Origin of the sequence: Flavobacterium adiutor, assembly GCF_048282555.1 — a bacterium.
Classification (GTDB): Bacteria; Bacteroidota; Bacteroidia; order Flavobacteriales; family Flavobacteriaceae; genus Flavobacterium.
This window is the reverse complement of the sequence record NZ_CP182487.1, coordinates 4,954,758-5,012,428: the sequence shown is the minus strand read 5'-3', so window position 1 is coordinate 5,012,428 and position 57,671 is coordinate 4,954,758. Positions and strand designations below refer to the sequence as shown.

Genomic DNA, 57,671 nt, shown 5'->3' with positions numbered 1-57,671 from the left:
AGTAAGGTTTACAAAAACATATAAAAACAACCAGAAAACTGCCATGATTAAGGCCGTAGATTCATTATAACGTGTTTTTAAGAATTGTGGCATCGTATAGATCTTATTTTTCAGATATACCGGGATAAACCAAACGGCAACTATGATAAGAGCGATAGCGGCAATCCACTCATAAGCAGCAACTGCAATTCCAAGGAAAAAGCCCTCGCCACTCATTCCGATAAATTGTTCTGCTGAAATATTTGAAGCAATTAATGAAGCTCCAATCGCCCACCATGTAAGGGTTCCTTCTGCAAGGAAATAAGCCTTGGCATCGTGTTCGTTTTTTTCGCGTTTGCGATAAATGACATATCCGTAAATGGATACGACAAGAAAATAGATAATAAATACTGCATAATCTGCAAAAGCAAGGTTCTGGCTCATTTGTTAGTAATATTTTAAATTAATATTAAGTGATTTTTGATAGTTTTAAAGTTTATCAATGTCAAAAATAGTTGATAGTGGTTGCGAAACTAAGTAATTTATTCTTTTAATTTGAAAAAAATACGATATGTATTTTAATTCTGCTATTTTTTTAGCAAATCGAAAATCTAAAATCAAAAATAAAGTAAAAATAGTTACGGACAACACAAATAAATGTATTTTTTACATTTGTAACAAAAAGATACGATTTGTATATTTTCTTTCAGAATTATTGCTTTCTGATTTTTTGTTCCCATTTCCAGGCGCTTGCAATGGCGTCGTCAAGACTCAATTGCGTTTTCCAGCCCAGAATATTATTGGCTTTGTCTGTATTTGCATACGCTTCTGTTACATCACCTTCTCTTCGGGCTACAATTTTATAAGGTAATTTTTGCCCGCTTGCTTTTTCGAATGCCTTAATTACTTCTAAAACAGAACTTCCTTTTCCGGTTCCTAAATTGAAAATCTCCAGTTTTTCTGTATTGGTTTTGTTTACCAATCTTTGCATGGCAATAACATGTGCTTTTGCCAGATCTACCACATGAATATAATCACGTACGCAGGTTCCGTCAGGAGTAGGGTAGTCATTTCCATAAACGGATAATTCTTTACGTAACCCAACGCCTGTTTGTGTGATAAAGGGTACTAAGTTTTGCGGAACTCCAAGTGGTAATTCACCAATTTCGTTTGATGGATGTGCACCAATCGGATTAAAGTAGCGTAATAATATAGCGTTAAGATTGCTCACTTTAGTCACATCGGTAATAATTTCCTCACCAATTTGTTTGGTATTTCCATAAGGAGACATTGCCGGCTGGATTGAAGTAGATTCTGCAATTGGCATCTTTTCAGCCTGACCGTAAACGGTACAGGACGAACTGAAAATAAAGTTTGCTTCCGGTTTTTGCTGCAGTTCCTGAAGTATATAAACCAAAGAATTTATGTTATTTTCGTAATACAGTAAAGGATTCTGAACGCTTTCTCCCACAGCTTTGGATGCTGCAAAATGAATAACGCCTGAAACATCACTATATTTTTTGAAGAAATCCTGAACGGCTGCTTTATCTCTTACATCAATTTGTTCAAAAAGTGGTTTTTTCCCTGTAATTCTTTCGATACCATCTAAAACTTCAATTGAAGAGTTAGAAAGATTGTCTATAACAATTACTTCGAAATTTTCGTTTTGTAATTCTACAACGGTGTGAGAACCAATAAAACCTAATCCTCCTGTAACAACTATTTTCATCTTATTTGTTTTTATAGTGTATATCTGATTGCTCTCTTAAAATGGCAGCACTTTTTTCAGGAGTGATATCTCGCTGAGATTCGCCTAACATTTCATATCCTACCATGAATTTTTTTACAGTAGCAGAACGCAATAAGGGCGGATAAAAATGCATGTGAAATTGCCATTCTTCATGTTTTCCGCCGTCTGTAGGAGACTGATGAATTCCTGAAGAATAAGGGAATGAAGTGCTAAAAAGATTATCGTATTTTGTCGTAAGCTGTTTTAAGATAGTGGCATAAGCAGTAACTTCATCTGCTGTAAAATCAGTGATTTTGGTAATATGTCTTTTGCTGATGATCATGGTCTCATACGGCCAGATTGCCCAAAACGGAACTAATGCTGCAAAATGATCGTTTTCGATTACAATGCGTTCTTCTTTAATTAATTCAGCCTTAAGATAATCCTGTAAAAGATTGCGGTTGTTTTTAATAAAATAATCTTTTAGGTTTTTTTGGGTTTTTTCAACCTGTGTTGGCAAGGATGACTGTGCCCATATTTGACCGTGCGGATGCGGGTTGCTGCAGCCCATAACGCTTCCTTTGTTTTCAAAAATCTGGACGTGGTTGATGTAGTCAATATTGCCTAAATCGGTATATTCTTTTTGCCAGGTACGAATGATATTTTCAATCCCCTCAACTTCCATTTCAGGTAATGTAAGATCATGTCTTGGCGAAAAACAAACCACTCTCGAAATCCCTCTTTCAGGCTGTGCCTTAAAAAAAGTTTGTTTAATGTCGTCTTCATACATGATTTCATCCTGCTTCATAGCGGCAAAATCATTTTCAAAAACAAATGAACTGTCGTAATTCGGGTTATTTACACCATTAGCACGAACATTTCCCGGGCATAAATAACAAGTAGGGTCGTATTCAGGTAATTTTTCTGTTGAAATGGCTTCATTTTGACCCTGCCATGGGCGTTTTGCACGATGAGGTGAAACCAAAACCCATTCGTTTAGTAATGGATTGTAACGTCTGTGCGGATCTTCGTTAATATCAAAATTTCTCATTCTTAATTTGTATAAAGTGATGTTCCGTTTGAGACTTTCACATCATAAATTTTTAAATCAATTCCAAATGTATCAAAATAAAGGCTTGTAAATGCTTCTTTGACTCTGTTTTCGTTTCCTTTTTTGATTAAAGTAATCGCACAGCCTCCAAAACCGCCGCCCATTAATCGGGATCCGATTACACTTTCTTCTTTTTTAGCCTGTTCTACGATGAAATCCAATTCAGGACAACTAACCTCATAATCTTTTGATAATCCGTCATGGGTATCGAAAAGCAGCTGTCCTAAAAGCTCAATATTTCCGTTATCCAGAGCCTCACAAGCCTGAGTAACACGCAAAATTTCTTTTACAACAAAATGGACTCTTTTAAAAACAACTTCAGACATTTTATCCTTCAGGCTTAAAACCTGTTCTTCACTACAGTCTCTGAACGTTTTGATTTCCGGAAAATGATTTTTGATGATCGAAAGTCCTTCTTCACACTCCAGTCTTCTGTTGTTGTATTCAGATGTAAAAAGCGAGTGTTTTACATTACTGTCAAACAAAACCAGTGAATAATCTTTGAAATCAGCATTGTGATATTCAAATTCCAACGTGTTGCAGTCTAATTTGATTACCTTGTTTTCAAGTCCGTGAACGCTTGAAAACTGATCCATAATACCGCAATTGATCCCAACCCAGTGTTCTGCTTTTTGCCCCATCAGAGCAACATCTACTTTCTCAATTTTCAAACCGAATAATTCTTTGATACCGAAAATCATTCCGCATTCTAAAGCAGCAGATGATGATAATCCCGAACCAACCGGAATGTTACTGCTGAAAACACAGTTGAAACCTTCGAAAGAAAAACCATTGTCCTGCAATTGTTTGATAACCCCAAGAATATAATTTGTCCACACTACATCGCTTAATTTGATTTCCTGAGTCAGATCGACCTCAAATTCTTCATTAAGATCAATAGCGATAATTTTTGAGGTTTTCGAATTACTTTTTTCGAAGGCAAAACAGATAATCTTATCAATTGCAGCAGGTAAAACATAACCGTCATTATAATCGACATGTTCGCCGATAATATTAATTCTTCCCGGAGAAAGGACAATTTTTTGAGGAGTTTTCCCGAAAGATTTCTCAAAAAAAGCAGTTGTATTCTGTATTAAAATCTCGTTCATTATTTTTAATTTTCTGAATTGTTGGTATAATTTTAATTTATATGTTCAAATTTATAAATGGTAGTCTGCTGGTATTCGTCTCCCTTTTTTAAGACAGCATTAGGAAAATGACTGTGATTTGGAGCATCAGGAAAATTTTGGGTTTCAAAACATATTCCGCTTACGGGAGTATAATTTGCATTTTCTTTTCCTTTCAGAAGATCAAAACAATTTCCGCCTACATAAATATGAACGCTCGGCTGATCCGTATAAACGCTCATCTTTAAATTGTTTTTTGTACTGAATAATTGTGCTGCGATTGTTGCATCTGAATTAATTATAAACGAATTGTCAATAGAAGCAGGACAGTTTTTTCTTTTTCTGAAATCGAAATCATGGCCTTCGAGAGCAATAAATTTTCCAGTTGGAATACTTTCGTTATTGGTATCCAGTATGGTATCCGCGTCGATAAACATTTCCTGATCCAGTACGTCCGAATCATGACCATTAAGGTTGAAATAACTATGATGTGTTAAATTTATAATGGTGTCTTCTGTAGTCGTTGCTTTATATTCGAGTTTTAATTCGTTTTCTTCGGTTAAGGTATAGGTTAAAAAAACCTGTAATTCCCCAGGATAGTTTTCTTCTAAATTTTCACTGATCAGATGAAAAGTGACCGACTGGTCTGTTAAAGGAGTGACATTCCATATTTTTTGACCAAAACCAGTATTTCCTCCGTGCAAGGCATTTCCGTTATTGTTTCCCGCCAGTTGAAATGTTTTATCATTTAAAGTAAAACGTCCTTTGCTGATACGCCCGGCATAACGTCCTACGGTTGTACCAAAATAGGGCGCACTTGGCAAATTATAAGATGCTATATAGTCTTGGGGATTGTCAAAGCCTAAAACGACATCTGTCAGTTTTCCATCTGCTACAGGAATTTTTAATGAAGTTACAGTCGCACCATAGTTCGTAAGCTGTACTCTCATTCCATTTTTATTGGTCAGTTCAAAGCAATAAATTTCTTCATTATCAGAAGCTAAACCAAACAATTTGCAATTAGAGTAATCTTGTAAATGCGATATATGTTTTAATTTCATGTTATTTTTGTCAAAAGTGAAAATTCAAAATTATATTTATTTTGGATTGTTGTATACCAGTACCTACCAGTTTTTTGTATATTGCCAAAAAAAATCTTTTTCTATGAGTATCATTTCAATCCAAAATAATCTGGGGCTGCCAAAATATAAACAGATAATTCTTTCAGTTGAAAAAGCAATTGATGAAGAAAAGCTGAAAAAAGGGGACAGGCTTCCTTCTGTAAACAAAGTATGCCTGGCATTTTCCTTATCTCGTGATACCGTGCTCCAAGCCTACGACGAACTTAAAAAAAGAGGGATAATTTATGCTATTCCGGGCAAGGGCTATTACGTTAAAAGTATTGAAACCAGTATCAAACAGAAGATTTTTTTGCTTTTTGATGAACTTAATATTTTTAAAGAAGACATCTATAACTCGTTTTTAAAAAGTATTGGAAAAAACGTTCAGGTCGATATTTTTTTCCATCATTTCAATGTGCCGGTCTTCAAAAAACTCATCAATGACAGTAATGGTAATTATACCCAATATATCATCATGCCGACCAATCTGACCGGTATAGTTGAGACCATAAAAACCCTACCAGTAAACGAAGTGATTATTCTGGATCAGACCAATGCCGACTTAAAAATGTATCCTGCCATTTATCAAAACCACCAAAAAGATATTTTTGAAGGGCTTTTAAAAGGAAAATCAAGACTGGGCAAATACAAAAAACTGATTTTAATTTTCCCCGGTTTCCGAGAGCCGTTAGGAATGAAAACCGGATTTGAAAATTTTTGTACAAAATATAATTTTAACTACGAAATCATCACACAGTTCACTGATCATGAAATCGAAATAGGAGATTTATATGTGATTCCAAATGATAGGGATTTGGTTGGAGTGATCGAAAATGCCAGAAACCATAATCTTAAATTAGGAACTGATTTTGGTATTATTTCATATAACGAAACTTCCCTGAAAAAAGTCGTGGCAAACGGAATTGCTACCATTTCGACCCATTTTGAGGATATGGGTAAAATATTGGCTGATATGGTTCTAAAAGGCAAAAACGAACAAATAGAAAACAAGTCGTCGTTGATTATGCGAAATTCACTTTAAGATTCTGTTGAATTAAAAGAAACAAGTTTAACCACAATCAGAACACAATCGAAATTTTGTTTTCTACCATGATTCCTTGTAGTTTTGGAAAAAAAATCAAAGTATTCGATGTAGCCATCATAGGAAGCGGTTCTACCGGAGCTTCTGTAGCTTTTGAATTATCGAAAAGCGGAATTACGACTGTCATAATCGAGAAAGAAATGCTACCCAGATATAAAACATGCGGTGGAGGTCTGGTGCACAGAGGAAGGATAAATATTCCTTTTGATGTTTCATCAGTTGTTGAAAAAGAATTCTACGAAGTAGATACTTATTTTTTAAATACAAACATCAAATTTATGACAATGCAGACTCTATCTAAAATTTATAGTTTATAAATTCAGTACAAAATCATTAAGTAATTTTTCTTCATATTTTTCTTTATTGAACGTATATAAATAAGATCCTTTTCTGGAAGACTGCATGTCTTTTTCATCCAGTTTATTTAAAATTTCCAAAGAATTGATTTTACTGATAAAGTTACGTTTGTCTAATTCTTTGCTTAAAATTGCTTCATACAATTCAAGCAATTGTCGCATGGTGAATTTTTCCGGAAGCAATTCGAATCCAATTGGTTTTATCGAAGTTCTGTAGCGTAACCTTTTGATGGCATGCTTAACCATTTCGTTGTGGTCAAAAATAAGGTTAGGGGCATCCACAACGCTAAACCATTCTGCATGATAGTTTTTAATGAGTTCTGTATTATGGTTTTCAATATTAATGAGTGCATAATAAGATACAGATATAGTCCTTTCAACCGGGTCACGATCTATTTCGCTATAGGCATGCAGCTGTTCCATATAAATATCCTGCAGCCCGGTATAGGTACTCAAAATACGAATAGCGGCATTGTCTAATATTTCATCACGTTTTAAGAATCCGCCAATTAAAGACCATTTTCCTCTTTCAGGTTCAAAATCTCTTTTAATTAAAAGGATTTTTAATCCCTGATGATCGAAACCAAAAATGATACAATCGACTGCTAATAAAACCTTATCCGCAGAACTATAACTATTTAACATATAATGTAATTTGGGAGTAAATATATAAACTTCCTGATAGGTTTCATAATTTATTAATGTAGCTGTAACACTTAATTCATTATGGTCGAATTAAAAGTAGTAATTATTATAGTTGTTTGTAATATTTTAATCCATAATTATTTAGTGTGATGTTTGAGGCAATCTCATTAATAACAAAGCCTTTTTGATTAAAATTTATAAAATACATCTTTTTAATTTCTTACAAGAGGCATAAAATTATTAAAACTAGATTTTTATGTAATCAGTTACATTTTTCTCCAAAATTATCTTTATTCATAAAAAATTTACGCTACCGGTTGCGTTTTTAGAATAAAAATTAACATTTGAGTGTTTAGTTTGAACTTAAATTATGAAATATGCTTTAATTTGACAGTTATTTTGCCATATCAATTTGTTTTTAAGTCTTTTTTTTATTTAAATTTACAAATGTTAAAAAGACACTTAATGAGTATTTTTTAGATTAATATTCAAAAGTTAGGAATATAGGTTAACAGCCATAGTGCTAAAAAACTAAAAACCATGAAAACCATGAAAAAAAACTTTCTATTTCTATTTGTTACACTTTGTTTACAAACGATTTCTGCGCAAAACCAAACCACAATCATCACTATAAAAAATGATGCTGGTTCACCAACTATCAATAAAAATATCTATGGCCATTTTGCAGAACATTTAGGAAGATGCATTTACGGAGGATTTTTTGTGGGTGATTCTTCGAAAATACCCAATACTAAGGGAGTTCGAAATGACATTATTTCGGCCTTAAAAGATTTAAAAATTCCAAACTTAAGATGGCCGGGAGGCTGTTTTGCCGATACCTACCACTGGAAAGACGGAATTGGTCCTAAAGAACAAAGACCAACAATTGTAAATAAATGGTGGGGAGGTGTGACTGAAGATAATAGTTTTGGAACTCATGATTTTTTGAATATGTGTGAAGTTCTTGGAGCTGAGCCATACTTGTCAGGAAATGTAGGAAGCGGAACTGTTCAGGAATTAGCAGACTGGGTACAATACACCAACTTTAGCGGTACAAGTCCGATGAGTGATTTACGCAGAAAAAACGGAAGAACAGAGCCATGGAAAGTTAAATTTTGGGGAATCGGAAATGAAGCATGGGGCTGCGGTGGAAATATGACTGCGGAATATTATGCCGGAGAATATAGAAAATTTGCCACTTTCATGTCGGATTGGGAAAATACCGGAGGGATTACCCGTATTGCATCAGGTTCTAATGGTTCAGATTACAACTGGACTGAAGTCATGATGAAAAACATTCCTCTTAATATGCTGGGCGGTTTGGGTGTACACCACTATGCTGTAATCGACTGGAATAAAAAAGGTGACGGAGTAGATTTTACAGAATTACAATATTTTCAAACTATGAAATCTGCTTTGAAAATGGAAGAACTGGTTACCAAACATGCCGCCATAATGGATAAATATGATCCAGAGAAAAAAGTAGCCATGCTGGTGGACGAATGGGGCGGATGGTATGATGTAGAAAAAGGAACAAATCCGGGATTTTTATATCAGCAAAATACGATGAGAGATGCCGTTTTGGCCGGAGCAACGCTTAATATTTTCAATAATCATGCTGACAGGGTGCGCATGGCAAACTTAGCACAGTGCGTGAATGTTTTACAGGCTGTAATTCTGACTGATAAAGCTAAAATGATTACAACACCAACGTATCATGTCATGAAATTATATGCGGTTCATCAGGATGCAAAATTATTGCCCGTAAGTTTTCAATCGCCTTTATATACAGTTAATGGAGAAAGCCTTCCGGCAGTATCGGCATCGGCTTCAAAAGATAAAAATGGAGCAGTTCATATTTCTTTAGTAAATGTCGATTCAAAAAATAAAAATAAAATTGAAATAGATATAAAAGATCTGGGAGTTAAAAATTTCACAGGATCGGTAATTACATCTTCAAAACTGCAGGATTACAACTCTTTCGATACACCAAATAAAATTGTGCCAACTGTTTTTAAAGGCTTTGAAGACAAAAAAGGAAAACTGGAAATTACTATTCCTCCTTTCTCAGTGGTTGTTTTAGAAGGAAAATAGCTCTATATAATATGATGTAATTGATAAAATTATTATAAAAAATAGTAAGCTAATTTTATTAAGTGTTTTTTGTACACTTATAGGGTAATTATATTATATTTGTCGTCATTAAATGAATTTGAAATGAAAAACTATGTTATAGGATTAGATTACGGAACAGATTCTGTTCGTGCAGTGCTTATAGACACTGAAAATGGACAGGAACTGGCATCAAATGTTTCTCATTATAAAAGATGGAAAAACAAACAATATTGTGACGCTTCTATAAATCAGTTTCGTCAGCATCCTCTGGATCATATTGAAGGACTGGAAATTACCATTCAAAATGTTGTTAAGGAAAGTAAAGTTGATCCTGCTGCAATAAAAGGTATTTGTATTGATACCACTGGGTCTTCTCCTGTACCGATTACAAAAGATGGAATTCCATTAGCTTTGACAAAAGGTTTTGAGGAAAATCCAAATGCAATGATGGTGTTATGGAAAGATCATACTGCCATAAATGAAGCAAACGAAATCAACGAACTGGCCGTAAGCTGGGGCGGAGAAAATGTAACAAAATATGTAGGTGGCATTTATTCATCTGAATGGTTTTGGGCAAAAATCCTGCACATTGCCAGAGAAGATGAAGCAGTTCGAAATGCAGCACACACCTGGTTGGAACACTGCGATTTAATGACTTATTTATTAATTGAGGATAAAGATTTAAAAACATTCAAAAGAAGCCGTTGTGCTGCAGGGCACAAAGCTATGTGGCACCAGGACTGGAACGGACTTCCTCCTGTTGAATTCTTAGAAAAACTACATCCGTATTTAGCTGCACTTCGTGGCAATTTATACGATGAAACCTATACTTCAGATTTAGTTGCCGGAAAATTGAGCAAAGAATGGGCAGACCGTTTGGGGCTTACGACAGATACTGTTGTAGCTGTTGGAACTTTTGATGCGCACTCTGGAGCTGTTGGAGCTAAAATTGGCGAAAACACTTTGGTTCGTGTAATGGGAACTTCAACCTGCGATATTCTGGTTGGTTCTTATGATGAGGTAGGTACAAAAAACGTTCGTGGAATTTGTGGTCAGGTTGACGGATCTGTGATCCCGGGTTATATTGGTCTTGAAGCAGGTCAATCTGCTTTTGGAGATTTACTGGCATGGTACAAAGAATTGCTTATGTGGCCAACAGAACAATTATTGAGTTCTTCATCAATTTTGGATGAAGCACAAAAAGAACAATTAAGAGAAGAATTCAGCGATAAATTAATCGTAGAATTAACAAAAGAAGCTGAAAAGATTCCATTATCTGAAAGTGTGCCAACCGCTTTAGACTGGATCAACGGACGCAGAACTCCGGATGCAAATCAGGAAATAAAAAGCGCTATTTCAAACTTATCCTTAGGATCAAAAGCGCCTCATATTTTTAAAGCTTTAGTGAACGCAATCTGTTTTGGATCTAAAAAAATCGTGGATCGTTTTGAAGAAGAAGGTGTGAAAATTGACAGTGTTATCGGTATTGGTGGGGTTGCAAGAAAATCTCCTTTTATCATGCAAACTCTGGCCAACGTTTTAAACAAACCAATAAAAGTTGCCCTCTCAGATCAGGCTCCGGCTTTGGGAGCTGCAATTTATGCTGCTGTTGCTTCCGGAATTTATCCAAATGTAATTGAAGCCAGCCAAAAAATGGGAAGTCCTTTTGAAAGTGAATACACCCCGGAACCTGAAAAAGTGGCTGCTTACAACAAATTACTTTTAGCATACGATCAATTAAGCAGTTATGCAGATCCATCTATTAAAATTACAGAAAATGAGTTCTCTTTATAAAGATTTAAAACAGGAATGTTACGAAGCCAACATGCAGTTAAATGCATTGAATCTGGTGGTATATACTTTTGGAAACGTAAGCGCAGTCGATAGAGAAAATGGTGTTTTTGCCATTAAGCCAAGCGGTGTCCCTTACGAAGATTTAAAACCGGAAGATATTGTGATTGTTGATTTTGACAACAATATTATCGAAGGAACTATGCGTCCGTCATCAGATACTAAAACGCATGCATATTTATACAAAAACTGGCCTAACATTGGAGGCGTTGCACATACACACGCAACCTATTCAGTTGCCTGGGCACAAGCTCAGCGAGATATTCCAATCTTTGGGACAACTCATGCCGATCACCTTACGGCTGATATTCCGTGCGCTCCGCCAATGGCAGATTCGCTTATCGAAGGAAATTACGAACACAATACCGGAATTCAGATTTTGGATTGTTTCAAAGAAAAAAATCTTTCCTACGAAGAAGTAGAAATGGTTCTAATTGGAAACCACGGTCCGTTTGCCTGGGGGAAAAATGCAGCAAAAGCGGTTTATAACAGTAAAGTTTTGGAAGTAGTTGCCGAAATGGCGTACCTGACTTTACAAATAAACCCAAATGCACCAAGACTGAAAGATTCATTGATAAAGAAACATTACAATCGTAAACACGGAAAAGATTCGTATTACGGACAGTAAAAAAATTTAGTTTCAGGTTTCATGTTTTTTTAGTTTCATGTTGTTGGAACGCTGAACTTGGAATCTGAAACTTAAAAGAAATAAAACAAATAATAAATAACAAAGATTTTCAGTATTTCAAAAACTTGAATAGACAGTCCTGATCGAAAAGGAGAAGCAAACTTGAAACCTGAAACTTGAAACAAAAAATAACAAAATGATAGATATCTCTCAAAAAGAAGTATGGTTTGTAGTAGGAAGCCAGGAATTATACGGTGAAGAAACACTAAGAAAAGTAGCAGAACATTCTCAGATAATTGCAAAAGGATTAGGAGAATCGTCTCAAATTCCTGTAAAAGTAGTTTATAAGGATGTAGTAAAATCTCCGGCTCAGATTTTAGATGTCTGTCTGGCGGCAAACACAACGAAAAACTGTATCGGGCTTATTACCTGGATGCATACTTTTTCACCTGCAAAAATGTGGATTGGCGGATTGAGTATTTTGAAAAAACCATTATGTCACTTGCATACACAATACAATGCTGAAATTCCATGGGGATCTATCGATATGGATTTCATGAACCTCAACCAGTCAGCTCACGGAGATCGTGAATTTGGTTTTATCATGTCCAGAATGCGTAAAAAACGTAAAGTCGTTGTAGGACACTGGGAAGACGAAAGAGTTCAGAAAAAATTAGGAATCTGGACAAGAGTAGCTTTAGGATGGGACGAACTTCAAAACCTGAAAGTAGCCCGTATTGGAGACAATATGCGTGAAGTTGCCGTTACTGAAGGAGATAAAGTGGAAGCTCAAATTCGTTTCGGAATGTCGGTTAACGGATATGATTCTTCAGATGTTACGAAGCATATTGAGAAAGTTACAGATAAGGAATTAAATGATTTATTGGCAGTTTACGAGGCTTCTTATAACTTAACAGATTCGTTAAAAGAAGGCGGAGCGCAAAGAAGCTCATTAGTAGAAGCAGCAAAAATCGAATTAGGTTTAAGAGCTTTCCTTGAAGAAGGCGGTTTTGGAGCTTTTACAGATACTTTTGAAAACCTTGGGGCATGGAAACAATTGCCGGGAATCGCGACACAAAGATTAATGGCTGACGGTTATGGTTTTGGTGGAGAAGGAGACTGGAAAACAGCTGCAATGGTTCGTGCATTAAAAGTAATGAACGTTGGTCTTGAAGGAGGAACTTCTTTCATGGAAGATTACACGTACCACTTTACACCTCAAAAATCATATGTTTTGGGATCGCACATGTTGGAAATTTGTCCATCTATTGCTGACGGAAAAGCGTCTTGCGAAGTGCATCCTTTAGGAATTGGAGGAAAAGAAGATCCGGCTCGTTTGGTATTCAACTCACCTGCAGGAGAAGCTATCAACGTTTCATTAGTGGATATGGGGAACCGTTTCCGTTTAATTGTAAACGAAGTGGTTGCGGTTAAACCAATGGCTGAATTACCAAAATTACCGGTTGCACGTGTATTGTGGGATTGCAAACCAAATCTTGATATTGCAGCAACAGCATGGATTTTAGCGGGAGGTGCACACCATACGGTTTACAGCCAGGCAGTTACAACTGAATTTATGGAGGATTTTGCAGATATCGCCGGAATTGAATTATTAGTGATTGATGAAAAAACCACTATCAGAGATTTCAAAGATAAAATTAATGCCAACGAAGCGTACTACCATACGTTTCAGCACGGATTATAATCTGGTCCAAAGTCGAAGGTCATAAAGTCATAAAGATTGGTTAACTTTGATCAATTGGCTTTAAGACTTTCGGCTTTAAGACTTTACTAACTTAAAAAAACCAGTATTTATGAATGTATTAAAACGTTGTGCTTTCGGAATTACGATAATCGGTTTGGCAGCACTTTCTGTTCAATGTAAAAGCGATAAAAAAATGGATTCGAACACAACTCAAAACACAAAAGATTCTGTAACAATTGTAAAATCAGATTACGGAACCACTCCAAAAGGAGAAAAAATTGAAAGCTACAAGCTGAAAAACCAAAACGGAATGGAAGTCGATATCATCACTTTTGGTGGTATTATCACAGACTTAAAAGTACCAAACAAAGATGGCGTTTCTGAAAATGTAGTGACAGGATTTAATTCACTGGAACAATACATGAAACCTAATCCGTTTTTTGGCGCTTTAATCGGACGTTTTGGAAACCGAATTGCAAAAGGTAAATTTACATTAGATGGTAAAGAATATACATTAGCAATCAATAATGCTCCAAATGCACTGCACGGAGGACCGGAAGGTTTTTTTAGAGCTGTATGGAAAGCAGAAGAAGCGAAATCAGGCGAAGCAGCAGTCTTGAAATTATCGTATTTAAGCAAAGATATGGAAGAAGGCTACCCTGGAAACTTAAAAGTGATTGTAACCTATACGTTAACAAAAAACAACGAACTGGAAGTACTTTACGAAGCAACTACAGATAAAAAGACCGTTGTCAACCTGACACAGCATACCTATTTTAACTTATCAGGTGATTTCTCTAAAACGATTTTAGATCATGAACTGACTTTGAATGCAGATAAAATTGTTCCTATAGATGCTACCCTGATTCCAACAGGAGAATTACAGGATGTAGCCAATACACCTTTCGATTTCAGAAAACCAAAATTAATTGGAAAAGATATCGATGCTAAAGATGAACAATTAATAAGAGGAAAAGGATATGACCACTGCTGGGTACTGAACAATCCTGAAAAAGGAAAAACGATCATTGCATCGGTTTACCACCCTGCCAGTGGAAGAGTCTTAGAAATGACTACAGACGAACCTGGAATTCAGTTTTACTCAGGGAATTTCCTTGACGGAACTTTACCAATGCGCAACGGCGGAACCTATGCACAAAGAACAGGTTTCTGTTTAGAAACAGAACATTACCCGGATTCTCCAAACCATAAAGACTTTCCAACGACAGTTTTAAACCCTGGCGAAAATTATAAAACGAAAACAACATTTAAGTTTTCAGTTAAAAAATAAGTTTTAAATCAGTTTTGTTAGTTCAAAAAACCTCGAAAGTTTTGATTTCGGGGTTTTTTTGTTACTTGAAATAATTTTTTTTGACATTTTAAATCAATTTTTAACAAGATTGGTTTGCATATTACTTTCTTATATTTGATATGATTTTTAACCCAATAAAAAACTAAACATGAAAGTTATTGTTAGTGGAGAATATAGTAATGATTTGAAGATTCAATTTACACAAGGAACTTGGAATTTAACAATCTTTACTCTTTTTGAAAACCAAAATGTTGTTGCTGTTGATTTTCCAAGAGATCCAACTTTGTTTAGATTGTCAATAAAATATAATTCTGAAAAGTATTATTTTGAAAACATACTATATGTAGGAAATCCTAATTTAGATAACTTAAAATTTCATTTCTATAAAGAATGCAATCGTACTTTTTGTAGAATTGAATCTGAAATTGTGACAGAATTAAATAAAGAAATTGTGCTTAATTCACTTCCTGAGGACTTAAAAGAATTAAAAAATATAATAGAAAATTTCCAAAGCTAAAGTATATGAATGAAAATTACTCGGTATTCAGAAAATATCCAACATTAGAACAAGTCAAAGATCTTGAAAGTTTATTAAACCAGAATAACATTGCTACAGAAATAGCAGATAATATTCCGTCTGTAGATTCTTCATTTTCGGGAAGTACTTTACAAAATCAATATGAAATAAAAATACAGTTAGCAGATTTTGAAAAAGCAGAAAAGATTCTTGATGAGAATGCCGAAAACCTAATTGATGAGGTTGATAAAGACCACTACCTATTCAGTTTTACAGATGATGAATTGTATGAAATACTTTTAAAAGCAGATGAGTGGAATGAATTCGATTATAAGCTGGCGCAAAAAATCTTAATACAAAGAGGCAAATCTGTTGATACAGAACTACTCAAAGCTTTGAAAAAACAGCGGATAGAATTATTAGCTAAACCGGAAGAGAATCAGAAATCGTGGATTATTGCAGGTTACGTTTTTGCAGTACTTGGTGGTTTTTTAGGTATTTTAATTGGTTATTCCTTATGGACTTCGAAAAAGTCTCTACCAAATGGACAAAAAGTGTATTCTTATGATGAAAAAGACAGAGTTCATGGGAAAAACATTTTTTATATAGGATTGATTATTCTTCCGTTTTATGTAATCATAAGGATTTTAGCTCAATTGTAAATGATTCGCTTGTGTTTAGAACTGCTGTGGTTTTTTTAAAACAACCCAACAAACCCACTAGCCTGACAACAATGCCGTAAAAATGTCGCAAATTTTCTCCTTCGTCGAAATGACAAGATTGGGGCAAAAATTTGCGCCTCTTCGCCTTTGCCAGATTAATTCTTTACCACATAAAATTTTAACTTAGCAAAAGTAAACAATAGCAAATGAAACATTTTTTCAAAGCAGCAATAAATTGGACTTCCAGCCAAAATCAGGAACCATCAGGAAGAAAATTTTATAAAAAATAAAAACACGGTGTGTTTTGACACTATTCCAAAAAATCTGTTTCCGAAATTAATTAAACTGTTAAAAAAACTAATTGAAACGGTTTTGGAGCATTGGTTAATTTTAAAAAACCCCGAAAGTAAAATGCTTTCGGGGTTTCTTTATTTTAATCTGTAATAGTAGCACAATATGAAGAGATTACCGTTTCTGTTTCGTCGCTGCTTTTTGAAACATAAATACCCAGTACATTATCTAAATAAACAGTATTGGCGCTCGTTATTTTTACATCATCTCCGGGATAAGCAATATCTTTCCATTCAGCCAGACCAAAAGTTCCGTTTTTGTTTCGCTTCACTGTAACGAATGAAGCGCCTTCTTTAGCGCCTTTTGACCAATCACTGGGCATGTTGTACCCATCATTGGTTTTGTTTATAGTGATGCCTTCAAAATGCACATTTACTGTAGGAGTGATTTCGTTATGATAGCTAAAGAATTGCAAGTTGTTGAATGTTTTGGTGCTGGAATCATAGTCAACCAGAAAGGCTTGTGATACGGTATCTCCAATTTTACGGGCTGAATTACCTCCGGCCATAGTGTAGCTGTTGCCTCCATTATGCCAAATACCATATAAGGTAGGAGCATTTAAATCGTCTATAATAAAGTCGATACATTCTTGCGTTTTGATATCATAAACAAAGGCATTAACATTAATCGTATTTTCATCTGCTGCATCAGATTGGTAATTTCCTACAGCCAGCCCGCCCATAACACTGTGCATGAATACATTTTTGTTATTTCCGTTATTAGGTGTTACAGTTCGCCAGGTACCGCTGCCATCTATGGGGCCGTTATAATAAAAACCAAGATTATTTTTTGGACTTGAACTTTTAATATATGCCCCCACAATTTCTATAGTACCATTTTCGCCATTGTTTGGCCCATAACAGGAAGTATTGAAAACAATATCATCGTCATCATCTTCGAGTTTATAATGCAGCAGATGCCAGTTTTCGAGCTTGTTTGCATCTTCCAGTTTGCCTTTATAAATAAATCCCTGCCAGATGTTTTTGACTTCAGTCTGTACTTCCTGAGGCAAATCAACACCAACCAGTCCCCCAGAAATATAGACTTCATGCTGTGATCCGGATACGGCTCTGATGCCTTCAATTATAGTGTGTCTTGATGTTAGGCCTAATGAGGGATAGTTAAAAGGGATATAATTAACCCCTTGTACGATTGTATTACTTCTTGTATGTGACATAATGTTGGTATTTTATGAAAAAATATTTATTCTGCTATACTATTTGATTCTTATTCACTGTTTAAGATGAAGGAGTGTTTACTCTTAACTTTGCAATTTCGAGATCATGTAATTGTTTTGCTAATTCCTGTTTAATTGCATCGTAATCAGGATTATAAGCAAGATTAGTGTATTCTGAAGGATCATTGACCAAATCATATAGTTCATATTGCTGAAAATAGGCATTAAAGGCATCAAAATAATAGGCATATTTCCACTTTTCAGTTCTAATACAGCGAATACGATTGGCCGCTTTTACAATGTTCCAATTACTATTTGATCCTGCCTTTATATCATCATAAGTAAACAGGATACTGTCTTGTATTGGTTTTCCGTCTTCAATAATTGGAAGTAAACTGGTTCCGGCAAGTCCATCAGGCGGATTTGAAACATTGGCTAATTCTAAGAAAGTAGGCATAATATCAGCAAGCGTGGCTAAGTTCATCGAATTTTGTTCTTCAGGCTTATCAAACAAAATTGGGTTTGAAATGACCAGAGGTACACGCAGGGCTTCTTCATAAGCTACAAAAGTTTTTTGACGCAATCCACCATGTGCTAATCCCATTTCACCATGATCCGATGTAAAGGTTACAATAGCAGTATCTGCCAACCTTTCACCGTTTAAATCTTCTTTATATAATTCATCAATAAAAAAACCAATCTCTTTATCTACTTTAGTTAAAAGAGATGCATAAAAGTTGATATAATTTAGTTTGTCTTCCGTAGAATTAATTTCACCTAAACTAACAGCCATATTTAATAAAATCTGTTCCTGCACCATTGGTTTTTTATTAAGAAGCAAATCTTCATCAACAGTATCCGGTAGTCCAACCTCTCTTTTTAACCAGCTTTCGGGATAATATCCAGAAGTTCCGGCTGTTTTGGGATAGGCAAGAACATCGTGCGGATTTACAAGAGACAATACCAAGAGGTAAGGCTGATGATGACCATTTTTGCGTTTCTGTTTTACTTGCTTTAAATAGGCAATAGCTTCTGCAGTATATTTAGCATCATGATTCGCAAATCCACCGCCAAAATTAAGTGGGTTAACATCTTCTCCCGCATCAGGAGCTACCCAGCCCATAGCACCATACAAGGAAATATCGGCTGCGGTAAGGTCTTCATAATTTGTTTTGGTCCCGTTTGGAGCCACTCCTTTACTCATGTGCCATTTACCACGGTATTGCACATCATAGCCGTCTGCCCAAAGCGTATTCATTATATTAGGCAAAGAAGTACTAAGTGTGGGCTCCTGAGGAGATAATAAACCACCTTCTGTAAGTGTTTGGCTTACACCATGTTTTGCAGGATAAATACCTGTGAACAAAGTTGTACGACTGGGAGAACACATACAAGTGTTGCAAAAAGCCCTGTCAAAACTAAAGCCATTTTTCTTAAGAAATGTAAGCGTCTGAAGGTTTTGCTCTTCCCATCCTGGTGGAAAATGCTGGGTTGCCCGTTGTTCATCAGTTATGATGAGAATCAGGTCAGGTTTTGATCCCAATTTTTTTAGTTTTTGTTTAAAATCCATCCTATTTGTTTATTGATTATTTCAAAAAGCGTACTGTTTTTTAAATATATTTAGACTTATACATTTCATAACAGTTTTGTTTTAGGAAATTTCTTAAAAATAACAATATAAGAATAGCGTATAAATACCTGAATTTAAAACAGATATGAGGATTTTCAATGGTGGATCAGAATATTGCAAAAGTTTTGTGATAATGCATGAAATATGTTGAATCAACAAAATTGTGGTAATTTTGGGACTAAAATTTAATTAAATTTGAAATAAAATGCCCTTCAAACACCTCTTCAAAGCAGCAATAAACTGGACTTCCAACAAAAATCAGGAACAATCAGGACGAAAATTCTACAGCAAAAGTCATCAAATTACAATCGAAGGAAAACCAATTTTAAACATTTCAGCCGCAAAAGCCTTCAAAGGAGATCCCGAATTATACAATCCCGAAGATTTGCTTTTAAGCAGCCTGGTTTCCTGCCACATGATGTCGTATTTATATGTGTGTTCCCAAAACGGAATAGAAGTTTTAGAATATACTGATAATGCCGAAGCAATTCTTGAAGTCGCTCCTGATGGAAGCGGCCGTTTTACTGAGGTTCGTTTACATCCAAAAGTGAAAATTGCAAATCCGGATAAAATTCAGGAAGCTTTAGATTTGCATATAAAAGCGAATCAATTGTGTTTTATAGCCAACTCCTGTAATTTTCCTGTTCTGCATAATGCATCCTGCGAAACGGCATAAAAAAAAAGAGACTGTCGAACAGCCTCTTCATATATTATCTTGTGTTTTTCTTTTTTTTTGATTTGAGGTTTTCTCGAAAGAAATTAATTTTTTAAGTCTTTGATTACTTTAAAAGCAACATCAACTTGTTCTTCTCCTACAAGGATCGTAAATTCATTAGAAGTCGAAATTACCTCATTGATAATAATTCCTTCCCAGGCTAAACGCTGAAAAATGAAATAATAAATTCCCGGTACAACGATATTTTCTTTTGGTAATTTTACGGTAATAGAAGCCAGATTATCCAATTTCTGAATCAGTTTTTCGCGGATAAAGTGTTTTTCAACTAAATGATTGATACTGCTGCTTACTACGATATTGGTTTCGTTTACGCCACGTGATGAGGTATAAAAAATATCAGAAAGCACATTAATATCAGAAATCAAATCGGCTTGTTTGTTTAAAACAGAGTCTGAAGCTGCAAAAGTGTAATCTGTCAATTCAGAACGAACCGTAATTTCACCAATGTTTTTAATGACCTTATTGATTTTATGGTTCAGTTTAAAATCTAATTCTTCTGTTAGTCTTTTTAGGGACATTACTACAGCTCCTTGTTTTACTTCTTTACCGAATTCGCTTTCCAGTTCGGTCATGATGTTACGGGACAAAGAAGTCAGGTTGATAATTCCCAAGGAGAGTGCATTCAGTAAAAATGGCTTGGTTTTGATGTAATTTTCTACAATCGAAGAAACGGTTTTCATAATCTTTTAATTGTTTTTGGTAACGTAATTGTGTTAGTTTGGTTGTTTGTGATGTTATAAATCTCTGCAAAGATAAATTAAAAAACAATTTGTTACAAATATAACAATAAAAAAATATGTTAAAAATGATAAAAAGCGTCAGTAAGATGCTCAATAGCAAATGATTCCTGACTTTTATGGATAGCAATGATGTCAAAACGAATTTCTAAATCGTCTTCAAAATCTTTTTCCCTATCGTTTATGTAGGCATTTACTGCCTTTATGAGAAGCTGAATCTTTTTGGGTTTCACAAAATCCTGCGGCAAACCGAAATCTAAATTCGATCTTGTCTTAACTTCAATTACAGCCAGAAAATTATCTTTTTTAGCGAGAATATCAATTTCGGCTTTTTGAAAAACCCAGTTTCTTTCTAGAATTTTATAGTCGTTTTGTAACAGAAATTCAACGGCTAAATCTTCACCTTTTTTTCCTAGTTCGTTGTGTTCAGCCATTTTTTGGAGTTAAATGTTGAATATTTTAATTCCATCTTCTAATAGTTTTGATCTAATTTCAACCTCTCCACCGTTCATCTTTAAAATGAACTCAAGAAATCGTTCAGCATTGATGTCAATGTGACCTAGAGAAATATTCATTTCTTGCGCACCAATTTCTTCGTTTAATTTAGCTGCCAGTTTGTACCATTTATTTTTATTATTAGATGGCCTATATTTTTCATCAATAACTAGACAAACAAATTTCTGGCTTCTTATATTAATCAAATATGCGTCATAAATTAATTCCCAATTAATAAAATCCTTAAGTGTATTTCTATCATAAATACCAAATTCATTAATTATGATTTGTGGTCTCCTGTCAAACAGATTGAATAATCCAACGAAAATTCCTAATCCAAAGAAACCAATACATAACCATGCAATAAAAGGATTTTCAGCTTTGATGAAAAAACCAATCACTACGAATGCTGTACTTCCCAAAAGTAAAATGATGGCTTTATATAACGATTTGTATAATTTTATTTCTTGCATTACAAAAAACAATAACTTTTAACTTTTTTTACTTAAAAACAACAGTACTCCCGGAAGCATTCACTTCAATAGAAATCGTACTTCCCATAACCAGAGCACGATTATCCTGAATATGCCCGGCCGGAAAATTAAAAATTACCGGAATATTGTATTTTTTAGTCACATCGTCAATAATTTCAAGTGCATTTTTCCCCCAAGGAACTTCATTGTCTTTCATTTTGGTCATACCGCCAATAATAATTCCTTTCAGGTTTTCGATACAGCCGTTTCGACGTAAATTCATCATCATACGATCAATATGATACAGGTATTCGTCTAAATCTTCAATAAATAAAATTTTGTCTTTACAGTCAATTGCCGATGGTGATCCCAACAAACTGTACAAAATAGAAAGATTTCCACCCACCAATTCTCCTGTTCCCTGACCAAAACGGTTCATAGGATGTGGAACAACCGAGTAAGACAAAGGCTCACCAAACAAAGCCGATTTCATCGAACTGATAGCTGCCGGAGTAGCACGCGGAATCGTAACCGGCATCACACCATGAATCGATTTATAACCCATCGTATTCAGATGATTATGCAAAACCGTCACATCACTAAAACCAATAACCCATTTAGGATGCTGCTTGAATTTCGAAAAATCCAATAAATCTAACATTCTCACAGTTCCGTAACCGCCACGTACACACCAGATTGCTTTTATATTCGGATTATCCATTTGTTTTTGAAAATCGGCAGCGCGCTGTTCGTCTGTTCCGGCCAATTGATGGTAATCCAGACCAATTGAACTTCCAATTACGGCTTCTAGTCCCCAGCTTTTTAGCAAATCTATGGTAGGCTTTAAATTATCATCTATGTTTTTTCGGGCTGTTGCCAAAAGAGCTACAGTATCTCCTTTTTGTAAATAAGGTGGTGTTATCATGTTTTGTTGGGATTGACAGGTAAAGGATTGTAAAGCAAAAATAAGGAATACGAATTTGCAAAAAGCAAAAGGGTTGTTTATAAGAAGGAACCTGCTTGTATTCATTTTCTTTTTGGCTTTTGGAATTTATTTATAACAAAGATAAAGATTTAAAAAAATAAAATTAATTGAAATTTCTTACAAATGTAAAATTTAATTAATTTCAGCGATTAAAAAAATCATTTTATGCGAATCATTATACTTAGAATTTGTTTTATTTTCTTGTTTTCTATTACAGCATTTGGTCAGGCTAAAAAATATAGCATTCACACTGTAGCTTTTTACAATTTCGAAAATCTTTTTGACACGATTGATGATATTTACACCAATGATAATGAATGGACACCAAACGGAACGCAAAACTGGACAACAGAAAAATATAATCAGAAGCTGCAGAACCTTTCTAAAGTCATCTCAGAAATTGGTAAACCCGAAAATCCAAACGCGCCTGTTTTGATTGGAGGTTCGGAAATTGAAAACAGAGACGTTCTGGAAGACTTAGTCAAACAGCCCAAATTATTGTCTTTTGATTACGGAATCATCCATTTTGATTCGCCGGATAAACGAGGAATAGATGTGGCTTTATTGTATCAGAAAAAGTATTTTAAACCGGTGACTTTTTCAAATATACCTTTATATATATTGAAAAATAAAATGGTAGAAGAAGAAGAAAAAAATGAAGAATCACCTGATGAAGAAACAACGAAGACAGTTCAAAACAACCGTGTTTTTACCCGGGATCAGCTTTTGATAACCGGTTTTTTAGAAGGAGAAGAGATCAGTATCATTGTCAATCACTGGCCGTCGCGTTCCGGAGGAGAAAAAGCCACAAGCGAATATCGCGAAGCAGCCGGGAAATTAAACCGAAGAATAATCGATTCCTTGCAGCAAATTAATCCAAATGCAAAAGTGATTACAATGGGCGATTTAAATGACGGTCCTTATAATAAAAGTATAAAAGTGGCTTTGGGGGCAAAAGCCAAAAAGTCTGAAGTTCCCGAATTTGGCACTTACAATCCCTTTGAAGAAATGGCAAAACGCGGTATGGGAACAACAGCTTTTCAGGATTCCTGGGATATTTTCGATCAAATTATCATAACGGAATCACTTATAAAACCTGATTTTTCATCGTTTAAATTCTGGAAAGCCGGAATTTTCAATAAACCGTATCTCATCCAAAATTCAGGAAAATACAAAGGATATCCGCTGCGGCACAGTACAAATGAAGTCGGTTTCAGTGACCATTTTCCGGTATATATTTATCTGATAAAAGAAATGTAGATCCATAAACACATTGCAGTTAGTCTCTACAAATTTTCGTTACCTTAGCATCTCAGAATCTTAGAACCTTTAAAAAATGGCCATAGCAAAACCTTTCAACCTGACTAAATGGATAGACGAAAACCGTCATTTACTGAAACCGCCTGTTGGAAATAAAAATTTATATGTTGACTCCGGTGACTATATTGTCATGATCGTAGCAGGTCCAAATGCCCGAAAAGACTATCATTATAACGAAACCGAAGAGCTTTTTTACCAGCTGGAAGGCAATATAAAAGTAGTAATTCAGGAAGAAGGCGAGCGTAAAGAAATGATTCTGAATCCAGGCGATATGTATCTGAATCCCGCTAAAGTGCCGCATTCTCCAGTTCGTTCTGAGGGTTCTATTGGTTTGGTTATCGAGCGAAAACGTGCCGGATTAGGCTACACAGATGGATTGCTTTGGCATTGCGACAACTGTAACCATAAATTATATGAAGTGTTTTTTGAACTGCACAATATCGAAAAAGATTTTCTCCCTCATTTTGAACATTTCTACAATTCAGAAGAACTAAGAACCTGTGATAATTGCGGAGCCATTATGGAATCTGATCCGAGGTTTGTGGCTAAGAAATAATTTTTCACAAGACTTATAAAAAAAACCGATAGACTTTTATTAAGTGTATCGGTTTTTTTAGGAGCTATTTCCCGCTATCCGTTGCAATCTTTTGCTTTCTAAAGAAAAAAGCAAAAGGATTTCCACTTCTATCGGGGCTAAAACAACATATCGTATTATTCATTAGACCAGTATGCAAATGATTGAGGAGGAGTCAAATTATAATCTGTTTTTAAACATTTAGGATTTTCAAATCTCTTTTTATTCTTAATTTTAATAGCGAAACCTTGTTCTCTATTTTCAAAATACTCATAAAAATACTCTTCAGTTATTCCTGAATGTTCTTTTGTTTTATCCCAAAGAGTTTTTAAATCTAAATTAAATATTTCGGCTATTTCAAATTCGCCAATTACTTTTTGAACAGGAGAAGAAGCATAAACCAGAACTGAAGTAACATTTTGGTTTTTGAAAATAGCTTTTCTGAATTCAAATTTTTTTGTCCCATCAAATATTTTATTTGCAAATTGGGGCTTGATTGATAGTACTACTTTCATAATTAAATATTGATTTAGATGTTATGAAACACAATAACACATAATTTATTAATTGCAAATATCGCATTTTTAAAAAATCTTTAAAGATTTTTATTCATAAGCATACCTTAAAACTTTATCAAATTGCTCAACAGTTATTTTAGAAAATCCCCTTGGAACATTTTCATAGCTCGATATAATTCCATTATTAACTAACCATTCAAGGTTAGGTCTTTTTCTAAATGAGTATGTATATAGAAAATTAACAATAAAAGGTGTGTTTGCAGGATTATGATTCCAATGTTTAGATAATTCTTCGTTTGAAAAAACACTTCTTTTTCTGCATAACAAAAGAAACTCTTCTTCAGTTTCAATATTTAAAACAGATGATTCAACTATTCCTAATGTTGTAGCTACTCCTTTATATTTTCCACCTGTCATATAAAAAACTATAATATCACCAGTTTTCAAATTTTTTTCATAGGAACGTGAAATGTATACTTTACTTAAAGCATTTCTATGAGGGTAGTTTTCAATGAAATCTTTTGGAGACTGGTTATTCAATATCGAATCTGGAAACAATTCTGTATGATATTCCGGATAAATGGGAACAATAAAAATATTTTGGAGTCGTGAAAAAAAAGGGAATGTCAATTTTGGATTGTCAACATTAATTAATTTTCTATTGAAAGTCCTAACATAAACTTGCTCATCACCGTTATGAGTGGATTTTATGCCAAAATGATTAAACCCCCATAACTTTAATAAATCTATTAATCTTTCTTGTTCTTCTCTTTTATCAAAAATTGTAACATATATTTCATCAACCCTATATTGTAGAGCATTATCAAAAATTATTTTTAAAAATCTTTCACCTATCTTATAACCGTTCGCAGTTACTTTAAATGTGCCAATTTTCAATCTCTTTTTAGGTTGAAAAACTGGAGAAATATTAGAATAATTCTCATTTTCATGTTCTCGTTTTATAAATAAAAAAGCGGTTAATTGATTATCACTATAGCAGACATAACAAATATCATCTGCTTTTTTATTAAACCACTTGTCGAATTCATCATAATCCTCCCTAAAGCTATCAAAGAACTGATCCCTTATATTCACTTTCGCAAAATCAACTTTTTCTACTGATAAAACTTTATAATCAACTAATTCCGGATTTTCAGATATTACTTTTTCTAAAAAACTTTGAATTTTAAAAACTTTATTTTCTATTCCAAGAAGCTTTGCTTTATAGTGTATTTTTTTATCTTCAGAAATTAAAATATCGACTCTGCTTTCATAAACTTCATTAAGAATTTGAGTATCATTTAAGTCGTTATCCTGATTGTCAATTTTTTTACTGACTTTTAATATTTCTTCTCCTAAAGGAGCTTGATTTTTAAGTAAATTATAGCTTTCAATTTTAATACTCATTGTGTCAAGAGCATTCGGATCTTTATATCTTTCTAATTCTTCAACTGTTAAGGGATGAATATATTTTGAATATTTAAGATTATCAATCCATTTGAAAAGTTGTCCAATTTCAGGTTTATATATTTTACTTGCTTCTCTATGGATAATGATATTAGTATCTAGTAAAATTTTCATCAAATATTTTCCATTAGTTGATTATAATTTCCGTCTTTTATTTCGATGTAAGGAATTGAATATTTATCTGAAAGACATTTTGCATATTCTATTTCCATTTCTTGCAATTCATTCAAAATTTGAATATTATAAATTTTACCATCTCGTGATTTTAATCTTTTTGCAATTTTTTCAACATCATCAATTACAATTGTTATTGCTTTTGGATTAATTTGATCAAAAGTATCTTCATTGATTCTACATGGAATGCTATCTGAATTTAATAAACAAAAGTGACCATCAAGAAGATATATTTCATCTTTTTTAATTAGATTTTTCAAGTTTTTGATTAATCGGTCTTGTGATGAATTAATATCTTTTACAAGTTTATTATCGCTATCGCTAATTTCTTCCCATTTTAAAACTTGACTTGCAGTTATATGTATTAATCTAGTCTTAGATGCTATTTCTTTACAAATAGTTCCTTTTCCCACACCATGAATCCCGCCGATAAAATATATGTTTTCAAATACTTTCACAAATGAATTTTTGACTAATATATTAAAAAGAATGAAATATATTACATTTTTTTATTTCACACTCCCAATAATCCCTTTCAAAAACCCATTAAAATCAAAAGCAGGATCTTCCTTCAATCCCATTCTCACAATTACCATGTCCTTTGACGGAATAATAGCAACCATTTGTCCCTGATAACCGTTGCAGTAAAACATGTCGCGGGGAGCGTCCGGGAATTTTCCGCCGGCGTTGAGCCAAAACTGTGCGCCGTATTTTCCTTCCGAAGTATTCGTTGGAGTTGCGGTGTATTTTACCCAGCTTTCATCCAAAATTTGTTCGCCGTTCCAATTGCCTTTATTTAAATACAGCAATCCAAATTTTGACCAGTCGCGCGCTGTCGCCCATCCGTATGATGAACCCACAAAAGTCCCGGTCATGTCTTGTTCGACAATCATCGAACTCATTCCGATTTTGTCAATCACGGCGCTGTACCAAAAATCAAGGTATTCCTGCTGTGTTTTGAACTGCCTTCTCAAAATCAAAGACAATAAATTGGTCGTTCCCGAAGAGTAATTCCAATGCGTGTTGGGCTTAAACTGAGCGGGCTTGTCCAACTGTACTTTACCCATATCTTCAGCCAGAAAAAGCATTTTGGTTGCATCGCAGATCGTACTGTAATTTTCTTCCCACTCCAAACCTGAATTCATATGCAGCAAATCGTTAATAGTAATGTTTTTACGTTCGTCATTTTGCCATTCTGCGACAGGAGCCGGTTTATAAATATCTATTTTTCCTTGTTTCGCCAAAACTCCAAAAGCAGAACTGGTAATACTTTTTGTCATCGACCAGCCTAAAATCCTGCTGTCTTTCGTAAAACCAGTATCGTATTTTTCTGCAATCAGTTTGTTTTTGTATAACACTACAACAGCACGCGTTCGTTTTAATTTTCCACCCGATTTATCGAATGCGTTGTCAATTGTTTTTTGTAATTGGGTATAATCAATATTCGAAAAAATAGTGTCTTTCGGATCAATATTTCCATAAGGGAAAGGCAATGTTTTCGATTTAGCTCTTTTGGGAAGCAAATAAGGTTTCGAAACATCAAAATCATCATTAATTAATGTCGCACCCAAACCTTCACGGTAAATTGCTTTTCGTTCTTTCAAGCCATAAACAGACGAAGTGGCAAATTTTCCCGCTTCATCGATCTTATTGGTTGCAAGGTCAATCAGATTAATATCGTTGTCGGTTTTTTCGATTAATTCTTTTGAACGATTATCTAAAAAATGTCCCGAAGCAATGCTTTTGGCTGAAAAGCCCGAAATTAAATCCAGTTTCGGATAAGTTGTAAATCCGAAATACAGAATTATTAAAAGCAGAAGAATACCAAGTAATTTGAGAATTTTTTTCATATTCAGATACAGCTGTTTTTTATGCAAGATAAATAATTTAAAGTCAATATTTTAGTCGTTACGGTTGAATCATAAATTTCTAATTAAACACATAGAAAAACATAGTTTTATTTGTAAAAAAGAATATAAAAGAGAAACTTATTTCTCTACACAGAGCTATGTTTTTTAATAAGTGAAACGCCTTTTTTACACTTACAAAATCTATGTTCTTCTGTGTTAAAATAATTAAGCGTAATGATTAATCAATATTTCAATGTAAATATAATAGTGCTATAAAAGGAAATTATAGAATTGGCGGATAAAACAATTTAGTTTTAGTACTTTTGTACTTAGAATTTTTCTAAATAAATTATGCTGGATATTCAAAAAATAAGAGCTGATTTTCCGATACTTTCTGAAAAAGTAAACGGAAAACCATTAATATATTTCGACAATGGGGCAACCTCGCAAAAACCGCAGGTTGTTATTGATGCCGAAGCGAAATATTATCAGGAAATAAACGCCAATATTCACCGTGGAGTCCATACATTAAGTCAGTTAGCGACTGATGCGTATGAAATTTCACGAGTAAAATTGCAACATCATATTAATGCCAAATTTTCTCATGAAGTTTTATTTACTTCGGGAACAACACACGGAATCAATTTAGTAGCCAACGGTTTTGCTTCGATTTTAAAACCGGGTGATGAAGTTTTGGTTTCTTCTCTGGAACACCACAGCAATATTGTGCCATGGCAGATGTTATGCGAAAAAACAGGAGCCGTGCTTAAAGTGATTCCGATCAATGAAGAAGGCGAGCTGATCATCAGCGAATACGAATCGTTATTATCTGAGAAAACAAAAATTGTTACGGTAAATCATATTTCGAATGCTTTAGGAGTAATCAATCCGGTTAAGGAGATGATTGCAAAAGCACATGCAGTTGGAGCTGCCGTTTTAATTGATGGTGCACAGGCCGTTCCGCATTTGAAACCGGATGTTCAGGATTTAGATTGCGATTTTTACGCTTTTTCAGGGCATAAAATGTGCGGACCAACCGGAACCGGAATTTTATACGGAAAAGAAGCGTGGCTAAATAAACTTCCTCCTTATCAGGGCGGTGGCGAGATGATTAAAGAGGTAACTTTCGAGAAGACAACGTATGCCGACCTGCCTCATAAATTCGAAGCCGGAACTCCAAATATCGCTGGTGGAATCGTTTTAGGAACCGCCGTTGATTATTTAAACAACATTGGTTTTGGAAATATTCAGCTTCAGGAAAAAAAATTACTGGAACACGCTACAAAACGTTTGCTTGAAATTGAAGGTCTGAGAATTTACGGAAACGGAAAAAATAAAGCTTCGGTAGTTTCGTTTAATATTGATGGGATTCACCCGTATGATATTGGTTCGATAATTGACAAATTAGGAATTGCAGTTCGTACCGGACATCATTGTGCGCAGCCAATTATGAATTTCTTCTGTATTCCCGGAACCATTCGTGCTTCGTTTTCTTTTTACAACACCAAAGAAGAAATCGATGAAATGGTTGAGGCGGTTAAAAAAGCAAAAACAATGTTAAGCTAAAATTTCATTTTATGAGAACTGTATCTTTTTTATTGCTAACTATTTTTATGATGACAGGTTGTTCAAGCCAAAAAAAATCAGATATGACATCGACAGTGATTGAGTATTCGGCTATGTCGAGAGGCTATTATAAAAAGATAGTGGTACAAAACCAAACGGTTTCAGTAACCAGTAAAAGAGATGCGCAAGCTGTAGAAAATACAATCAAAAAAACAGATTGGGATAAAATTATAGCCGAATTTGAAAAAATAAATGTAGAAAGTATTCCTACTTTAAAGGCGCCAACCGAAAAGCGTTTTTACGATGGTGCTGCGATTGGGAATCTAAAAATAACCCAAAATCAGAAAACCTACGAAACTCCAGGTTTTGACAATGGTTTTCCTCCAAAGGAAATTGAAAAACTGGTAAATTTGCTGACTGATTTTGCTAAAGAATAATTATGACAATTAAAGAAATACAAGACGAAATAATAGATGAATTCTCGATGTTTGATGACTGGATGCAGCGTTATGAATACATCATCGAATTAGGAAAAAGTCTTCCGTTAATTAAAGAAGAATACAAAACCGACGAAAATTTAATCAAAGGCTGTCAGTCGAAAGTATGGCTTCAGGGAGAACAACAAGACGATAAAATTGTGTTCACCGCAGACAGTGATGCGATTTTGACCAAAGGAATAATCGCCATTTTAATTCGCGCTTTCTCGAATCAAAAAGCATCTGATATCATAAATGCGGATACAGAATTTATAGACGAAATCGGTTTAAAAGAACATTTATCAGCCACCCGCGCCAACGGTTTGGTCTCAATGATAAAAAACATAAAAATGTACGCTTTGGCATTTGATTCAAAAAACAAAAACTAATTTTTTTGGAACCATATAAGTTCATATTAGAAAATATAAGCTTTGTGTTTACTGAACTTAGTGAAGAAGAAAAAATCATATAAGATTACAGTATTTAAATGAACTTATAAAGTAAAAATAAAAAAGTAAGTTTTATCGTTCTTTTTTATTTCTTATTATTGTGAAAAAATTACATGATAACAAAGAAATATTTGACTGATTTAATTTATCAGGTTAATGGAGCAGCGATTGAAGTTCATAAAAATATTGGTGCAGGACTTTTAGAAAACATTTATCATCAGTGCCTGATAAGAGAATTATCTTTAAGAGGAATTAATTTTCAATCTGAGTTGATTATTCCGGTTGAATATAAGGGGTTGGTATTGGAATCAGATTTAAGATGTGATTTATTCATAGAAAATTGTTTAGTTCTTGAATTAAAATCTGTTGATCAAATTATTCCAGTTCATATTGCCAAATTAATGTCTTATATGAAACTTTTAAAGTCTCCAATAGGGCTAATGATAAACTTTAACGTTACAAATATTTATCACGAAGGCCAAAAAACATACGTCAACGAATTATATCGCTGGCTCGAAGATTAAATGAATTTAAAACATAAGTTATGTAAGAAAATTTAAGTTTACTTATATTAACTTTAATATAAAAATACACTATAACAATTATAAGATTGCATTTAAATGTACTTATATCACTTATATGGTGGAAAAAAAGAAAAAACAAATAAAATGGAACAAGAAATAGACACAAACGAATTAGGAGAATCAATTGTAAAAGTTTTAAAAACGATTTACGATCCTGAAATCCCTGTAGATATTTACGAATTAGGATTAATTTACGACGTAATGGTAAATACGGATTACGAAGTAAAAATCCTGATGACCTTAACATCTCCAAATTGTCCGGTTGCTGAAAGTCTGCCAAGAGAGGTAGAAGAAAAAGTAAAAACCATCGAAAACGTAAAAGATGTCGATGTTGAGATTACTTTTGATCCGCCATGGAGTAAGGATTTAATGAGCGAGGAAGCAAAATTAGAATTAGGAATGCTTTAATTATTTTGTTTCAGGTTTCAGGTTTCACGTTCCAACACAACTTGAAACCTGAAACCTGAAACTAAACTTTTCACATGGAAGAAATTATCAATAAAGTTGCCAATAGTGCTTTAGAAGTTTTTGATTTAGAGGATTATTACCCAAAAGGAATGCGTGTGCAGCTTGATATTTCGCAATGGCTTTTGGAAGGATTTTTATTGAAAGAAAAAGATTTCAGAGAACATCTTAAAAATCACGACTGGACACAATATCAGGATCAGTATGTGGCGGTACATTGCAGTACCGATGCCATAATACCAGCCTGGGCATTGATTTTGGTAAGTGTGCATTTAGCACCATTTGCCAAAAAAACTGTCAACGGAACCATAGAAGATTTAGATAGCAGTTTATACGAAGAAATTTTAAGCAAAATCGATTATTCTGTTTACAAAAACAAACCCGTAATCGTAAAAGGCTGTTCCAGAAAACCTGTGCCTATGCGTGCTTATATTTTGGCAACAACCTATTTACAGCCTTTTGCCAGAAGCATCATGTACGGAGAGGCTTGTTCTGCGGTACCTTTATACAAAGAATCTAAAAAATAACTTTTTATAAGCCAATAAACTCTGGACCTTTAGCGTTTTTAGCGTTATATTTGTTAATAGACTAAACTAAACAACCATGAGAAAGATAGCTTTATTACTCTTCGTTTTAGCGAACTTTACATTTGTTCAGGCTCAAAATACCGAAAAGGAATTAATTCAGAATACCGAAAAAGTGGTCAAAAAAATAAACGATACTATTGAAGGCGAAGGCTGGAAAACAAAAGGAACCGTATCGCTTTTATTAAATCAGTCGAGTTTTAATAACTGGATTGCAGGAGGTGAGGACAGTTTCTCAGGGACGTTAGGAATCAACTATGATTTCAATTATAAAAAAGGCGACCTTACCTGGGATAATAAAGTTTTAGCTTCTTATGGACTTTTGCAAACCAAAACGGCTGATTTCGCCAAAAAGACAGATGACCGTCTTGAATTCAATTCAATCGTAGGAAAAAGAGCTTTTGGTGATTGGTACTATTCGTATTTTGTAAATTTTAGAACCCAATTTACTACTGGTTATATTTACAGTCAGGATGCAAACGGAAAAGAAATCAGAACAGAAAGTACTAAGTTCATGTCTCCGGGTTATTTTACAACCGGTCCCGGTATCTATTGGACAAAAGATGCCAATTTAAAAATCAACTTTGCACCGTTAACCTCAAAATTTACGTTTGTTGACAGTGCGTACACTTCCGGAATTGGATATGTTGACGGTTCTTATTTTGGTGTCGATCAGGGTAAAAGCATGAGATACGAATTAGGTTTTTACACTTCGGTTTATTACAAACTTGCAATTATGACGAATGTAACTGCAGAGAATACGCTGAATCTTTATTCTAATTATTTAGAAGATCCTCAAAATGTCGATATGGATTACTCGCTGAATATCATCATGAAAGTAAACAAATATCTGTCGGCAAACTTTTCATTTCAGGCTATTTATGATGACAATGCTTTTCGCGGATTCCAGACCAGACAGGTTTTTGGTTTAGGAGTTAATTTCGGATTTTAATCAAACTCTGGAGCAGTACAATTGGTTTTTACAATAGCATGATGTCCCGCCATTCGCTATATCTTTGCTTGCCATAAAGAAGGCAAGCAAAGGATGTCGCTGCTGTCGTGGCTAATTAAGAACAATCGGTTTTTTATCAAATTTTAATTTTTGTTACAATAAAAAGAAAGATTCCCAACTACTCCTAGCGTGAAAACCAAGATTGTTGAGAATCATTTTCTACTTTTCCAAAAATAAAAACGTCAGCTAAAAAAGATAATTTGCTATTAGTTTATAAAACCAAATTTATCTTCAAAAATTTTTCCAATCACCGGAATTGGTTTTTTCTGTTCGTTGGCAGCGTTGATGATGCCAAAAATCCATAAGATAAAAATGGCATAGCCAATGTAGCTTAGGAAATACAATGAAGTCACAGTTGCAATAACCACAGAAAGAATAATGTTTACGGCGAAAGAAACTAAAAAGATTCCAAAGCCTTGTTTCAGATGGTAGGTTACCAAATCGCTTTTTGGGTTTAAATCTTTACTTTTTACAAAAGCTACAATCCAGCCAATAATAGTGATGTAGCTTAAGATAGACAGGGTTTTATTGTTCATGTTATAGTTATTTACTAGATCAAAAATACTAGTAACTATGGTAAGTCAAAACCCGTACTTTGTCTTCTGCTGCTTCCGGTTGGTATTTAGTTTCTTTAAACTGGTATTACGTATTAAAGATTAAATTTCATCTTTCATCAGTTTAAAAAAAGGTTCTTTTTTTCCTCTTGAAATAGGTACAAAAGATTTATCATTCATCTGAACCATTCCTTCACGGGAGTAACTTACAATACAGTTTACGTTTATTAAATGGGACTGATGAATCCTGAAAAACGCCGGTGGTTCCAGCAGATCCTCATAATTTTTGAGTGGCTTGGAAACCATAATTTTTCTGCCGTCCGTAAGAAAAAAAGTCGTGTAAGATCCGGACGTTTCACATCTTATAATTTGCTCGAGCTTTACCACATACATTGCTTCCTGCGTTGGTAGAATAATCCTGTCTGGTGTTTTAGAAAGGTTGATCTGTAATTCGCTCAGCTGTTGTTTTTCCAGAACTCTTTCCTGTAAAATTGCAATACGGTCTATAGCCGTTTTCAGTTCTTCCGGATCAATGGGTTTTAAAAGATAATCGATAGCGCTGTATTTAAAAGCATTAATGGCATGCTGTTCGTACGCGGTTGTAAAAATCAAGTGAAAGGAATTAAAAATAATTTGCTGAAGCACATCAAAACCGGTTCCATCTCTCAGCATGATGTCCATAAAAACCAGATCTGGTTTTAAACGGTCAATGAGTTTTACGGCTTCTTCAACGCTTTCGGCGTAAGCCACAACCTGAATTTCATCTGGAGCTGTCATTTCGAGCATTATCGATAAAGCTTCCCTAAGGCGCTGTTCATCTTCAATAATAATAGTTTTGTACATTGTATTATAGTATTGGAATGTTTAAAATAACGATACAACCTGGTCCGTCGTTTGCATCCCGTTCCCGAACCTCAAATCCTGCATACGGATTTTCTTTCTGCATTTTGCTTAACCTTTCGTCTGTAATTTTGGTAGACAATGATTCGTGATTGTCTTTTAGTTTCAGTTTTCGGGAAGCCGCTAAACCGATGCCGTTATCTTTAATGGTACAGATCAGGTTTTTTTCATCTGTGTGTTGTGTAAAATGAATGGTAATCAAACCTTTAATTTCTTTCACCTGAGGTTTCAGTCCATGTTCAACGGCGTTTTCTATAAAAGGCTGGATCAATAATGGTGGTATAAGAACATCGGTTTCAACAGTTTCATCGCATTCAATTACATATTCGAAACCATTATTAAGGCGCAATTGCTGCAGTTCAATATAATTTTTCAAAGTATTGATTTCTTCGTCAAGCGAAATGGTTTCTTTACGTGATTGTTCCAAAACCTGACGTGTCAGTTTGGCAAATTTATTCAGATAAGAAACGGCTGGAAGCGTATCTTTTTGAAGAATCATGCTTTGGATATTTCCTAAAGCATTAAAAATAAAATGCGGATCCATTTGAGAACGCAGCAATCTTCTTTCCATAGCAAGACGTACAGAGAGATTTTCTATTGTTTCTTTTTCCATCAACTGTACTTTAAGTTCGGTATTGGACTGTTCCTGTTTCAGGAAATCTTCACGCTTCTGGTAATAACGCTGACGATAATAATAGGAACGAAACATAAACACTAATCCAATCAGTAAAACACCGGCAATTCCGTAACCCAATAATTTGTTTTTTTGTACCAACTGGTTTTCGAGTTCCAGTTGTTTGATGCGCTCTATTTTTTTTGAAGATTCATAACGTACATCAGCATTTTGCAATACTTTTTGAGCTGATTCATCATATTTTAACTCATTGTATTTAACATATTCTGCATCATAATTATAATAGGCTTCAAAATCTTTTCGTTTCGCCGCAACGTCTTTGAGGGAATTGTAAAAAGCAGCTAAAAGGTAATTATCTGTATAAGGAAGGCTTTTTTGGTATTTTATTCCTTCAATAAATAACAATTCAGCTTTGGCATAATCCCCTTTTTCTGTAAAATAAAATCCCTTAAGCCCTATGGCACTTCGGTAAATGATTCTGATATTATATTGTTTCGCAATAACGGTTGCTTTTTCCAGGTTTTTCAAAAATGCTTTTTCATCAATAGGTTTTGGCCCTTTAGAATAAAGATCGGCCAGATTGATATATGCAATTCCAATATTGCTTTTGCTTACTATTGAGCTGGCATGTTTTTCAGTAAAATCAACCGTTTCGTTAAAAAAAGTTATTGCTTTCTGCCATTCGGCACTGTCTGACGTTTCAAGATTATCAGTTAAGTAGCTTCCAAAAGCAAGGCGGGCGTGCAGCATACTTTCAGCATCACCCGCTTTAGCAGCATGATATAAAGCTTCCCGGGCATATTTTTCGACTTTGGCTGGTGACGCCGGATAAAAAAGATAGGATATATCGGCAGCAATTTTAGAACACTGATCAGGAGCCTTTGCTTTTGCAAAAAGCTTATAGGAAGCCAAAAGATATTTTAACGCCTGCGGTTTCTCATCAATATAGGATTTTAACGATCCCATAGCAAGGAATGCATACGCTTTCGGTCTTATTTTATTGGTTTTGCCTGATAAATAATAGGCACTGTCGGCATAATGCGAAAATTGTTTTAAATGCAATAACCGTTTTTGGGTTAAAGCTAAATACGAATAGCAAATAATTTTGTCCTCTATACTGTTTTTCTTTTTTGCCTGATCTAATGCCAGCTGCAGCATTTTTTTGCAGGAAGCTGTATCTGAGAAACGTTTAGAATATCCATAAACAGCCAGGTTTTCAGTAGCAGAAGCTTTTTGCGCATGGGCTGAAATCCCCAAAAAAAGAAATAGCAACAGAAAAAAAATAGATTTTAAATTGACGTTTTTTAAAGGCAAAAACATTGATTTGAAGTGCATAGATATCGATATTACTGAGGGAAAGTACAAATTGTCTGATTACTGACCAAACATTTTCAGGTAGAAAAACTGATTTGCAAATAGCGTTCTAAATTGGTCATAAACCTTTATTTTACTAATAACCTGCCACTCTCACCAAATAAAAATCTAACCCTGCCATATACCAATTCCGAATTGTTCTGAGGTTTACTAAATGGTAATCTTGCTATAAATATTTTTTAAATAAAATCTAAATCATGAATAAGAAAAAGTTTACATTAATACTAATAGCCTTTTGTTTTTTGACCACACTGAGTTACGGACAACAGGAAGAAAAACGTGTTAAAATAGAAATCACGGTAAAGGACGGAAATAAAACTATTGTAGCGCCAGTTCGTTCTGCGACATTTTCTTTTACAACTTCAACAAATAATGTTACCACGACTGATGGTACTGAAAAAAAAGAGCAGACAAAGAATTATTATTTTTCTCTAGATTTTGAGAGGCAGAATGTGGCGTTATTAAAAGCTTTTATGACCAATAAAAACGGGCTCGACGGATACATCACAATGGTGGATTCTTACGGTAAAATGCCTTCTAGGAAATTAGAATTTACAAAAGCAAACATAGATTCTTTAAGCGATCAATTGACTGCAGATTATACCAGCTCGTATATGTCAATAGTAGCTGCTACACTGATTATTGATGGGGTAAAAGTGGAATAACTATGGAAGCATTACAAAAATTCACAAAAAACGGAAACCAGTATGTCATGAAAAGACAATACGGTTTTGGTCTCATTGTAGTTTTCGGAATGGCAGCATTCGCTTTTGCAGGCGTATTGATAAATAACACAGCGATGATCTGGATTTTTGGAATTTTGACTATTTTATGTCTGATTTCCGTTTTTATAAATCACGTTGTGATCGATATGGACCAAAAAGAAATCCTCATCAAAAATGCCCTGATTCTTCCGCCTGTTCGGATTCCGCTCAGTGATTTTGTCAATTTTGAAGTCGTACGAACCACTCAGTATTTTTTCACCATAAATGTTTCTTTGAATTTGTATTATATGAAAAATGGCAAAGAACAATGCAGCGGTATCGCACAGGGATTTACAGCCAGATCGATGCAAAATTTACTTAACGAAATTCAGGAAATTATAAATACAGATGAACATTCAGGAAAAATATAATATTGAAGAAACATTCTATACGTTTTCTTTATGCCCCAAAAAGCCATCACTTGTTATGTCATGGTGGTTTTTAGCGGGTATTATTGCCGGTATTTTGATTTTATCGTTTTTTGATCATCGGCTTGATGAAGCAATGCGATGGGCAATTTATATCTTGATGGGTTATTTTGTATTACATAGTCTTTATGATATACAAATAGGAAGTAAAATAAGGTATACTTTTGATGCAAAAGAAAATGCGGTTTTCAAAAACAGTCCGTTAAGGGCTAAAAGAAAAATCATGAAACTGGAAGAAATTGTCATTTTTGTACACTCAGAAATGGGAAGTTGGTATTATGCTTTGGGAGCAAAAAAAGCCAGTTTATAAAAAGCTACATCATAAGTGAAAGTTTTAGTTCAGGTAAAAAAAGCGAAACAAAACAGCATGCGTATGAAAATTTTGTTTTAATGAAAATTGAAAAATTGCAGTCTTCAGTTATAAAAAAGGCGAAAACCCAAAACCAGTAATAAGATGAAACTTAAAATTATTTTTGTCCTTTTTTTGTCGGCTATTGTTTCTTCTTGTAACCTGCTAAATGATAGTCCGAATCAGGTTTTTGAGGTCATTGGTCTTAATGCAAATAAAATTCCTAAAAGTTTTGAACGCTTATTTAAAGAGTTTTATCAACAAAAAATAAATGGCAGTTTACAAGTGCCGACAACGGATAATAAATCTATGCGTCCTGGCACGTGTGTAGAGTCTATAAACTATTGGTATGGAAATACGTTCAAGGAGGACATCAAAAAAATCAAAAAACTAAAGGTTGAGGAAGAAGCCAAACCTATCGTAAAAGCCGCTTTAGATTTGTTTCAATATGCCGATGAAATACAAAAAACAGATTTTGTAATAATCGCTAAAATGATTGATGAAGGTAAAACGGAGGAAGAAATCAATAATGCCAGCAGAAAACTAGACGATACCAAAGGCATATTGCTGGATAAAAAATATGAAAGCGTCATGAAATTGTTATTGCCTTATGCTGATAAAAATGGCGTTGAGTACAAGACGTTTTGATGCTAACAAAAATCCCTTTTGAAAACCAAAAGGGATTTTTTTATTCAATTTTCTCAGAAATTTATTCCTCCTCCTTCTCAACCGCATCCTTGTAATCCGGATACAGGAATTTATTATAAGGAAATCTCGTAATGTGAATTTGACGGACCGCTTCATAAACAATTTCTCTGAACTCCTCAAAATTTTCTTTTTGTGTAGCCGAAATAAACAACGCTTTATTCTGGCCAACATTACTCATCCAGGTTTGTTTCCACTCCTCAAGAGTGTAATGTCTTCTGGTTTTTTCGGTAATCAAATCATCATCGTCAATGGTCAGATGTTTGTAGGCATCAATTTTATTAAAAACCATAATAGTTGGTTTGTCATTACTTTTGATTTCCAGTAAAGTCTGATTTACAGATTCGATATGATCTTCAAAATCCGGGTGCGAGATGTCTACAACGTGCAAAAGCAAATCGGCTTCACGAACTTCATCAAGCGTACTTTTAAAAGAGTCAACCAGCTGTGTAGGTAGTTTTCGAATAAAACCTACAGTGTCGGAAAGTAAAAAGGGCAGGTTTTTAATGACCACTTTTCGAACTGTTGTATCTAAAGTTGCGAATAGTTTATTTTCAACAAAAACATCACTTTTTCCAATCGCATTCATCAAAGTCGATTTTCCCACATTCGTATAACCTACTAAGGCGACACGTACCATCGCACCACGATTGCTGCGCTGAATGCTCATTTGCTTATCGATGGTTTTGATTTTGTCTTTGAGTAACGAAATACGATCACGAACAATACGTCTGTCGGTTTCAATCTCAGTTTCTCCCGGACCACGCATACCAATACCTCCTTTTTGACGCTCAAGGTGTGTCCATAAACCCGAAAGTCTTGGCAGTAAATATTGACATTGTGCCAGTTCTACCTGAGTTCTTGCATAGGATGTTTCGGCTCTTTGTGCAAAAATATCCAGAATCAGATTGGTTCTGTCCAGGATTTTGCAGTCAATAATTCGTGAAATGTTCTTTTGCTGTGAAGGGGTTAATTCATCATCAAAAATAACAGTCGATATGGCGTTTTCTTTTACAAAAAGATTGATTTCATCTATTTTTCCGGTACCCACAAAAGTTTTAGGGTTTGGGCGTTCCATTTTTTGCGAAAAGCGTTTAATCACTTCTCCGCCGGCCGTAAAAGTTAAAAACTCTAATTCGTCCAGATATTCTTGTAGTTTCTCTTCACTTTGATTTTGAGTCACAATACCAACGATGGCTGTTCTTTCAAAATTTATTACTTCTTTTTCTAACATAGCTTTGAATAAGCTGCAAATTTAATGATTTGTAAATAGAATACTTATAGAATTTAGTTTTTAAGTTCTATTTAAGAAATTGTTATAGTCTCTAAAAAATAAAAACCATTTAGAAATTTACTTTTCTAAATGGTTTTAAAGGATATCAGAGAATAGAGTTTTTATTCGTAAATAAACGTTTTCTCCGTTTTTACAATTCCGTTTTCCTCAATTTGAGAACATGAGATCGGGAAATTCAGTTTGTTGTATTTGTACTTTCTGCTTACAGCAACTAAAGCTGTTGAAGTAGGACTAAAGTTAACTTCATTATTATACGATATGGATTCGAAGCTAAATTCACTTTCATGATACGAAATCATGGGTACAATAACTTTGTAATTATCGCCAAATAAATTCTGAACGATTAACTGATCTACCGATTTTTTATCATCAAAAGTATAGGTTTTGGATATTTTGTCTCCTACCAAACCTTTGTGTTTTGATACATTGTCGTTCACATACACATATTCAATTTTACCGATAATGGCTTTGTTTCTGTCACGTGAGGTACGTCTAACGATGATGCCGTTCTCAACAATGTATTCAATATCTTCCAGTACATTCTGATGATTGGTACTCTTCTTTGTTATGGCTTTTATCCTTGCTCCATCATAAGAAAAAGTTACGGTTTTCGTTATATAATCATTACCTTCATGATACTTATTTACAAATTTTATAATGTTGTTGTCTGCGTCATAAGTATAATTGGTAACTTCTTTCCAGTCACTTCCTATCTTATCTTTTACAGTCATATCCAGTAATCCGTTTTTGTTATAAAAGAATTTCTGAATAACATCTGAGGTAGTGATGGTTTCGATTTTTCCATCTTTAAAAACAACTGTTTTGTTTACAATTTCACCGTCTTTAGAATTTTGATAATTTGTTTTTACGATGTTAATTTGTTTCAATCGAACCGGATTGTCCTGACTGTGCAGCAAACCGGTAAAAACCATTGTAAGAATGGCTAGCAGGTAGATTTTTTTCATAAGAAGTTTTAATTTGGGATGACCAAAATACAAAATTCTATTAAATTTTAACAATCAAACAACTTAAAAACACAACAATTGGATTTTTATTACAATTTTATTACTGTAAATCATTGTATTATATTATTTTTGGGAACTTATTTTTCTCCAAACATTTTTACATCATCTACCATAAATGCTCCGTTAAGTGTCTTGTCTTTTCCGGATCCGGTATATTTAAATGCAATATTGATATTTCCGGAATAAGCAGATAAATCAATCCCTCCTGAACTAATGAACTGGCGTGTTGGTGTAGAAAGTGATGCTATTTTGGCATTTAATTTTATCCACGTAGCTTTTTCTACGTTTGATCCGTCAAAATTAGTTGAGATATAAACTTCTAAAGCATTTAAAGGCGAATCAACTTTTAAGTCGTGTTGTGCACTTCTAAAAGACAATACGGTATTTTTATAATTCGTCAGATTAATTTTGGGAGTTATCAGCCATGCAACATTCTCAGCGGCTGTTGTGCTGGTGGTATTAAACTCGGCATATCCGTTTCCGGCAGAAACCATAGTTCTCCATAATTTTGAAGCTTTTTCTACAATATTGCTCCAGTCTGGTAATGCAAAATTGACATTATTGGTAACCGTTTGAAAATCTTCAGTAAAAAACGGGACATTACTTTTTCCATCCATGACAACATCTTTTTCAGAGCGTACCATTAATTGATAATCGGAACCATATTTGGTTAAAATTCCACGTACTTTTCCGCTTCCTTCCGGAACTAAATGGGTCGAAAAATCGGCAAAACTGCTCGTCCTGAAAATAATCTGATTTCCGGATTTATCTCTCAAACTCCAATTCGTAGAGCCCCCAACATTATTGGCTTCTTCAAAATAATGACGGCCAATGGCAGCTTCCAAAAACTGGACATCGGATAATTCTATAAGTGTGTTTAGTTTGCTGTCGTCCAACGCTTTTTCAATAGAAATTGGATTCACTAATTCATCTTCATTAAGTATCTTACACGAAGCATGTAGCACATTTTTATAATCATTTTGGGGAATTCTTCCAACAGATGCGCTTCCAGAATTGCCTTCGTACAAACTTCCAATCCGCATTCCGCCGTAAAATAAATCGGTAAACTGATCTTTTAATTTTATATACACTTTATTTCCAACACGGTAATCAATGTACGTATTTGTCGCATCCACAGCCACACTAAAACCTACTGCCGGTTTGGTTTCTGTTGCCAAGGTCTGAAGATACAGGATTTTGAAAAAATTTCCGTTTTCATCACTTGAAACCACATAAGCTTCAATTACATCATCATAAACATATTTTGTTGCGGTAATGGTAGCTGTTTTCATGACATCTTCAACTGTTCTGTTTATTTTTAAATCTGGTTGTGTACATTCTAATTTTGGAACAGCAACATCTTCATTACAATTGCAAAAAAGGAATACAAATAATAACAGGACAAGGTTTTTATAGTTGTTTTTCATTTGGAAAAAGTTTTTTAAATTATAAATTGATGGTCAGGTTTACGAAATAAGTTCTCCCGTAGCCATAAAAATATTTTGGACCGAAAGAAGGTGTTCCGCTGGAAACATCCTGATTCAATTCTCTAAAATTGGAATTTCTTGCCTGTTCAAATCCCCCGGTTTTATACTTAAAATCAAGGACATTATTGATGCTGGCAAAAAGCCCTATTGTAGTCTTATGAATACGCCAGGACTTTCCGCCTGTCATATTTAAGAGCGTGACAGGATTTAATTTTTCCTGTTTAAGCAACATTTTGGCTCGTTCTTCTGAAGCTTCCGGAAAATTGAAACCATTTGCCGGATTGAGATAAAATCGTGATGTTCTTGTAATTGGCGAAACATCGATGTAACGGTCTGTGATGTAATTAATATTCGCAGAGAGCCACCAGAGTTTAGGATCATGATATTCCATTCCGAATGAAAATGCCTGCTGTGGCATTCCGGATTGCTTGTAGTTTTTGAGTAATGATTTGCCAAAATCAAAAGTTGTTTCCGCATCAGCAACGGCCGCATTTGCATCGTTGGTAATCGAAACATTTGGATTGCTATTATAAATATAATTTCCGTAAGCAGCTGAGAAGACAGTTTTAAGAGTAGACGAAACTGGATACTCCAGACTTAACTCAGCTCCAATGTTTTTCTTGTCTAAATTGATTAATGTTTGACTTACAAAAGCATCCGTATTATCATAGCCCGCTCCATCATCAAAAATCCCTTCGGCATAAAAAAAGGATGTTTTTGTGGTATTTTTAATTAGCGAATAATAACCGGAAATACGCATTTTAAGTTTTGGTGAGTGGTAAACATAATTGAGATCAGCACTACTTAGGGTTTCATTTTCGATTCCGTTTACAATGGAATTGTTTAGTCTTGAATTAGAAAAAGTATTTCGGAGAGAAGGGGCTTTGGTTTGATACATTCCACTAAAAAACAACCATTGTTTTCCTGAAATTTTATAGTTAAGTCCGCCTTTGAATCCGAAATTTTCAAAATTTACTTTTTGGCTTTTGCCGAATGAACTTTCCGGATAAATACCATTTTGATACAAACCTTCTCTCTGGTATTTTGAAGTAGAAAATGAATTTCCAAGATAGAAATCAACTTTTCTGTACACAAATCTAAACTGTGTAAAAGCTTCCGCTGTTGTAGCATAAAAGTTAAAATTATAACCGTAAGGATCGCCGGTTTTTACCTGACGATCTGGGTTTTTTAGATCTGATTGCGATTGATCTCCTTTATAAAAGGAATCAATATCCTCAAAATATGTACCGCCTAATAAATCGAGAAGATGCTGAAAATTATGCGATTTTAGATTCTTAAAAAGTATTCCTCCGCTAAAAAATAGATTTTCTGAAAGCTGGGTGTTGAGGTTTGAATTTACAGCTAAAGTTTTGTCATCGGTTCTGTCTTCATACAATACATAATTACTTTTTGAAGGTTCATATCCTGTAATGCTTCCATCAGAATTAGTTATAGGTTTCTGATTCGCTCTGTACATTGAATCCCAGTTGATTTGTGAATTTTGTAAAAACAATGTTTTACTTATTGCTGCATTTTCATAATCAGGAGTATATGTTCCTGAGAATTCTCCGTTGTCAGCAGAATAAAGAGAGGTAAAATAACTCGGCAATTTTCTGTAATAAGTTGGGTCAGGACTGTCTGCGTTTTGAAAATCAATATTGCTGTTGCCGACTTTCCCAAACTGATACATAATGGCTGATGTTAGGTTACTATGGTCATTAATCTTAAAATAATGATTCAGCATTAGCAAAGGTTCTTCGACATTTTTTACTCTTGTATTTCGTTTTTTGCCATTTTGATATCCCCAATAGGAGTTGTATTTTTCTGATTTTAATTCGATAACTTCATTTGTATTTGGCGAATTTTTTCCACGTGCATTTGGCGTGTAAAAACCGGTAAAATTTAAGGAATGTTTTGGGTTTAATTTTTTCTCAATACTTACGAAAAGAGAATTAGCATCATAATCTGTCCCTTCAAAATAACCTTCCTCAGCCCAGCGTTTTCCCACCGAAAATACATACGCCCAGCCGGAAGATTTCATGCCCGAAGCATAGGTAATCATTGTTCTCCAGTTGTAATTGGTATTAGTTCCTGAAAACGATATTCGGGTTCCTTTTCTATATGCCGATGCCTGAGTAAAAATTTGCTGGGTTCCCAAAATTCCACCAAAAGTATAATCAGAAGGGGCGGAACCAATCGTAAATTCCTGGTTTCTGAGCACGTCATTTAAGCCTCCCCAATTATTCCATTGTGGTCTTCCGTCGTAAATTTTATTCATTTTAACACCATTGAGCATCATCGTTGCATTTTCACTGTCTAATCCGCGTACACTAAATCGGGCTTGTCCCCAATTGAATGCTGCCGCCTGCAAAAATGCATCTTTTGATGATTGTAAAAGTCCGGAGGTAGTTTCTGACGAACTGTTATCTTCGTTCAGATCACTTTCTAAAAGTGAAATAATTGTGGTTTGAAGATTTTCGGTTTGGTCTTCTTCTAACAATAAGATGCCGAGATTTACTTTTTGACCAGCATTTGCATTTATTTTCATAAGTAAATCTCTGTAGCCCTGACTGTGTACTAAAAGTAGCTGTTCGCCAGGCAGAGCAGAATGCAATTCGAAAGTTCCATCATTTTGGGTCAGCTGCATTAAAGCTGAATTTTGGATACTAACGACTGCATTTTCTAAAGGATTCTTAGTTTTAGAATCGATAACAAGCCCTGAAAAAATAGTTTCTTTTTTTTGGGCTGAAGCAGTTTTAAAAATAAAAAGGAGTATAAGAACGAGTAATTTTTTGTGCATGTAAACCGAATTTATTAAAAAAACCCTCTTCTTTTTTACAAGAAAAGGGTGTAAGTCTTTTTTGACTGAAACTTTTGAATTTCAGAAAATTTCAGTCAAAAAAATCAAATTGAGTTTGGAAATGCAAATGTTTGAAAAGTAGATAATTAGTGGTATTTTAATTTTCCAAACAAAAAATAAGTTTAAATTAAGTATGAATTACACTACAAAGGTAATATAAAAAACAACTTTATTTATTTTTTCCTGTTAAATTTTTTGACAAAGTAAAAACATTTTGTTTTAGCCGTAATTAGTGATTTTTAGATTTACGCTGCTATTTTGATTTTCGAAACCATAAAAGCAATTAAAATTCCAAATATTCCGATAAAGGCAAAGGAAAACTGAAGTCCGAAGGTTTCTGCAATATATCCAATGACAGGAGGCCCCATCAAAAAGCCAAGAAAGCTCACACTTGAAACAATAGTTAAGGCTTCTCCGGCAGAAACACTCTGATTTTTACCAGCAAGGCTATAGACAGTTGGAACTATAGTAGAAACGCCCAAACCAACAATCATAAAAGCAATGGTACTAGGAATAATATAGGGAAAGAAAACTGCGGTAAAAAGACCAAGTGAAATCATACAGCCGCTAATTTGCATGACGCTTTTTCGGCCAAATTTATTATTCATGGCATCTCCGATAAATCTTCCGCTGGCCATCATAATCATGAAGGAAGTGTATCCTAAGATTACCAAAGCACCGGGAGCTTTTACAATATCTTTAAAATAGATACCGCTCCAGTCAAACATGACACCTTCGCTTGCCATGCTGCAAAATCCAATTATGCCCAGCCATAATAAGGAAGTATCGGGTTTGGTAAATAATCTTTTCTCTTCTTTTTTGGGTTTAATTTTTTCTTTCGCTTTAACTAAAAATTTAAAATTAAAAACAATCATTAGTACTACAATAGCGCCTACAATTAAAAAATGCTGATAAGGATTTAGGTGAAGAGAGAGCATTCCTAAGCCCACCAATGCACCGGTAAAGCCTGCAAAACTCCACATGCCATGAAAAGAAGACATGATGTTTTTTTTGAAAAGAGTTTCAGTGTAAACTCCCTGAGTATTCACGGCAATGTTGGCTAAATTTCCGAATATACCAAAGGTAAATAAGCCCATGGAAAGCTGAAAAGCACTTGCAGCCAGACCTAAATTGGTAAGACTGAAAACATACATAATTAAGGAGAAAATCAAAATGCGGTGACTCCCAAATTTAGTCACCATTTTTCCCGAAAAAGGCATAATAATCAATTGCCCGACAGGAAGCGCAAAAAGAACAGAACCTAATTCGGCTTCACTTAAATGCAAAGACGTTTTAATATCCGGAATTCTGCTTGCCCAGGTGGCAAAACTTAAACCCATTCCAAAATAAAACATGCTAACGGCAAAACGAATTCTGTTTAAATAGGAAGCTTTTGCCTCACGATAGACTTTTTTGATTTTTCCTTTGGTCTGGAATAAAGCTAATGGATTGAAATCTATCACAGAAATGCATTTTAAATTTGTATACAAAGGTATAGAATTCCTATTTTAAAGATAAAGAACAACGAATTGTTTATTACATATACAACGTTATTGTTTATAAATTGTGAATTTTAAACTAGTAATGCTCCCCGAAAACCTCTTGCCGCATAATACGACTGAGCACCATTGTGATACACAAATACGGTATTATAACGAAAATCAGCAAAAAGAGCTCCGCCCAGTTTTCTAATCTCCGCAGGGGTTTGAATCCAGCTCGACGTTTTTTCGTCAAATTTTCCAAGTTGCTGTAATGCTCTGTATTGTTCTTCATCGAGTAGTTCAATACCCATTGTGGCAGCCATGTCAATAACATTATTTTCAGGCTTATGTTCTTTTCTGGATTCCTGAGCTTCGTTATCGTAACAAAGACTTCTTCGTCCTTTTGGACTTTCAGCCGAACGGTCATAAAAAATGTATTCGTTTGTTTTTTCATCGAAAGAAACCACATCCGGTTCGCCTCCGGTTTTCTCCATTTCATTCAGAGACCATAATTTTTCAGGATGAGATTCCAGCTTTATTTGTACGTTATCCCAAACCAGATTTTCGTGACGGGTTTTATTTTTTTCAAAACGTTTTTTTAGCGTTTTAAGCAGCTGTTCACGCTCTTCCTCTAACAATTCTTTTTTGTTTTTCATAACGAGATGTTTTGATTACAAATCAATAATCTTTTTCTGTAGATTGCTCGCAATTGCAGCTTCAATAACCTGCATTATTTTTATACCATCCTGAGCGGTAACAGGCTCTGGTTTATTATTGGCAATGGCATCATAAACACCATCAAAATATTCAAAATAATTGCCCTGAAGTGTTTTAATTTTTTTACGGATTGGTTTTCCATCAATTTCAGTATGCAAAAGTCCTTCAAAACCGTCTAATTCTGTCCCCCAGGAGTCACGGTTTGGTTTTTTACCTATTTTGAGTTCGTCTTCCTGTACATCACCGCGCTGTTTTAAGAAAGAACCTTTTTTACCATGTATGGTGTAGGAAGGATTAGCTTCTCTCACAAAATAGCCTGCTTTTAAACGCACTCTGAAATCTTCATAAATCAATAACAAATCAATCCAGTCATCTACTAGTGAGTTTTCTCTTGTATAGCGAATATCTCCAAAAACCGATTTTGGCGAACCAAACAGACAAACGGCCTGATCGATTAAATGCGGACCTAAATCTTTAAGGATTCCCGCTCCGTCGTTTACAGTTTCTTTATGCAGTTTTGGACTTAATATAGGATTGTATCTGTCAAAATGAAATTCGGCTTCGACCAGATCTCCCAAAATGCCGTCCTTGATTACTTTCTGAATTGTTTTAAAATCACTGTCCCATCTTCTGTTTTGAAAAACAGCAAGTTTCAAACCTTTTTCCTGGGCAATTTGAGCTAGTTCTTCGGCTTCAGCTACGGTTGTGGTAAATGCTTTTTCAACAATGGCATGCTTTCCTGCCAAAAGTACTTTTTTAGCATATTCAAAATGTGTCCCGACAGGTGTGTTTACAATGACCAAATTGACATCGTCTGCCAATAATTCATCAATTGAAGGATAACTTTTTACTGTCGGATAATCTTCCTGAATTAGTTTTTTGCTTCTTTCCCAAGAACCTAATAATTCAAAACTGGGATGAAGATCTAAAAAAGGAGCGTGAAAAACTTTTCCAGACATTCCGTATGATAAAAGTGCTGTTTTTATTTTTTGCATTAGTTTTATTTTAGTGTTTTCGCTGCTGCTAATATTTAAAGTTTAGCTCTTTCGTATTGTTTTGGCCATTGAATAGTATCGTTTAATTCTCTGGCAAAATCCAAAGGCATGTTCGGGTTTCTGAGTGATTCTCTGGCGAATAAAATCAAATCCGCCTGGCTATTATTCAAAATTTCTTCTGCTTGTTGTGCGTCTGTAATCAAACCAACTGCTCCGGTTAAAATACCGGCTTCCTTTTTTACTTTTTCTGCGAAAGGAACCTGATAGCCTGGTCTAAGTGTGATTTTTTGATGTGAAACTAATCCTCCGGACGAAACATCGATTAAATCTACTCCTTTTTCTTTTAATAGTTTAGAAAGCTGTACCGATTCTTCTGGATTCCAGCCGTTTTCTGCCCAGTCTGTAACTGAAATCCGAACGAATAAGGGCAAATTTGAAGGCCATTCGGTCTGAACGGCTTCTATGATTTCTAATGTAAAGCGGATTCTGTTTTCGAAACTTCCACCATATTCATCGGTTCTGACATTCGTTAAAGGCGACAGAAACTGATGTAACAAATAACCGTGTGCGGCATGGATTTCGAGAACCTGATAACCGGCTTCAACGGCTCTTTTAGCAGCAGCCTTAAAATCAGAAATTACTTTTTGTATTCCGTTTTTATCCAAAGCTTCCGGAAGAAATGGCTCGTTTTCATGATACGGAACGGCACTTGGCGCAACCGTCTGCCATCCGCAATGAGCGAAATCTAACTTTTTATTTCCTTCCCACGGGGCAGCAACACTTGCTTTTCTCCCGGCATGAGCCAATTGAATTCCTGGAACTGAATTTTGTGAAACTATAAATCCATTAATCTGTTTTAGTTTTTCGATATGTTCATCTTTCCAAATCCCAAGATCTGCAGGAGAAATTCTGGCTTCAGGAGAAACCGCTGTGGCTTCCTGAATAATTAGTCCGGCACCTCCGCTGGCACGGCTTCCTAAATGAACCAGATGCCAGTCGTTTGCAAATCCGTTAACTGACGAATATTGACACATTGGCGAAATGACAATTCTGTTTTTTAAGGTGATATTTTTTATAGTAAGTGAAGAAAACAATAATGAATCCATAGCGATGTAACTTTTAATGTGTTTGAGCTAGCAATTGGGTAAAGTCATGAAAAAGTAAAGTTAAAGCATCTTCTTAAAAATAGAAATCCAAATGTTTGTTAATTACAAATATTTCAACAAAATAGTGCTTTACAGCATTACCTGAAAAGCTTATCTTCTATTTCGAAAAAATCATCCTTATCAAATTCAGTAATTTTCTTGTCTTTCAGTAGAAAAATTTTATCACACTCTTTATAAAGAATTTCCAAAATATGGGATGAAATAAAGATAATGCTTGTATTTGAAATTTCCCTAATATAGTTCATTAATAAATAATTCGATTCTAAATCCAATCCATTAAAAGGTTCGTCTAAGATATAAATCGGAAATTTTTTTTGAAAGACGGCATTTAAATAGGTTTTCTTTTTCATTCCTGTAGAAAATCCGCGGATTAACTGCTTTTCCGGGACTTCAAATATTTTATTAAAAATGAGTGTATTCAGATCTAACAAATGTGCATAAAAGTCATAAAATTCTTTGGCGGTAAGTTCGTCATAAATTGGAGGTTCCGTTGGCGCCCAGCCAGCATTTTGAAGTAAAAGTTTTTCATGATTAAGAAAGCAACTTCCTTTAAATTGTTCAAGACCTAAAATGCATTTAAAAAATGTCGTTTTCCCTTGACCATTTTTACCAGCCACTCCATAAATTCCAGGCTTTTCAATCTTAATTTTTATATCTTCTAATATAGACACATTGCCGTATTTTTTTTGATCAATTTGAATGGTCAGCATATTTAATGACTTTTAAATTTTTAATGGCTTTTTTATACATAAAAGGGATTGCTACTAGTGGTATTCCAAACAAAAAAAAGATAGAGGGAACAAATAGTGCAAAAACAATTTGGTGAGTTAAATTATTATGGAAATGTATATATTTTAAAATTATGTTTAGAGCCGGAGGGATAAAAACGATTCCGAATAACAGCAACTGCTCCCATTGCTGTAAGAAACACAGCACTATAAAAACTGGAATTATAATATAAAAGGTATTGATTATTTGGTTCTTTAATTGGAACCATAAATATTTTTCGGCTTTAAAAGGATTACGTTTTATTTCTTCTGTTTTCTCTCTCTCAAAAGAGGGCAGACAACCAATTAGAGCTAAAATCAGTATAACAAAATAAATTAGATTTTCATTTTCATATTCAGATGCAGCATAAATTAAGACCGCTAAAAATGGAAATAGATAGATTAATTTGTATTGCCTGAAACAGATGTGCCAATAGACATTAAATAAATGAAAAGGATATCGAATGGTTTTAGAATTTGATTTTGGTGTGTGTATTAAAAGGATATTGAATATAAAAATAGCCGCAATGAGCAGGAATTCTTTTTTGAATAATAAAACCAAATGAAATGGGAGGGAATAAATGAGGTATTCTAAAAATAGTATGACCTTGTAATTTTTCTTCAATTTCAGAATTTCGATATCGGATCTTTGCAAATGATAACCGACAATATCAAAAAAAAATAATAAAATATAATTTTGGAAGTACGTATAGTTTTTAAAAACGATGAAAGCTGTAGTAAAATAAAGCAGTATAATTAAAAATATGGCAATATTGTCATCTTTAGAAACAAGTTTTCTAAAACGAATAATAAATAAATACTGTAAAATTTTTATCAATGCTCTTAGGGTTTATAGTTTCACAAATAATTGTAATGTAAAATAGTTATAATTCAGTATAAATAACCTTACTACATATTTGTAACATAAAATGGCAATACGTTACTAATAAAAATAATCTAAAATTTAAAATATTAAGGCAACAGCAATTATTAACAAACATTTAAAGCCTTATGTATTATATTGCGCTCTCAAATTAAAATAGAAAACGTTACTTTTGTGCGTTAAATTACGAACTAAAATTACAAAATGGATATAGTTATCAAGCTCTCTCAATTTCTATTGAGTTTATCATTACTTATTATTCTTCACGAATTAGGGCATTTTATTCCTGCTAAATTATTTAAAACCAGAGTCGAAAAATTTTATTTATTTTTTGATGTTAAATATTCCTTGTTTAAAAAACAAATAGGAGAAACCGTTTACGGAATTGGATGGCTTCCGCTTGGAGGGTATGTAAAAATCTCCGGAATGATAGACGAGAGTATGGACAAAGAGCAAATGGCTCTTCCTCCTCAACCATGGGAATTTCGTTCGAAACCGGCATGGCAGCGTTTGATTATTATGTTGGGAGGGGTTACGGTAAACTTTATTCTTGCTTTTATTATATATATAGGTATGGCATTTGTTTACGGTGATACGTATGTGGCTAATGCGGATTTGAAAGATGGTATTTGGGTAACCAATCCTGCAATTGAAAAGGCAGGAATACAAACGGGAGATAAAATTATTGCTGTTAACGGAAAGAAAATGGATCGTTACAATGATATCGCTAAGAACTTATACATGGGGAAAGAAGTCACGGTAGAGAGAAACAACGAAACAAAAACGATTAAGTTTCCTATTAACATCATTAATAAGATTAGTAACTCTGGAGTAAAACATTCTTTAGTAGAAATGAGAATTCCGTTTGTGGTTAGTGGATTCCAGAAAGGCTCTCCTAACACCAAAAATTTACAAAAAGCTGATATCATAACTCACGTAAATGGGGTTTCTCTAAAATATGCGGATGAAGTATCTTCACAGTTTAAAAAATTTAAAGGAGAAACTGTTCCTGTAACAATAAAAAGGGATAATAAAATCATTCAGACAACCATAAAGTTCAATAATAAATCTCAGGCAGGAATAGAGTATCCTCATAGATTGACTTATTCTAATCTTGAAAAATTGAATCTTTATAAAATTAATCGTGAGCAATATACTTTTGCAGAATCTATTCCAATTGGAATTAGAACAGGAGCAAACGGATTGGTTGAATATGCAGGTCAGCTTAAAACGATATTCAATCCTAAAACAGAAGCTTATAAAGAAGTAGGTGGTTTTGCTTCAATTTTTAATGTTTTTCCAGACACTTGGAGCTGGGAAGCTTTCTGGTCAATCACTGCTTTATTATCAATTATGCTTGGCGTAATGAATTTATTGCCAATTCCGGCCCTTGACGGAGGTCATGTGATGTTTTTATTGTACGAAATTATTAGTGGTAAAAAACCGAGCGATAAATTCCTTGAGAACGCCCAAATGGTTGGTTTCGTTCTACTTATCACACTGCTTTTGTTTGCAAATGGAAACGATATTTACAAGGCAATTGTCAAGTAAAAAAAATATTTTTTAAAAAGAGTTAAAATATTTTTGAGAAACTAAAAAATCATCTATATTTGCACTCGCTAAAAAGAGCAATAACTTCCTCCTTAGCTCAGTTGGTTAGAGCATCTGACTGTTAATCAGAGGGTCCTTGGTTCGAGCCCAAGAGGGGGAGCAACTTTTTTTAGCAAACATATTGACCTTTAAGGTGATTCCTCCTTAGCTCAGTTGGTTAGAGCATCTGACTGTTAATCAGAGGGTCCTTGGTTCGAGCCCAAGAGGGGGAGCTTAAAAAAAGACTATCATTTTTTGATAGTCTTTTTTTTGTTTATACAGATTCTAATTTTTGGATACTGCTACGGCTGTATTTTTACTTTCAAACAATTTAATCATCTCCTCAGCTTTTTTCGTTTGATTGATTGCTTTCAGGGATTTGGCACATCGTAAATAATATACAGGTTCTGAATTTTCTTCAAGACTAAATAGTTCTGAGTAGTATTTAGTCGCTGCTTCAAAATCATTTTCAAAATAAAATTTATCTGCGACCTTTTTAAGCATGTCTGCTGATTTGTATCCTTTGTCTACAACATTAGTGTATATGTTTAAAACATTAATGCTTACGGAGTCTTTACTATATGCAGGAACGGTTGTCTTAATGTTTATCGGCTGAATGGTTTTGTCGGTTTTGACAGTTATTATTTTTGAGGGTGCGACAGGTTCAGTAGCTTTAACATGTGCTTTTCGGTATATGGCTGTTACGGTTCTGGTGTTATTGGGTCCTAAATCGTAGGTGTTGACCATGTCGAGTTTTGAGACTTCGTATGTCGTGATTCTTTTTTTTCCGACAGCGAGATTGATTACTTCTTCGACGCAATACGATTCTATAACAAGATCTTCGTCGGATTTGTCGTCAAATTTTAAGGGTGCTTTTCGAATATCGGCATTGGTAATTACCTCATTTACCTGACCAAAACTATTCAGAGAAAAAACACCTGCAATTACTATAAGATGTATCGCATAAGCTTTCATGATAATTAAATAAAAGTTGAGAACAGCAGTGAAATTACGTATAAAGATACTGATTATGTGTTGTTTGTCTTTTATATTGGCGTTGAAGTACTATTAAAGTCGTTGAAGTGCTGAATTTAAGTTTAAGAGTAATGGTTTTTGAAGTTTTAATCGAAAGAAAAAAAGAGGTTATGGTTTTCCATATTAAGAGTGTATTTTAAATCAAGTTATTTGTTATAAATATTAATTTAAAAAATTTAATTATGGAAAAAGTTCAAGCAATTAAGCCGGGTCCAAAACCAATAACACCTGACGGAACACCCGATGAAAGAAGGCGGGTAAAGCTACTGAATCAACCAAAGCAGGTTTTTGCTTTGATCCATTAAATGCGGTAAGTTAGAAGGGATCATAACATATTGTTGTGGGGAAATATTAAAATCTAGATATTTGTATGTTTAATCTATCCCCCAATGCAAGATTCTTTTATCGATATCCTTAAGTTGTTATTACCTGAGATAATAGTAGACTACTTCGAACTTACTTCTTATAAAAAGAAAGATGAAACACTCCATCTGTATTTAAAAGAGATTAATTCGATACCTAAAGAATACAGAGAATCAAAATTAAGCTCAAAAGGATTCTTCGAAGAGATAACGGTTCAGGATTTTCCTATCCGTGGACACCAAGTATATCTTCACATCACTCGCAGAAGATGGCTTAATGAAGATACTCGAAAGATCGTTTTTAGAGATTGGAATTTAGTAGCAGACGGAACTCGTGTAACCCAGGAGTTTGCGTCTTTTTTAAAAGAGATCAATAGATTCCAGTCCAAATGATTGTAATACCATTGCCTCTTTCTATGGAGTTTCTGGTAGAAACCTGCAATGTCAATACAAAGATTTTCTAAGTGATTTCAAAGTTTGGGATCAAATATCACATGCTAAAAAATGGCTTCTTTTTCCACAAAATATTGGAAAGCGTTTATCAATAGACGAAACCTCACTTTCAAATGGCGAACTCTATACTATTTTAACCAACAAATCCGGTAAAGGTAGAAAAGGAACTATAGTAGCTATGATTGCAGGAACTAAAGCAGAAACAGTTATTGGCGTTATTGAAAAAATTCCTCTTAAACAGCGGAATCTAGTCAAGGAAATTACTCAGGATATGGCCGGGAATATGGGATTGATAGCTAAAAAGTGTTTTGCTAATGCCACTCGAGTTACAGACCGATTCCATGTTCAAAAGCTAGCTGCAGAAGCCCTGCAGGAAATCAGGATTAAATATCGTTGGCAAGCCATTGATCAAGAAAATGATGCTATTGAAAAAGCCAAAAAGTCAAAAGTAAATTTCGAATCTAAAACACTTTCAAATGGGGATACCCTTAAGCAATTACTAGCGAGGAGTCGCTATTTCTTGTATAAATCCAAATCGAAATGGACTCAAAATCAAATAGAACGTGCTGCCTTACTATTTGAGTTATATCCTGATATTCAAAAAGGATACAATCTAACTCAAGAGCTCCGTGGCATCTTTGAGAATACAACTGATAAAATCATTGGTTTTGCAAAATTAGCCAGATGGCATGAAAAAGTAGATCAATCTGGATTTAAGTCTTTCGGTACAATCTCTCGTACAATTATGAATCATTATCAAACCATCTTAAATTATTTTGATAACAGAAGTACTAATGCTTCTGCAGAATCATTCAATGCTAAAATAAAAGCATTTAGATCAAAATTTAGAGGTGTTAGAAATATAGAATACTTCCTTTTTAGGCTAACTAATATTTATGCTTAATTTTTGCATCCCCACAGGTTTTTGCTTTGATCCGTTAGAAGTTGATTAAAACCAAAAAAAACCTCTTCCGTTAAGAAGAGGTTTTGTACCCGGAGCCGGAGTCGAACCGGCACGGTTTCCCACAGGTGTTTGAGACCAGCGCGTCTACCAATTCCGCCATCCGGGCTTAGCAGACGAAAAATAATCAAAATTTGATTATTTTAACGCAATAGAATAAGAGATGATGTGCTTATTCCTTTAACACGGTGCAAATGTAAAAAATAAAATTAAAAGTTCTACTAAAAATACTCGAAAATTTCCTTTCAGTCTCCAATAAATTTTATAAATTTGCACCTCGTTAAAACGAAGCACACACAACTAACTACATCCGAGGCAGATACAGGAATTTGGCTAAAAAATAAATTTAGCCGGTACTCTATAGAAACTAAGGAATAAAACAACAAATTATAATGTCGCACCTAGAACCAGAAGCTAAAATTTTTGCTTGTTCACAAAGTGTTTATCTTGCAGAAAAAATTGCAAAAGAGTACGGAATTCCGTTAGGGAAAGTAACGATGTCAACGTATAGTGATGGAGAATTTCAGCCATCTTACGAAGAATCAATAAGAGGTTTGCGCGTTTTTATCGTTTGTTCCACTTTTCCAACAGCAGATAATCTGATGGAATTGTTATTGATGATTGATGCTGCAAAACGTGCATCGGCAAGACATATTACAGCTGTAATGCCTTATTTTGGCTGGGCAAGACAGGATAGAAAAGACAAACCAAGAGTTCCGATTGGAGCAAAATTAGTGGCCAATTTATTGAGTGCTGCGGGAGCGACAAGAGTAATGACAATGGATTTGCACGCAGACCAGATTCAGGGCTTCTTTGAAAAACCGGTAGATCATTTATTTGCTTCAACCATTTTTTTACCTTATGTAGAAAGTTTAGGTCTTGAAAATTTAACAATTGCATCACCTGACATGGGAGGTTCAAAAAGAGCCTATGCATATTCTAAGTTTTTAGAATCTGATGTAGTCATCTGTTACAAACAAAGAAAAGCAGCCAACGTTATCGATACTATGGAGCTTATTGGTGATGTAAAAGGGCGTAATGTAGTCTTAGTGGATGATATGATCGATACAGGAGGCACTTTGGCGAAAGCAGCAGACCTTATGATCGAAAAAGGAGCATTAAGCGTAAGAGCAATTTGTACACACCCAATATTATCAGGAGGGGCGTATGAGAAAATTGAAAACTCTAAACTAACTGAATTAATCGTTACAGATTCAATTCCGTTAAAAAAAGAGTCAAAGAAAATCAGAGTAGTGAGTTGTGCACCTCTTTTTGCAGAAGTTATGCACATGGTACACCACAAC

At 34.4% G+C, this 57,671-nt stretch carries 57 protein-coding genes and 3 tRNA genes (2 of these 60 cut by a window edge); 30 read left to right on the top strand and 30 right to left on the bottom strand.

What is annotated here, in order from left to right:
* The 5 genes from ACNC7R_RS21310 to ACNC7R_RS21290 all read right to left on the bottom strand — a co-directional run.
* Positions 1 to 423, bottom strand: the beginning of a protein-coding gene (locus ACNC7R_RS21310) for a sodium/sugar symporter (protein ID WP_417943014.1). The gene continues 1,263 nt to the left of window position 1, outside the view; only the first 423 of its 1,686 coding nucleotides appear in the window; the start codon lies at positions 421 to 423; the stop codon falls past the left edge of the window.
* 268 nt (positions 424 to 691) lie between these two features.
* Entirely contained in the window at positions 692 to 1,708 is a 1,017-nt protein-coding gene (gene galE, locus ACNC7R_RS21305) for a UDP-glucose 4-epimerase GalE (RefSeq protein WP_417943013.1), read from the bottom strand.
* A gap of 1 nt (position 1,709) precedes the next feature.
* On the bottom strand, positions 1,710 to 2,759 hold the full coding sequence (locus ACNC7R_RS21300; protein ID WP_417943012.1) for a UDP-glucose--hexose-1-phosphate uridylyltransferase: 1,050 nt from the start codon (positions 2,757 to 2,759) through the stop codon (positions 1,710 to 1,712).
* A gap of 2 nt (positions 2,760 to 2,761) precedes the next feature.
* Positions 2,762 to 3,928, bottom strand: a complete 1,167-nt coding sequence (galK, locus tag ACNC7R_RS21295) for a galactokinase (RefSeq protein WP_417943011.1) — start codon at positions 3,926 to 3,928, stop codon at positions 2,762 to 2,764.
* A 32-nt stretch (positions 3,929 to 3,960) separates the two neighbouring features.
* Positions 3,961 to 5,007 carry an aldose epimerase family protein gene (locus ACNC7R_RS21290; protein ID WP_417943010.1) on the bottom strand — a complete coding sequence of 349 codons (1,047 nt, stop codon included), beginning with the start codon at positions 5,005 to 5,007 and terminating at the stop codon, positions 3,961 to 3,963.
* Positions 5,008 to 5,110: 103 nt separating this feature from the next.
* Between ACNC7R_RS21290 and ACNC7R_RS21285 the strand changes: the two genes are divergently transcribed.
* A complete protein-coding gene (locus ACNC7R_RS21285) occupies positions 5,111 to 6,109 on the top strand; it encodes a GntR family transcriptional regulator (RefSeq protein WP_417943008.1) in 999 nt (332 codons plus the stop codon).
* Positions 6,110 to 6,177: 68 nt separating this feature from the next.
* The gene (locus ACNC7R_RS21280; protein WP_417943007.1) at positions 6,178 to 6,486 is read left to right on the top strand and encodes an FAD-dependent oxidoreductase; all 309 of its coding nucleotides are present in this window, start codon (positions 6,178 to 6,180) and stop codon (positions 6,484 to 6,486) included.
* Here the strand turns inward: ACNC7R_RS21280 and ACNC7R_RS21275 are convergent.
* Positions 6,481 to 7,170, bottom strand: coding sequence for an NUDIX hydrolase (locus ACNC7R_RS21275; protein WP_417943006.1), 690 nt, complete (start codon positions 7,168 to 7,170; stop codon positions 6,481 to 6,483). The two genes, ACNC7R_RS21280 and ACNC7R_RS21275, sit on opposite strands and share 6 nt — an antisense overlap.
* 549 nt (positions 7,171 to 7,719) lie before the next feature.
* Between ACNC7R_RS21275 and ACNC7R_RS21270 the strand changes: the two genes are divergently transcribed.
* The 7 genes from ACNC7R_RS21270 (at position 7,720) to ACNC7R_RS21240 (ending at position 15,960) form a co-directional block, all read left to right on the top strand.
* On the top strand, positions 7,720 to 9,264 hold the full coding sequence (locus tag ACNC7R_RS21270; protein ID WP_417943005.1) for an alpha-N-arabinofuranosidase: 1,545 nt from the start codon (positions 7,720 to 7,722) through the stop codon (positions 9,262 to 9,264).
* A 123-nt stretch (positions 9,265 to 9,387) separates the two neighbouring features.
* Positions 9,388 to 11,079 carry a ribulokinase gene (locus ACNC7R_RS21265; protein WP_417943004.1) on the top strand — a complete coding sequence of 564 codons (1,692 nt, stop codon included), beginning with the start codon at positions 9,388 to 9,390 and terminating at the stop codon, positions 11,077 to 11,079.
* The gene (locus ACNC7R_RS21260) at positions 11,063 to 11,764 is read left to right on the top strand and encodes an L-ribulose-5-phosphate 4-epimerase (RefSeq protein ID WP_417943003.1); all 702 of its coding nucleotides are present in this window, start codon (positions 11,063 to 11,065) and stop codon (positions 11,762 to 11,764) included. The genes ACNC7R_RS21265 and ACNC7R_RS21260 overlap by 17 nt, the downstream gene beginning before the upstream one ends.
* Before the next feature lie 196 nt (positions 11,765 to 11,960).
* Positions 11,961 to 13,469 carry an L-arabinose isomerase gene (gene araA, locus ACNC7R_RS21255; RefSeq protein ID WP_417943002.1) on the top strand — a complete coding sequence of 503 codons (1,509 nt, stop codon included), beginning with the start codon at positions 11,961 to 11,963 and terminating at the stop codon, positions 13,467 to 13,469.
* 109 nt (positions 13,470 to 13,578) lie between these two features.
* The gene (locus ACNC7R_RS21250; protein ID WP_417943001.1) at positions 13,579 to 14,760 is read left to right on the top strand and encodes an aldose epimerase family protein; all 1,182 of its coding nucleotides are present in this window, start codon (positions 13,579 to 13,581) and stop codon (positions 14,758 to 14,760) included.
* Between the two features lie 169 nt (positions 14,761 to 14,929).
* Positions 14,930 to 15,298, top strand: coding sequence for a hypothetical protein (locus tag ACNC7R_RS21245; RefSeq protein WP_417943000.1), 369 nt, complete (start codon positions 14,930 to 14,932; stop codon positions 15,296 to 15,298).
* 5 nt (positions 15,299 to 15,303) lie between these two features.
* The gene (locus ACNC7R_RS21240) at positions 15,304 to 15,960 is read left to right on the top strand and encodes a hypothetical protein (RefSeq protein WP_417942999.1); all 657 of its coding nucleotides are present in this window, start codon (positions 15,304 to 15,306) and stop codon (positions 15,958 to 15,960) included.
* A 433-nt stretch (positions 15,961 to 16,393) separates the two neighbouring features.
* On the opposite strand, the gene ACNC7R_RS21235 is transcribed toward ACNC7R_RS21240, so the two are convergent.
* Together ACNC7R_RS21235 and ACNC7R_RS21230 are read right to left on the bottom strand one after the other, a co-directional pair.
* Positions 16,394 to 17,488 carry a hypothetical protein gene (locus ACNC7R_RS21235; RefSeq protein ID WP_110307721.1) on the bottom strand — a complete coding sequence of 365 codons (1,095 nt, stop codon included), beginning with the start codon at positions 17,486 to 17,488 and terminating at the stop codon, positions 16,394 to 16,396.
* 61 nt (positions 17,489 to 17,549) lie between these two features.
* Positions 17,550 to 19,031: a sulfatase-like hydrolase/transferase gene (locus ACNC7R_RS21230; RefSeq protein ID WP_417942998.1), complete on the bottom strand. Its 1,482-nt coding sequence runs from the start codon at positions 19,029 to 19,031 to the stop codon at positions 17,550 to 17,552.
* A gap of 292 nt (positions 19,032 to 19,323) precedes the next feature.
* Between ACNC7R_RS21230 and ACNC7R_RS21225 the strand changes: the two genes are divergently transcribed.
* On the top strand, positions 19,324 to 19,794 hold the full coding sequence (locus ACNC7R_RS21225; protein WP_417942997.1) for an OsmC family protein: 471 nt from the start codon (positions 19,324 to 19,326) through the stop codon (positions 19,792 to 19,794).
* An 83-nt stretch (positions 19,795 to 19,877) separates the two neighbouring features.
* Here the strand turns inward: ACNC7R_RS21225 and ACNC7R_RS21220 are convergent, their stop codons facing one another.
* The 4 genes from ACNC7R_RS21220 to ACNC7R_RS21205 all read right to left on the bottom strand — a co-directional run bounded on the left by ACNC7R_RS21220 (position 19,878) and on the right by ACNC7R_RS21205 (position 22,484).
* Positions 19,878 to 20,534 carry an aspartate kinase gene (locus ACNC7R_RS21220; RefSeq protein ID WP_110307718.1) on the bottom strand — a complete coding sequence of 219 codons (657 nt, stop codon included), beginning with the start codon at positions 20,532 to 20,534 and terminating at the stop codon, positions 19,878 to 19,880.
* A 119-nt stretch (positions 20,535 to 20,653) separates the two neighbouring features.
* Complete coding sequence (locus ACNC7R_RS21215) at positions 20,654 to 21,025, bottom strand: YraN family protein (RefSeq protein WP_417942996.1); 372 nt, start codon at positions 21,023 to 21,025, stop codon at positions 20,654 to 20,656.
* A gap of 9 nt (positions 21,026 to 21,034) precedes the next feature.
* Positions 21,035 to 21,559 carry an STM3941 family protein gene (locus ACNC7R_RS21210; protein WP_417942995.1) on the bottom strand — a complete coding sequence of 175 codons (525 nt, stop codon included), beginning with the start codon at positions 21,557 to 21,559 and terminating at the stop codon, positions 21,035 to 21,037.
* A gap of 28 nt (positions 21,560 to 21,587) precedes the next feature.
* Positions 21,588 to 22,484: a S66 peptidase family protein gene (locus ACNC7R_RS21205; protein WP_417942994.1), complete on the bottom strand. Its 897-nt coding sequence runs from the start codon at positions 22,482 to 22,484 to the stop codon at positions 21,588 to 21,590.
* A gap of 225 nt (positions 22,485 to 22,709) precedes the next feature.
* On the opposite strand from ACNC7R_RS21205, the gene ACNC7R_RS21200 reads away from it, so the two are divergent.
* On the top strand, positions 22,710 to 23,804 hold the full coding sequence (locus ACNC7R_RS21200; RefSeq protein ID WP_417942993.1) for an endonuclease/exonuclease/phosphatase family protein: 1,095 nt from the start codon (positions 22,710 to 22,712) through the stop codon (positions 23,802 to 23,804).
* A 76-nt stretch (positions 23,805 to 23,880) separates the two neighbouring features.
* Positions 23,881 to 24,420, top strand: a complete 540-nt coding sequence (locus ACNC7R_RS21195) for a 3-hydroxyanthranilate 3,4-dioxygenase (RefSeq protein ID WP_417942992.1) — start codon at positions 23,881 to 23,883, stop codon at positions 24,418 to 24,420.
* A 155-nt stretch (positions 24,421 to 24,575) separates the two neighbouring features.
* Here ACNC7R_RS21195 and ACNC7R_RS21190 read toward each other — a convergent pair whose 3' ends face one another.
* The 4 genes from ACNC7R_RS21190 to ACNC7R_RS21175 form a co-directional block, all read right to left on the bottom strand.
* Positions 24,576 to 24,953, bottom strand: a complete 378-nt coding sequence (locus ACNC7R_RS21190; RefSeq protein WP_417942991.1) for an ASCH domain-containing protein — start codon at positions 24,951 to 24,953, stop codon at positions 24,576 to 24,578.
* Between the two features lie 90 nt (positions 24,954 to 25,043).
* Positions 25,044 to 26,537 carry a PIN domain-containing protein gene (locus tag ACNC7R_RS21185; protein ID WP_417942990.1) on the bottom strand — a complete coding sequence of 498 codons (1,494 nt, stop codon included), beginning with the start codon at positions 26,535 to 26,537 and terminating at the stop codon, positions 25,044 to 25,046.
* Positions 26,537 to 27,055 carry an ATP-binding protein gene (locus ACNC7R_RS21180; protein WP_417942989.1) on the bottom strand — a complete coding sequence of 173 codons (519 nt, stop codon included), beginning with the start codon at positions 27,053 to 27,055 and terminating at the stop codon, positions 26,537 to 26,539. The genes ACNC7R_RS21185 and ACNC7R_RS21180 overlap by 1 nt, the downstream gene beginning before the upstream one ends.
* Before the next feature lie 51 nt (positions 27,056 to 27,106).
* The gene (locus ACNC7R_RS21175; RefSeq protein ID WP_417942988.1) at positions 27,107 to 28,447 is read right to left on the bottom strand and encodes a serine hydrolase domain-containing protein; all 1,341 of its coding nucleotides are present in this window, start codon (positions 28,445 to 28,447) and stop codon (positions 27,107 to 27,109) included.
* A 351-nt stretch (positions 28,448 to 28,798) separates the two neighbouring features.
* On the opposite strand from ACNC7R_RS21175, the gene ACNC7R_RS21170 reads away from it, so the two are divergent.
* The 7 genes from ACNC7R_RS21170 to ACNC7R_RS21140 all read left to right on the top strand — a co-directional run bounded on the left by ACNC7R_RS21170 (position 28,799) and on the right by ACNC7R_RS21140 (position 33,523).
* Positions 28,799 to 30,013 (top strand): aminotransferase class V-fold PLP-dependent enzyme, encoded by a 1,215-nt coding sequence (locus tag ACNC7R_RS21170; protein ID WP_417942987.1) that lies wholly within the window; start codon positions 28,799 to 28,801, stop codon positions 30,011 to 30,013.
* An 11-nt stretch (positions 30,014 to 30,024) separates the two neighbouring features.
* Positions 30,025 to 30,450: a hypothetical protein gene (locus tag ACNC7R_RS21165; RefSeq protein ID WP_417942986.1), complete on the top strand. Its 426-nt coding sequence runs from the start codon at positions 30,025 to 30,027 to the stop codon at positions 30,448 to 30,450.
* A 2-nt stretch (positions 30,451 to 30,452) separates the two neighbouring features.
* Positions 30,453 to 30,878: a SufE family protein gene (locus ACNC7R_RS21160; protein ID WP_417942985.1), complete on the top strand. Its 426-nt coding sequence runs from the start codon at positions 30,453 to 30,455 to the stop codon at positions 30,876 to 30,878.
* 173 nt (positions 30,879 to 31,051) lie between these two features.
* The gene (locus ACNC7R_RS21155) at positions 31,052 to 31,462 is read left to right on the top strand and encodes a GxxExxY protein (RefSeq protein WP_417942984.1); all 411 of its coding nucleotides are present in this window, start codon (positions 31,052 to 31,054) and stop codon (positions 31,460 to 31,462) included.
* Positions 31,463 to 31,606: 144 nt separating this feature from the next.
* Complete coding sequence (locus ACNC7R_RS21150; RefSeq protein ID WP_110307707.1) at positions 31,607 to 31,930, top strand: SUF system Fe-S cluster assembly protein; 324 nt, start codon at positions 31,607 to 31,609, stop codon at positions 31,928 to 31,930.
* 74 nt (positions 31,931 to 32,004) lie between these two features.
* On the top strand, positions 32,005 to 32,514 hold the full coding sequence (locus ACNC7R_RS21145; protein ID WP_417942983.1) for a DUF2480 family protein: 510 nt from the start codon (positions 32,005 to 32,007) through the stop codon (positions 32,512 to 32,514).
* Positions 32,515 to 32,590: 76 nt separating this feature from the next.
* Positions 32,591 to 33,523, top strand: a complete 933-nt coding sequence (locus tag ACNC7R_RS21140) for a DUF3078 domain-containing protein (protein WP_417942982.1) — start codon at positions 32,591 to 32,593, stop codon at positions 33,521 to 33,523.
* Positions 33,524 to 33,789: 266 nt separating this feature from the next.
* Here ACNC7R_RS21140 and ACNC7R_RS21135 read toward each other — a convergent pair whose 3' ends face one another.
* The 3 genes from ACNC7R_RS21135 to ACNC7R_RS21125 all read right to left on the bottom strand — a co-directional run bounded on the left by ACNC7R_RS21135 (position 33,790) and on the right by ACNC7R_RS21125 (position 36,943).
* Positions 33,790 to 34,119, bottom strand: a complete 330-nt coding sequence (locus ACNC7R_RS21135; RefSeq protein WP_417942981.1) for a DUF4870 domain-containing protein — start codon at positions 34,117 to 34,119, stop codon at positions 33,790 to 33,792.
* A gap of 120 nt (positions 34,120 to 34,239) precedes the next feature.
* Positions 34,240 to 34,980, bottom strand: coding sequence for a LytR/AlgR family response regulator transcription factor (locus ACNC7R_RS21130; RefSeq protein WP_417942980.1), 741 nt, complete (start codon positions 34,978 to 34,980; stop codon positions 34,240 to 34,242).
* Between the two features lie 4 nt (positions 34,981 to 34,984).
* Complete coding sequence (locus tag ACNC7R_RS21125) at positions 34,985 to 36,943, bottom strand: sensor histidine kinase (protein ID WP_417942979.1); 1,959 nt, start codon at positions 36,941 to 36,943, stop codon at positions 34,985 to 34,987.
* Between the two features lie 299 nt (positions 36,944 to 37,242).
* On the opposite strand from ACNC7R_RS21125, the gene ACNC7R_RS21120 reads away from it, so the two are divergent.
* From ACNC7R_RS21120 to ACNC7R_RS21105, 4 genes are all read left to right on the top strand, one after another.
* Positions 37,243 to 37,710: a hypothetical protein gene (locus ACNC7R_RS21120; RefSeq protein WP_417942978.1), complete on the top strand. Its 468-nt coding sequence runs from the start codon at positions 37,243 to 37,245 to the stop codon at positions 37,708 to 37,710.
* Positions 37,711 to 37,712: 2 nt separating this feature from the next.
* Entirely contained in the window at positions 37,713 to 38,180 is a 468-nt protein-coding gene (locus ACNC7R_RS21115; RefSeq protein ID WP_417942977.1) for a hypothetical protein, read from the top strand.
* Positions 38,158 to 38,547: a hypothetical protein gene (locus ACNC7R_RS21110; RefSeq protein ID WP_417942976.1), complete on the top strand. Its 390-nt coding sequence runs from the start codon at positions 38,158 to 38,160 to the stop codon at positions 38,545 to 38,547. Before ACNC7R_RS21115 ends, ACNC7R_RS21110 begins: the two co-directional genes overlap by 23 nt.
* Before the next feature lie 144 nt (positions 38,548 to 38,691).
* The gene (locus tag ACNC7R_RS21105) at positions 38,692 to 39,234 is read left to right on the top strand and encodes a hypothetical protein (protein WP_417942975.1); all 543 of its coding nucleotides are present in this window, start codon (positions 38,692 to 38,694) and stop codon (positions 39,232 to 39,234) included.
* A 61-nt stretch (positions 39,235 to 39,295) separates the two neighbouring features.
* Here ACNC7R_RS21105 and hflX read toward each other — a convergent pair whose 3' ends face one another.
* The 9 genes from hflX to ACNC7R_RS21060 all read right to left on the bottom strand — a co-directional run bounded on the left by hflX (position 39,296) and on the right by ACNC7R_RS21060 (position 51,026).
* On the bottom strand, positions 39,296 to 40,525 hold the full coding sequence (gene hflX, locus ACNC7R_RS21100) for a GTPase HflX (RefSeq protein WP_417942974.1): 1,230 nt from the start codon (positions 40,523 to 40,525) through the stop codon (positions 39,296 to 39,298).
* 161 nt (positions 40,526 to 40,686) lie between these two features.
* Entirely contained in the window at positions 40,687 to 41,550 is an 864-nt protein-coding gene (locus ACNC7R_RS21095) for a hypothetical protein (protein ID WP_417942973.1), read from the bottom strand.
* A gap of 137 nt (positions 41,551 to 41,687) precedes the next feature.
* Positions 41,688 to 43,037 (bottom strand): DUF5689 domain-containing protein, encoded by a 1,350-nt coding sequence (locus ACNC7R_RS21090; protein WP_417942972.1) that lies wholly within the window; start codon positions 43,035 to 43,037, stop codon positions 41,688 to 41,690.
* 19 nt (positions 43,038 to 43,056) lie between these two features.
* Complete coding sequence (locus ACNC7R_RS21085; RefSeq protein WP_417942971.1) at positions 43,057 to 45,897, bottom strand: carboxypeptidase-like regulatory domain-containing protein; 2,841 nt, start codon at positions 45,895 to 45,897, stop codon at positions 43,057 to 43,059.
* 305 nt (positions 45,898 to 46,202) lie between these two features.
* Positions 46,203 to 47,420: an MFS transporter gene (locus tag ACNC7R_RS21080; protein ID WP_417942970.1), complete on the bottom strand. Its 1,218-nt coding sequence runs from the start codon at positions 47,418 to 47,420 to the stop codon at positions 46,203 to 46,205.
* A 110-nt stretch (positions 47,421 to 47,530) separates the two neighbouring features.
* Positions 47,531 to 48,094 carry a DUF4256 domain-containing protein gene (locus ACNC7R_RS21075; RefSeq protein ID WP_417942969.1) on the bottom strand — a complete coding sequence of 188 codons (564 nt, stop codon included), beginning with the start codon at positions 48,092 to 48,094 and terminating at the stop codon, positions 47,531 to 47,533.
* Between the two features lie 15 nt (positions 48,095 to 48,109).
* Positions 48,110 to 49,150 carry a Gfo/Idh/MocA family oxidoreductase gene (locus tag ACNC7R_RS21070; protein ID WP_417942968.1) on the bottom strand — a complete coding sequence of 347 codons (1,041 nt, stop codon included), beginning with the start codon at positions 49,148 to 49,150 and terminating at the stop codon, positions 48,110 to 48,112.
* A 35-nt stretch (positions 49,151 to 49,185) separates the two neighbouring features.
* Positions 49,186 to 50,256 (bottom strand): NADH:flavin oxidoreductase/NADH oxidase, encoded by a 1,071-nt coding sequence (locus ACNC7R_RS21065; RefSeq protein ID WP_417942967.1) that lies wholly within the window; start codon positions 50,254 to 50,256, stop codon positions 49,186 to 49,188.
* A 137-nt stretch (positions 50,257 to 50,393) separates the two neighbouring features.
* Complete coding sequence (locus ACNC7R_RS21060) at positions 50,394 to 51,026, bottom strand: ATP-binding cassette domain-containing protein (protein ID WP_417942965.1); 633 nt, start codon at positions 51,024 to 51,026, stop codon at positions 50,394 to 50,396.
* 1,144 nt (positions 51,027 to 52,170) lie between these two features.
* Here ACNC7R_RS21060 and rseP point away from each other — a divergent pair.
* The 3 genes from rseP to ACNC7R_RS21045 all read left to right on the top strand — a co-directional run bounded on the left by rseP (position 52,171) and on the right by ACNC7R_RS21045 (position 53,789).
* Positions 52,171 to 53,517, top strand: a complete 1,347-nt coding sequence (gene rseP / locus ACNC7R_RS21055; protein WP_417942964.1) for an RIP metalloprotease RseP — start codon at positions 52,171 to 52,173, stop codon at positions 53,515 to 53,517.
* 86 nt (positions 53,518 to 53,603) lie between these two features.
* Positions 53,604 to 53,677 (top strand) — tRNA-Asn (locus ACNC7R_RS21050).
* Between the two features lie 38 nt (positions 53,678 to 53,715).
* Positions 53,716 to 53,789: transfer RNA gene (locus ACNC7R_RS21045), tRNA-Asn, on the top strand.
* A gap of 52 nt (positions 53,790 to 53,841) precedes the next feature.
* Here ACNC7R_RS21045 and ACNC7R_RS21040 read toward each other — a convergent pair.
* The gene (locus tag ACNC7R_RS21040; RefSeq protein ID WP_417942963.1) at positions 53,842 to 54,531 is read right to left on the bottom strand and encodes a hypothetical protein; all 690 of its coding nucleotides are present in this window, start codon (positions 54,529 to 54,531) and stop codon (positions 53,842 to 53,844) included.
* A gap of 242 nt (positions 54,532 to 54,773) precedes the next feature.
* Here ACNC7R_RS21040 and ACNC7R_RS21035 point away from each other — a divergent pair, with 242 nt between their 5' ends.
* The 3 genes from ACNC7R_RS21035 to ACNC7R_RS21025 all read left to right on the top strand — a co-directional run bounded on the left by ACNC7R_RS21035 (position 54,774) and on the right by ACNC7R_RS21025 (position 56,310).
* Positions 54,774 to 54,896: a hypothetical protein gene (locus tag ACNC7R_RS21035; RefSeq protein WP_417942962.1), complete on the top strand. Its 123-nt coding sequence runs from the start codon at positions 54,774 to 54,776 to the stop codon at positions 54,894 to 54,896.
* A gap of 84 nt (positions 54,897 to 54,980) precedes the next feature.
* Complete coding sequence (locus tag ACNC7R_RS21030; RefSeq protein ID WP_417939511.1) at positions 54,981 to 55,346, top strand: transposase; 366 nt, start codon at positions 54,981 to 54,983, stop codon at positions 55,344 to 55,346.
* On the top strand, positions 55,327 to 56,310 hold the full coding sequence (locus ACNC7R_RS21025) for an ISL3 family transposase (RefSeq protein WP_417943128.1): 984 nt from the start codon (positions 55,327 to 55,329) through the stop codon (positions 56,308 to 56,310). Before ACNC7R_RS21030 ends, ACNC7R_RS21025 begins: the two co-directional genes overlap by 20 nt.
* An 86-nt stretch (positions 56,311 to 56,396) precedes the next feature.
* Here the strand turns inward: ACNC7R_RS21025 and ACNC7R_RS21020 are convergent.
* Positions 56,397 to 56,476: transfer RNA gene (locus ACNC7R_RS21020), tRNA-Leu, on the bottom strand.
* Between the two features lie 283 nt (positions 56,477 to 56,759).
* On the opposite strand from ACNC7R_RS21020, the gene ACNC7R_RS21015 reads away from it, so the two are divergent.
* Positions 56,760 to 57,671, top strand: the 5' portion of a protein-coding gene (locus ACNC7R_RS21015; RefSeq protein WP_269234262.1) for a ribose-phosphate pyrophosphokinase. It continues 30 nt past the right edge of the window; the window shows 912 of its 942 coding nt (coding positions 1–912); the start codon lies at positions 56,760 to 56,762; its stop codon lies off the right edge, out of view.

Coding starts and splice junctions, on each gene's coding strand:
- galE (WP_417943013.1), bottom strand. CDS start 1,708: ATGAAAATAGTTGTTACAGGAGGATTAGGTTTTATTGGTTCTCACACC.
- ACNC7R_RS21300 (WP_417943012.1), bottom strand. CDS start 2,759: ATGAGAAATTTTGATATTAACGAAGATCCGCACAGACGTTACAATCCA.
- galK (WP_417943011.1), bottom strand. CDS start 3,928: ATGAACGAGATTTTAATACAGAATACAACTGCTTTTTTTGAGAAATCT.
- ACNC7R_RS21290 (WP_417943010.1), bottom strand. CDS start 5,007: ATGAAATTAAAACATATATCGCATTTACAAGATTACTCTAATTGCAAA.
- ACNC7R_RS21285 (WP_417943008.1), top strand. CDS start 5,111: ATGAGTATCATTTCAATCCAAAATAATCTGGGGCTGCCAAAATATAAA.
- ACNC7R_RS21280 (WP_417943007.1), top strand. CDS start 6,178: ATGATTCCTTGTAGTTTTGGAAAAAAAATCAAAGTATTCGATGTAGCC.
- ACNC7R_RS21275 (WP_417943006.1), bottom strand. CDS start 7,170: ATGTTAAATAGTTATAGTTCTGCGGATAAGGTTTTATTAGCAGTCGAT.
- ACNC7R_RS21270 (WP_417943005.1), top strand. CDS start 7,720: ATGAAAAAAAACTTTCTATTTCTATTTGTTACACTTTGTTTACAAACG.
- ACNC7R_RS21265 (WP_417943004.1), top strand. CDS start 9,388: ATGAAAAACTATGTTATAGGATTAGATTACGGAACAGATTCTGTTCGT.
- ACNC7R_RS21260 (WP_417943003.1), top strand. CDS start 11,063: ATGAGTTCTCTTTATAAAGATTTAAAACAGGAATGTTACGAAGCCAAC.
- araA (WP_417943002.1), top strand. CDS start 11,961: ATGATAGATATCTCTCAAAAAGAAGTATGGTTTGTAGTAGGAAGCCAG.
- ACNC7R_RS21250 (WP_417943001.1), top strand. CDS start 13,579: ATGAATGTATTAAAACGTTGTGCTTTCGGAATTACGATAATCGGTTTG.
- ACNC7R_RS21245 (WP_417943000.1), top strand. CDS start 14,930: ATGAAAGTTATTGTTAGTGGAGAATATAGTAATGATTTGAAGATTCAA.
- ACNC7R_RS21240 (WP_417942999.1), top strand. CDS start 15,304: ATGAATGAAAATTACTCGGTATTCAGAAAATATCCAACATTAGAACAA.
- ACNC7R_RS21235 (WP_110307721.1), bottom strand. CDS start 17,488: ATGTCACATACAAGAAGTAATACAATCGTACAAGGGGTTAATTATATC.
- ACNC7R_RS21225 (WP_417942997.1), top strand. CDS start 19,324: ATGCCCTTCAAACACCTCTTCAAAGCAGCAATAAACTGGACTTCCAAC.
- ACNC7R_RS21220 (WP_110307718.1), bottom strand. CDS start 20,534: ATGAAAACCGTTTCTTCGATTGTAGAAAATTACATCAAAACCAAGCCA.
- ACNC7R_RS21215 (WP_417942996.1), bottom strand. CDS start 21,025: ATGGCTGAACACAACGAACTAGGAAAAAAAGGTGAAGATTTAGCCGTT.
- ACNC7R_RS21210 (WP_417942995.1), bottom strand. CDS start 21,559: ATGCAAGAAATAAAATTATACAAATCGTTATATAAAGCCATCATTTTA.
- ACNC7R_RS21205 (WP_417942994.1), bottom strand. CDS start 22,484: ATGATAACACCACCTTATTTACAAAAAGGAGATACTGTAGCTCTTTTG.
- ACNC7R_RS21200 (WP_417942993.1), top strand. CDS start 22,710: ATGCGAATCATTATACTTAGAATTTGTTTTATTTTCTTGTTTTCTATT.
- ACNC7R_RS21195 (WP_417942992.1), top strand. CDS start 23,881: ATGGCCATAGCAAAACCTTTCAACCTGACTAAATGGATAGACGAAAAC.
- ACNC7R_RS21190 (WP_417942991.1), bottom strand. CDS start 24,953: ATGAAAGTAGTACTATCAATCAAGCCCCAATTTGCAAATAAAATATTT.
- ACNC7R_RS21185 (WP_417942990.1), bottom strand. CDS start 26,537: ATGAAAATTTTACTAGATACTAATATCATTATCCATAGAGAAGCAAGT.
- ACNC7R_RS21175 (WP_417942988.1), bottom strand. CDS start 28,447: ATGAAAAAAATTCTCAAATTACTTGGTATTCTTCTGCTTTTAATAATT.
- ACNC7R_RS21170 (WP_417942987.1), top strand. CDS start 28,799: ATGCTGGATATTCAAAAAATAAGAGCTGATTTTCCGATACTTTCTGAA.
- ACNC7R_RS21165 (WP_417942986.1), top strand. CDS start 30,025: ATGAGAACTGTATCTTTTTTATTGCTAACTATTTTTATGATGACAGGT.
- ACNC7R_RS21160 (WP_417942985.1), top strand. CDS start 30,453: ATGACAATTAAAGAAATACAAGACGAAATAATAGATGAATTCTCGATG.
- ACNC7R_RS21155 (WP_417942984.1), top strand. CDS start 31,052: ATGATAACAAAGAAATATTTGACTGATTTAATTTATCAGGTTAATGGA.
- ACNC7R_RS21150 (WP_110307707.1), top strand. CDS start 31,607: ATGGAACAAGAAATAGACACAAACGAATTAGGAGAATCAATTGTAAAA.
- ACNC7R_RS21145 (WP_417942983.1), top strand. CDS start 32,005: ATGGAAGAAATTATCAATAAAGTTGCCAATAGTGCTTTAGAAGTTTTT.
- ACNC7R_RS21140 (WP_417942982.1), top strand. CDS start 32,591: ATGAGAAAGATAGCTTTATTACTCTTCGTTTTAGCGAACTTTACATTT.
- ACNC7R_RS21135 (WP_417942981.1), bottom strand. CDS start 34,119: ATGAACAATAAAACCCTGTCTATCTTAAGCTACATCACTATTATTGGC.
- ACNC7R_RS21130 (WP_417942980.1), bottom strand. CDS start 34,980: ATGTACAAAACTATTATTATTGAAGATGAACAGCGCCTTAGGGAAGCT.
- ACNC7R_RS21120 (WP_417942978.1), top strand. CDS start 37,243: ATGAATAAGAAAAAGTTTACATTAATACTAATAGCCTTTTGTTTTTTG.
- ACNC7R_RS21115 (WP_417942977.1), top strand. CDS start 37,713: ATGGAAGCATTACAAAAATTCACAAAAAACGGAAACCAGTATGTCATG.
- ACNC7R_RS21110 (WP_417942976.1), top strand. CDS start 38,158: ATGAACATTCAGGAAAAATATAATATTGAAGAAACATTCTATACGTTT.
- ACNC7R_RS21105 (WP_417942975.1), top strand. CDS start 38,692: ATGAAACTTAAAATTATTTTTGTCCTTTTTTTGTCGGCTATTGTTTCT.
- hflX (WP_417942974.1), bottom strand. CDS start 40,525: ATGTTAGAAAAAGAAGTAATAAATTTTGAAAGAACAGCCATCGTTGGT.
- ACNC7R_RS21095 (WP_417942973.1), bottom strand. CDS start 41,550: ATGAAAAAAATCTACCTGCTAGCCATTCTTACAATGGTTTTTACCGGT.
- ACNC7R_RS21090 (WP_417942972.1), bottom strand. CDS start 43,037: ATGAAAAACAACTATAAAAACCTTGTCCTGTTATTATTTGTATTCCTT.
- ACNC7R_RS21085 (WP_417942971.1), bottom strand. CDS start 45,897: ATGCACAAAAAATTACTCGTTCTTATACTCCTTTTTATTTTTAAAACT.
- ACNC7R_RS21075 (WP_417942969.1), bottom strand. CDS start 48,094: ATGAAAAACAAAAAAGAATTGTTAGAGGAAGAGCGTGAACAGCTGCTT.
- ACNC7R_RS21070 (WP_417942968.1), bottom strand. CDS start 49,150: ATGCAAAAAATAAAAACAGCACTTTTATCATACGGAATGTCTGGAAAA.
- ACNC7R_RS21065 (WP_417942967.1), bottom strand. CDS start 50,256: ATGGATTCATTATTGTTTTCTTCACTTACTATAAAAAATATCACCTTA.
- ACNC7R_RS21060 (WP_417942965.1), bottom strand. CDS start 51,026: ATGCTGACCATTCAAATTGATCAAAAAAAATACGGCAATGTGTCTATA.
- rseP (WP_417942964.1), top strand. CDS start 52,171: ATGGATATAGTTATCAAGCTCTCTCAATTTCTATTGAGTTTATCATTA.
- ACNC7R_RS21040 (WP_417942963.1), bottom strand. CDS start 54,531: ATGAAAGCTTATGCGATACATCTTATAGTAATTGCAGGTGTTTTTTCT.
- ACNC7R_RS21035 (WP_417942962.1), top strand. CDS start 54,774: ATGGAAAAAGTTCAAGCAATTAAGCCGGGTCCAAAACCAATAACACCT.
- ACNC7R_RS21030 (WP_417939511.1), top strand. CDS start 54,981: ATGCAAGATTCTTTTATCGATATCCTTAAGTTGTTATTACCTGAGATA.